Genomic DNA, 57671 nt, shown 5'->3' with positions numbered 1-57671 from the left:
TGGGCAGGTACTCGTCACGATCACCAAGGTGGTTCTTGCCAAACTGGCCGGTGGCATAGCCCAGCGGCTTGAGCGCTTCGGCAATGGTCACGTCCCGTGCCTGCAGGCCCACGGTGGCGCCGGGCGCGCCCACCTTGGACAAGCCGGTGCGCAGCGGGGACTGGCCGGTGATGAACGACGAGCGGCCCGCCGTGCAGCTGTTCTCGGCGTAGTAGTCCGTGAACATCATCCCTTCACGGGCAATGCGGTCGATGTTCGGCGTACGGTAGCCCAGCACGCCCATGCTGTAGGCGCTGATGTTGGTCTGGCCGATGTCATCGCCAAAGATCACCAGGATGTTGGGCTTCTTGCCCGAGGTGTTGACGGCAGTGGGCGCGGAAGCAGCATCTGGCGCGACTGGGAGATTGGACTGCGCTGGCGGCTGGGCCGGCACGGTGGTCGCGGGAGTCGCCGGCGCGGTAGCAGCGGCCGGGGTTGGCGACTGCGCGGCCGGGGCCTGTTTCGCGGACTCGTCCGCCTTCTTGCAGCCGGCGATTGCCATGATGGCAACCGCAGCGGCCACCATCGCAAGGCGCGCCCCACTCCTTGCCGAGGATGTCACCATTCGTCTTTTCAATTCATGCTCCCGGTAGTCCAGCGGTTTCAACCTGCATGCAGCATGCGAGGCGTGGCACAGCGCTAACGTTCCGTCGGCCCCGCCCCTGCACCCATGGCAATCGGCGCCTGTCGCTGCATCGCGGCCCAGCGCCCTTCGTCCAGCACCAGGCGGAAGCCCAGGTGCGACATGCTGTTGTATGGATCGGTCCCGCGCCGTGCGCTGGGTCGATAACTCAGGCAATAGTCTTCGTTGCAGAGGAAGGAGCCGCCCCGCGTCACACGCTTGGGCGCGGTGACCGGCACACCTGGCTCGGAAGGGTCCCATGACGCCACTGGGCCGTCTGGATTCGATATGGGCTGCGCCCTGACGGCTTCGCGCCGGAACTGGTCGGCGCGATACCAGTCGGCCACCCATTGCCACGCATTCCCCGTCATGTCGGACAGGCCATAGCCGTTAGGTGGGAACGTGCCGACGGGGTTGGTGCCAAGGGCACCGCCGGCCTTGGGGCTGATCACAGGAAACGGCTGGCTTTGCTGGCCCTGCCAGACATTCGCCATCTGCTTGCCATCGGGCGCGAACTGGTCGCCCCAGGCGTAGGTGGCCTGCTCCAGCCCGCCTCGCGCGGCAAACTCCCACTCCGCCTCGGTAGGTAGTCGCTTGCCGATCCATTTGGCATAGGCTTGCGCATCCTCGTACGAGACTTGCACCACGGGATGGTTGTCCTTGCCTTCGATGGAGCTGCCGGGGCCCGCCGGATGACGCCAGTTGGCGCCCGGCACATAGCGCCACCAGCGCGAGTAGTCCTGCAATGGCACAGGCCGTGCCGTGCCGACAAAGACCATGCCGCCTGCCACCATCGCGCTATCGGGCGGACGGGGCGTGCCGGGAGGCAACTGGACGCGCAGCGTTTCCCAGTCAGGCTTACGCTCCGCCGTCGACACGTAGCCGGTTGCCTCGACGAACTTGCGGAACTCGCCATTGGTGACGTGATGCTGGTCCATCCAGAAGGCGTGGACCTGCACCTTGTGTGCGGGTTTTTCGTTGGGCTGCGCCATCTTGCTGTCGCTGCCCATCAGGAATTCGCCACCGGGCACGCGCACCATGCCCACCGGCCCCGTCTTGCCATCGCCTACAAGGATGGCCTGCGCCACTGGCGTCCGGCCTTGCGCATACCAGTAGCTGGCACCGACGCCCGCTGCGACGCCGAAGCAAAGCAGCGCGCCGACGAGAATGCGCCGACTGCGGCTACGTCCTGCGTGCTGACCACCCTCTACAGCGCGTCCCCTCATCGGCGAAGCCTCCTGACGTACAAGCCACCTGCCCCTGTGCGGGCAAAGAAATCATGTCAGATGACCAGCACAATCAGAAGTCACACTTTCTTGAACGTGAGAGCGAGTGAATTAAATTATTTGGTAAATCGCGCGCGGCAGGCGCTACGCTTTTTTTGTGGAGGATTCCGCACCACATGCCGCGCCTGGCCCATCGCTCAGGGTCGCGCAGCCGGATAGATCTGGCTCCAGTCCTGCTTCATGCTGATCACGGTCCAACCCTTCTTGCCGGCTTCGTCCAGCGCCTTGTCGAGCGTGCCGATCGAGGTCTTGCGGTCATAGGCAAACTCGCGCTGGGCGTCGTCGTGATGCACGAGCACTGCCATGCGTGGCCCGGCACCGGCCATGGTGTACTGCAGCATCTGCAGGTCGCCGTCCGAATTCCCCACGGCCAGGATCGGGCGCCGGCCAATATGTCGATAGATGCCCACCGGCTTGCCCGGACCATCATTGATGAATTCGATCTTTGGTCCGCGCACCAGTGTCATCTGGCCGTCGCGCATGGTGTAGGTGATGCCGTAGGTCGAACCCACCACCTGCTCGGGCGGAATGCCGTACACCCGCTCGGACCACGGCCGCATGAACTCAAGCGTGCCGCCCGACACGATGAAGGTCTTGAACCCGTTCGCGCGCAGGTAATTCATCAGTTCCAGTTGCGGCTGATAAACCAGATCGGTGAAGCGACGATTGAGCGTGGGATGCCGGGCAGTGTCGAGCCAGTTGCGGATGGTCTTGTCGTACGCATCCACGGTCATGCCGCCGCTGACTTGCGCAATCAGGCTCAACAGGCGTTTTTCTTCCTTGGCGGCGCCAGCGATATCGTTCGCCATGATCGCCTTGAACGCCGGATCGTTTTTCCATTCGGGATGCTGCGGCGCGGCAGCCTTCACCTGGTCGAGCAGGAAGAAATACTGGAAGTACAGCGGATGCTCGCTCCAGAGCGTGCCGTCGTTGTCGAATACGGCGATGCGCTCGGCGGGCGGCACGAAGTCAGGCGAGCCCTGCCGCGTGACCCGTTCCACGAAATTCACGATGTCCTGACGGGATTTGCTATCGCGCCAGGACGGCAGCGCCGTGGCACTCGCGCGTGCGGTGGCCTGAATGGCCTGGCTTTCGCTCGCGCTCGGGGCATCCGTGCCCGATGCACAACCGCCCAGTGCCCCAAGCAACGAAGCGGCAATTGCCGCCGCTGCCAGCGCGCCCGACCTACGCGTTGTCCGACCCTTCATCCAACCCAGCGCGGCCTTCCCATTTCCGTCCATGACCATGTTCTCCATTCCGTACCGTTAACAGCGCCGGCGCCAATGCGGCGCGCCCGGCCCATATGACTCGCAGAGTATGGGCGGCAGGCCCTTGCGCAGGGAATGAAAAGTTTTCGATGGAGATCTAAAAGAAATCGTGGCGACGACGCGCCCGCTCAGTGCAATGCGGGGTCCGCATAGGCTGCGGTGGTCGTTATCGACGCGTGGCCAAGTTGCTGCTGCACGGCCTTGCGGCTCATGCCGCGCGCCAGCGCATGTGCGCCGGCCGTGTGACGCAGCCAGTGCGCGCTGGCCTGTGCCAGTTGCGCCGCGCCCTTGGCATCACCAGTCGCCAGGGACTTGCCGGCTTGTGCAAAACAGCGCTTCCAGATGGCCGCCACCTGCGCCACTGACAGCGACGCATCGCTGAGGGCATCTTTGATACGGCCGATCAGCGGGGTCGTCGCCGGCAGGCGTTCGATATCGCGTCCCAGGCCGCGTGCTTCCATGTGGTCGCGCAGGGCATCGATCACGGTTTCTGGCAGCGTCACGGTACGCGTGCGGGCGCCCGGCACGTCGAGCGTCCAGCCGTCATTCATCCGCAGATCGGCCACGGTCGCCCGGGATTGTTCCGATATCCGCAAGCCGGTGGCGTAGGCAAATCGCAGCATGAAACGCAGGCGAACCGTGCGAGGATCGTCGGCGTCGAGGGTTGAGACGAACGTTTTCAGGTACTGCCACTGCACCGCACTGAAGCTGCGCTCTGCGCGGATGCGTGGCGCGGGCTCCGGCGCTGGCAGCACGGACTGGAACGGGTTGGCTGTCAATCGCCCCTGCTCCACCAGCCACGCGCATAACGCCTTGACGATCTTGACGGCATGGCGGACGCTTGCTGCCGACAGCGGCCCCTCGAACGGACGCCATTCGGGACGGTCGCGCGGTGTGCCACGCCTGCCCACCCATTGCGCGGCAGGCTGCGGATCGGCAAGAAAGCCGGTGTAGGCGTTGCCATCCTCCGCAGTCAGGTCGGCCAGTGCCCGGCCCCGCGCATGCACCGCCCAGAGCAGGAAGCGCTCCGCCTGCGTGCGATAGGCTCGCCACGTATGACTTGTCTCGGGCAGATAGTGATCCAGCCAGGCTTCGATGGCCGCTGCATCGGCCTGTGCGGGTCCCTGCCGTAGCGTCTCCAGCGGTGCCACGGACGCCAAGCCCATCGTCGACACGGCGAATGATTGATCCTGCAGCCACGCCTCGATGTCTTGCGCGGTGGCTACGCCGATTCCGCGAGCATGGCGATACCACTGTCGCGGATCGTCGGAGATGGCTGCGCGCAATGCATCAAGCGTATGCCAACCGGCGGCGACGAGCTTCTCGGCAACAGCAGGGATAAACCAGCCAGCCACGGCGTCGCCCGGCAGCGGACGCACCAGCAGCAAAGGCTGCAAGGCATCGAGCGCGCGCAGCAACTTGCGCTGGCGAACCTGACGCGCCGTTACCGTTTCCTGCGGCCGGGTACGGATCAGCGCCAGCCAGACCGACTCCGTCAGCAACGTGGCCTCGCCATCCTGCCGGGGCCGTGTGGCCAGTCGCCTGACGCCGCGCGCCAGTTCATCCTCGATCCAGCCTAGCGTCGAGCGAGCCTGGCGCAGATCAAGACCCTGCCCGAGATACCGGGCAGACAGCCGCCCAAGTTCCAGCCCTTGCAGATGACCGCGATAGAAGGCGAAATGATGGGGACCTAGTTGACGCGCGGGCGCAACGGCCGGGCGTTGGCGCCGGCGGATCGATGTGCCGGCATGAGGTACAGCTTGTGACAAGGCGAAACGGCAGCGACGCGCGAAGAAAAAACGAAAGGCGCGATGATACCCGAGGCGCGCCGCCGCCATGCCCGCCCGATGCCGTGGCCTTATCCAGCCGGCTTGCGGGCTTTTTCCAGTTCGTGGCCCCACGCGCTGAGCGGTTTCAGGTCGCGGGCGTCGTACTCCAGTTCGGCAATGGCGCCATTGGGGAGCACGATTTCAACCTCGTAGGTCCAGCGGCCGTGATCACGATCGAGCTTGATTTCAATGACGTCGCCGTTGTACTGACGCGTCACCGTATCCAGCACCCGCGAGATCGGCACGATGTCTCCGGTGCGCAGCGCGGCGCGAGCGCCGTATCCATCGCTATCGGCATGTACCACACCCGCAAATGCGGTGGCGCCTGCCAGCGCGGCGACAGACACCAAGTGGGAAAATCGAAAAACTTTCATGGCAATCACCCTATGCAGCGTCAGAAAAACCCTGCATTCGATGATGCCAGCGCGGTAGATCGCCTCTTTGTTTCAGGTCACAAGGCGCGCTCAGAATACGAGTGTAGCCGTCGCCTGTACCGTGGCCGTGCTGTCCAGCCGGTTCTTGCTGCTGACCGTGGGCACCCAGCGCAGGCTCAGGGACAACGGCGCCTTGCCACCGAGCTTGGTGTCGTAGGTAATGATCGGACCCAGCGCGAAGTCATGTCCCCGGAAACCGTTCAGGCGATCTGCCACCGGACCGGAATCGTTGCCGAGTTGCTGCACCGTGCCCATCACGAGACCGGCACCCCAGTTGCCGAATTTCTTGACACCCATGACATCGAGCGTGAACAACGGCGCGTTCTGGTAATCGGTCGCCGAATTGCGGGTGTAGAACTGGAACGCGGCCAGTGCGTTGAACTCGAGTCCGTATTGCGGCATCAGGTGCGTGTATGCCACCTGGGGCACGAAGGTCCAGGTGTTCAAGCCGGGATTGGCCAGCGCGTTCTTGTCGTAGTGCCCGGTCGGCGCCCACACGTTGAAGCTCAACGCCATGTGGCTGGTCTTCGAGAAGTGATAACCCGCGACGATGGGACTGAAATAGATGTCGTAGAGATTCGATGCACGATCCGACGACCCGCGCGAGAACGACCCGCCACCAGGGCCGGCGAACGTCGCGCTGGTATGCACGGTCGTCCACACATAGGGAAGCGTGAAGCTCGATGCAAAATTCCACGCGCCGGGGCCGGTATCCCAGACCTTCATGATGGTGGCCAAGGTCAACGCGACCTTGGCGTCGATACCGGCCGTGGTACGTCCGCCAATCGGAATCTGGCGCGCCCCGTCGATCGAACCGTCCAGATAGATCTGCTGGAGATTGGCAATCCAGACCGGCTGGTCCGGAATCACGCCCGCATTCGCCGACACATTGGTCCCGGCCACCGGCCGACCCAACGCCCCTTCCGTCGCGTGTGCAATCGGGGACAGCCAAAGTCCGCCTGCGGCCATTGCGCCGAGAATCGCGGTACTTACGCGTTTCATGCTGTCTCTCCTGAAGGGGCTGCGTCGGGCGCCAGGCGCCCGTTGTGAGGCGAATACAGCATCCTCGCAGATTCACGGGCAATTGGAATTCAGTCTTCTTTGCCCGTGATGTAAAAGATTTCAGCCGCGTCCGCCGTCGCCTTCCCCTTCGGAATCAGACTGCTCCCCGGGTCTCCACATACAGCGCGTACACCGAGTGGCTACTGGCCATATAGAGCCGGTTCCGCTTGGGGCCGCCGAAGCACAGGTTCGGACAGCGTTCCGGCAGGTGAATATGTCCGATAGCCTTGCCCTGCGAATTGAAAATCCGCACGCCGTCCAGCTTTGACGGGTCTGCGCCCGCCGCGCCGTTGCTGCCCCAGCCCGCCCAGATATTGCCGTCGATATCGACCTTGAAGCCGTCCAGCGCCCCCGGACCGTTCGCATCGAGCAACCGGGTCTTGTTGCCCAGGCGGCCGTCCGCACCCACGTCGTAGGCCCACATGAGCCGGTTAGGCTGGGCGCGCGACTCGATCACGTAGAGCTTCTTCTCGTCAGGAGAGAACGCCAGCCCGTTCGGACCGTTCAGGTCGCCAATCACCTGCGTGACGCTGTTGTCGCTCGGATCGATCCGGTAGACCGCGTGCGGCAGTTCCGATGCGGCCTTGTCGCCCTCCCACTCCCCCGAAATGCCGAACGGCGGATCGGTAAACCAGAGCGAGCCGTCTGATTTGCACACGATGTCGTTGGGCGAGTTAAAGCGCTTGCCCTGGTAGCGATCAGCCAGCACGGTGATCGAGCCGTCGTACTCGGTGCGCGTCACGCGGCGCGTCAGGTGTTCGCAACTGATTAATCGGCCCTGCTTGTCCCGGCAGTGCCCGTTGGTGAAATTGGCGGGCGAGCGGAACACGCTCCACTGGTTCGACGTTTCATCGAACTTGATAATGCGGTTGTTCGGGATATCGGAGAACAGCAGATACCGGCCATCGGCAAAATAAACCGGGCCTTCCACCCAGCGGAAGCCGGTAGCTACCTGCTCCACCGTCGAGCTGAACAGCCGGTACTTTGCGAAACTCGGGTCGAGGATCTCGACGGCAGGATCGGGATAGCGCTGCGCCGCCTTGAACTCGAAGCTCTGGGCCAGTGCGGAGCCGCTTGCGACCACCGCGCCCAATGCGGCGCCAGTCTTAAGCAGACGTCGGCGGCCTGCGTTGACGCCTTCGGCGTCAGTCATGAATGCATCCATTTGGCTTGTCTCCTGATGTCTGGGGTCTGTGCCCCGCTTGAATTGTTGTCAGACATCCTATGATGAAAGTCTATGCTTAGCAAGCACTTGTACGATGACAGCGGCGAGCCTTTCGTGCCCTTTCGCCATGACCCCTTCATCAGCACGGATTTCGCGGGGTGCTATCGTCTGGCTTCGCGCGTCCGGCACAGGACGCCAGACCAGCTATCTCAACTCCTGAAGCCCGCCCAACCACCCATGGCAAGCGCTCTCCTCCTAGAAAACATCCACGCCAGCGGCCAGCAATTGCTGACCCGCCATCAGATCGATATCGCCACGCAGCCCAAGGCTCTGGCCGGCGACCCGCTGTTGGCTGCCGTGCGCGACCATGAACTGCTCGGCATCCGCTCGGCTACGCACCTGACCGCCGAGACCTTTGCCAACGCCAAGCGGCTGCTGACCGTGGGCTGCTTCTGCATTGGCACTTCCCAGGTAGACCTGGGCGCTGCCGCCCATGCCGGCATTCCCGTCTTCAATGCACCGTTCTCGAATACCCGTTCCGTGGCCGAGCTGGTCATCGGCCAGGCCATCATGCTGATGCGCCGCGTACCCGAGAAAAGCCGGGCCGCGCACGTGGGCGAGTGGCAAAAAACGGCCAAGGGTTCGTATGAAATCCGGGGCAAGACCATGGCCGTGATCGGCTACGGCAATATCGGTGCACAGGTCGGTATCCTGGCCGAAGCCATGGGTATGCGCGTGGTGTTCTACGACATCCGCCCACGCCTGTCGATTGGCGGCGCAGTGCCGATGCACTCGCTCGAAGACGCCGTGGCCAACGCCGACGTTGTCACACTGCACGTTCCCGCCACGCCGCAGACCAAGAACCTGATGAACGCCAAGGCGCTGGCATCGATGCGTCAAGGCAGCATCCTGATCAATGCGTCGCGCGGCACGGTCGTCGATATCGACACGCTGGCCAAGCTGATCGACGAAGGCCACATCGCGGGCGCCGCCATCGACGTGTTCCCCGAGGAGCCGCGCAGCAACACCGACCCGTTCGTTTCACCCCTGCAAGGCAAGGCCAACGTCATCCTGACGCCCCACGTCGGCGGCAGCACCGAGGAAGCCCAGGAAAACATCGGCGTGGAAGTGGCCACCAAACTGGCCAACTTCCTGGAAACCGGCGCCACCATCGGCGCGGTCAATTTGCCGCAGATCCAGCCGAACCCGCTCGACTCCCCGGCGCGCGTCCTCAACATCCACTACAACCGCCCCGGCACCTTGTCGCACTTCAACCAGGCGCTGGCCCAAATCGGCGCGAATATCGAGGCGCAGCAGCTGCAAACGGAGGGGGATATTGGTTATGCGATTACCGATATCAGCCTTGTGCCGCCTGCGGGATGGGCGGAAAAGCTGATGCAGCACGACGCGCTTATCCGGTCGCGGGTAATCGTTAACGGCTGAGGGAAATTCCAGCCCATTGCCGGGCGCCGCAATGTGTGCCGCGCCTGGCAATGGTTATACCTCTCAAGACTTAAGTCCAAGCACGCGATTCAGCACAATCGCGCCGGCATCGGGACGTCCCAACGGTGCGATCCTGTCTCGCATTCCCGCCAATAGCGCGGGTTCCCGGAGCAGCCTGGCGATACGGTATTCAAGCGCGGCGGCGTCGATGGCCTTGAGCGCAACGCCCTGCTCCAACAGAAAATCGGCATTGCGATCCTCCTGTCCGGGGATGGGCGAGTTGACGATCATCGGCAACCGCATCGCCAGACACTCGGATGTGGTGAGTCCACCGGGCTTGGTGATGGCGAGATCGGCGCAAGCCATCAGTCGCTCCACCTCCAGCATGAACCCTTGCGGAAACAGCCGCCCCGGAAATTGCGCCGCGACACGCTGGAGCGACTCCAGTAATTGTTGATTCTTCCCCGCCAGGGCGACGAGCTGAAAGTCGCCTTCCATCGCCAGCAAACGGGCAGCCAGGACATCGATGCCTCCCAGCCCGGCACCTCCCGACATCATCAGGAAAGTCGTGCGTCCCGGATCGATACCGAATGCTGTGGCGCAGGCACCGCGATCGAGTGGCTTGCCAAATGCAGGCATGATGGGAATACCGCTAACGTGTACCGATGCGGCATCCACCCCGCGTTCGCGCATGCGCCAGGCAATTTCCTCATTGGCGACGAAATACCCTCGCATATTCGGTACGACCCACATGCTGTGCAAATCGAAATCCGTCACCTGCACCCAAACCGGTACATCCAGACGCCCTTTTGCTATCTCGCGCGATAGCAGCTCGGCGGGCAGGAAGTGCGTGCAGATAATCGCGTCCGGGCGCTGACGCCGGATTTCAGCCAGTAAGGCACGGCAATTCAAGCTCTCGACCGCGCGGCGCATTTTCTGGCCCCAGGCGTCGGACGCCGCTTCATCCGTCTTCTGGTACAGGTAACCCCACAATGCGGGCTGATTGCTGACCAGCTTGATATAGAAATCGGTGTACAAGGCACGGAAGCCGGATGGTACGAAATCCATCACATCAAGATGTTCAGCGCCGATGCCGGTGGGCAGTTCATTGGCAAACGCGCGGATGGCTTCCGCCGCGCGCATGTGACCCGCGCCGGCACTGACACTCAAAAGCAGGATTTTCTTCATGATCGCGGTGTCGGGCACGTCGAATTCACGTGCAAGTCCCGAACTGTGTCTTCGTGGCAGGCGGGGAATGTAGCACCACGAAACCCTGGTGCAATGCACGTTCGTCACATGGCGTGACGACGGTCAAGGTAGGTACAGGTATGGACGCTACCTGCCTCGCATGGGAAAGCGACTTCCTCCCCACTTAAGAAGGGCAGCTTCCGTTAGAATTCGGGCGCATCTTTCGTCCCTCGAAAGTCGCAAGCGTTCCTTCGGCACGTTTTCACATTGTTCGACCTTGCCCCCTCGTTTCCCGTATCTGGTTGCCGCCATGTGGATCGCGATGATTCTGGCGGCCCCTCCAGCCGCAAGCGCGGTTCATACAGCCTCGTCGACCCAGACGCCGGATACCGTATCGGCGCAACTGGACAGCGACCCACGCCTGGCGGTTTCGCGTGTGGTGCTCAATCTCGTGAGCTACGCTCGCTGGCCGACAGGGGGACCAACCGTACGCGTCTGCGTGGATAGCGCGGCAGACGACGTTTATGCCGGGGTCAACGGACAGCCCATTTCAAACGGGCGATTTATCGCAGCGCAGATTCTCAATGCCCTGGACACGACAGCGGTATCCCAATGCGATGCCGTGTATCTGCTCGATCTCGCGGACAACCGGCGAAGAGCGTTGGTCTCCGAACTTATTGGTAAGCCTGTTCTGATTATTGTTGAGCGAGACCAGGCCTGTGAGGTTGGCAGTATGTTTTGTTTAGACATCCGCGAAGATCACACATCGTTCCGCATCAATCTTGACTCGATCGCCCGTAGCGGCATTCGTGTACACCCGGGCGTGCTGCAGTTGGGTCGGCGCACCACGAAGGCGCGATGAGAATCTTCCGCCGGACACGGACCCCTGAGCGTTCCCCTCCCTCCCGGGCCATGGACGCCAGCCAGGCAGAGCGCCCTACCTTGTATGGCGCGCTACGGCGTGCCCACCTCAGTGTCGCGCTGATTGCCGTGCTGACAGCCGGCATTTCACTCACGATCGTCGGCCTGACCGCGCTACGTGCCTACGCGGACCACAATCTGCAACTGGTGGCCCGCTCCATCAGCTACACGGTGGAAGCCGCCGTGGTCTTTCGGGATCAGGAGGCCACCCTGGCTTCCCTGACGGCCATTTCTGCCAATGAGAATGTCGCTGACGTCCTGGTGCTGGATGTTGACGGGAAGGTGCTCGCCGATTGGCACCGAACGCCTGGAACGTCTTCTTCCCCCGTCCGCCAGATACTTGGAAACTGGCTGACACCCCGGCCCGTTGAGCTCACTGTTACGAGCGCAAACCAGCCCGTGGGCACCGTGCGCGTGTCAGGCGACCCGACCGCATTCGTTTTCTTCCTTCTGCAGGGGGCTCAAGGCCTCTTGATTTGTCTGCTGTTGACAGCCGTGGCAGCGCATTATGTGTCGCGCCGGATGATGCGCGATATCGTGGCACCCCTCAAGCAGCTCATGCACATCGCACATGCCGTGCGATCGGAACGCGCATTTGCACGCAGACTTCCCGCGGCGCGCATCGCCGAATTGAATGAGCTGTCCGCAGACTTCAACGCATTGCTTGCTGAACTCGAAAGCTGGCAAAACCAGTTGCAGAGTGAAAACAGCGCGCTTGCGCTTCAAGCCACCCGCGATGGACTGACCGGCCTGCTGAACCGTTCCACATTCATGCAGTCGCTTGAAACCGCCATAGCGACGGCAGCAGACGAGGCGCATTTCAGCGCCGTCCTCTATCTGGACAGCGACGAATTCAAGTCGATCAACGATCTTCATGGCCATGCAGCCGGCGACACCGTGCTCGTCGAGATTGCCAAGCGTCTGCACAGCTGCGTGCGCGAGAGCGATGCCGTCGCACGCCTGGGCGGCGACGAGTTCGCGGTGCTGATCCGCACGCTGCGCCAGCCTCAAGACGCGGTGAAAGTGGCCGAGAACATTATTTCCGCGATGAGCGCGCCATTTTCAATTTCGCCAACCAAAACGGTTCGGGCTGGCCTGAGCATTGGCCTGGCGGTATTCCCCATTCACGCCCGGTCCGCCGAATCGCTGCTGGACGCCGCCGACGCCGCCATGTATGAGGCCAAACGCGATGCGCGGGGGACGTGGCGCGACGCTACCTCCTCTTCTGCAGACGTATAAAATAGCGCCGCATCGATTTTGCTCAAACCGAATATGCCCCTTCGCTTGACCTCGTCACCACGTCGCCGCGCGTTGTTATCCATCGTGTCGTTGACCGTCCTTCCGCTGATTGGCTGCGCGACACACGAATCGCAAACCGGGAAGCTGACACCCGTTCAGATTGCCCTTTTGCAGAATGAAGGGTTCAAGCTCACCGAGAACGGCTGGGAACTGGGGCTATCGGAAAAGGTACTTTTTGGTTTTGATGAGTACACCATTTCCTCCGAACATCAGGCGCCGCTGTTACGGCTAGGACGTCTACTCGCCGATGCCGGAATTTCCGATCTCCAGATCAATGGCCATACGGACGATGCCGGGAGCGAGGAATACAACCAGAAGTTGTCGGTGCGTCGAGCCACGGCAGTGGCCCGCGTGCTCAACAGCGTCGGATACTCCCAGGAGCGAATTCACGTGCGCGGCTTCGGCAAGACAATGCCCATTGCGGACAATCGAACCGCTTCCGGCCGCGCAGAAAACCGCCGCGTGGCCATCGTCGTTTCGGTGGACTAGGACCAACAGGCCATCCGACGCGGTCCCCGATCAAGTTCCATTTTTTTGAAAAAAGTGCAGCCTGGCACTCGTTTCGCCGCCGAGCACCCCGACTTCCGCCTCGCGGAATGCCGGAGACAAAGGGGGGTGCATGGACCGGGTGGCCGGGGCAAAACATGCTTCCGACGTCACCATATGTGGCGCCGAACTGATGAATAAAGGGGCTGCCCGCTACCGCTTGTTGAAATTCGTGGGAAATGCCAACAAGACTTGACGCTTTATCCACACCCATATTGCACTGCATCATCCCGACCAGTATCATGCGCGATTCCAATTTTTCGCGCACACTGCAGAACCTGCAGAAAGCCCCTCGCCTTGCTGACCCCGTGCAGCGGTAGGTGGCCCGCGACGTCGAGCACCGACGTACACCGCGAAACTATCTGGCGCCCGCCTAGGAGTATGTATTGACTCATCCGGATCGTGACGTTGACGCTTCGAACTCGATTCCAAGCAGCGCACAGCCCAGTCGCCGCAAGACTGCGGGCAAGGCCCAGGCGGTAGCCACGCCTGCGGACAGCGCATCCAGCGCCCGCCTGGACGCGGAGCGTCAGAGCCAGATGCGCACGCTGATCGCCCTTGGACGCGAGCGCGGCTACCTCACCCACGCGGATATCAACGACCATCTGCCGGACAACGTGACGCCGGCAGCGATGGACACCATCGTCAGCACGTTCAGTGACATGGGCGTGGCCGTCTACGAACAGACGCCAGACGCGGAAACGTTGCTGCTGAGCGACGCCGCCCCGACTACCGCATCCGACGACCAGGCGGACGAAGAGGCGGAGGCGGCACTGTCGACCGTCGACTCCGAGTTCGGCCGCACCACGGATCCCGTCCGCATGTACATGCGTGAAATGGGTTCCAGCGAATTGCTGACCCGCGCGGGAGAGATTGAGGTCGCCAAGCGGATCGAGAGCGGTCTGCAGGACATGATTCAAGCCATCGCGGCCTGCCCGTCCGTGGTGTCCATGATCCTGACCGATGTGGACCGCGTCGTCGCCGGCGAGTTGCGCATCGACGAACTTGTTGACGGTATCACCGACGCCACGGACGCGGGGGACATCACGACGCTCGCGTCCGACGAGTCGTCTGCCGAAGTCGATGCCGACGCCGATACCTCCGAGTCCAGCGACGACGCGTCGGATGACGACGATGACGATGCTGGCGCCGGCGATTCAGAAAAAGCGAACGCCGCCCGCCTGGAACAGCTTGCGACCGACAGTCTCGCCATTTTCGCGCGCGTACGTGCCTTGTTCGATCAAGTGCCCGACGGGGTGGTCTCCGGTAAAGCGCGCTCTGCAGCCATTGCGGACTTGCGCGCGGAAATCCAGCGTGAACTCGCACCGATCCGCTTTACGGCCAAGATGATCGACCGTCTGTGTGCGAGCGTGCACGACAAGGTTGCCGAGGTGCGCACCATCGAACGCAGTATCCTGGAAATTGCCGTCGAACGTTGCGGCATGCCCCGTGAAGCGTTTATCGAGTCCTTCCCAGGTCATGAAACCGACCTCGAATGGACTAGCCGCGCAGCCGCTTCGTCCAAACAGTTTGGCCCAGCGCTCGAGCGCCACCTGCCATCCATTCAGGCGAACCAGCAGAAACTCGTCGACATCGAAGCGCAGGTCGCGCTGCCCCTGAAGCAGTTGAAACAGATCAACCGCCAGATGAGTGCCGCCGAGAAGACAATGCGGCAGGCCAAGCGCGAAATGATCGAAGCCAACTTGCGGCTGGTTATTTCCATTGCGAAGAAATACGTCAACCGTGGCATGCAGTTCCTGGACCTGATTCAGGAAGGCAATATCGGCCTGATGAAGGCGGTGGACAAGTTTGAATACCGCCGCGGGTGGAAATTCTCGACATATGCGACGTGGTGGGTTCGCCAGGCCGTGACGCGGGCGCTTGCCGATCAGGCACGCACCATTCGTGTGCCCGTCCACATGATCGAGACGATCAACAAGCTCAACCGGATTTCGCGCGAAATCCTGCAGCAGACCGGTCAGGAACCCGATCCCGCCGTCCTCGCCGAACGCATGGAAATGCCAGAGGAAAAGGTGCGCGGCATCCTCAAGATCGCAAAGCAGCCTATCTCGCTGGAAACTCCCGTGGGCGAGGAAGGCGATACGACGCTGGGCGACATGATCGAGGACAGCGCAACCAGCTCACCAGCAGAAGCCGCAGTGCTCTCCGGCCTGCGCGCACAGATCGAAGCGGCGCTCGCCGAATTGTCGCCGCGCGAGGCCAAGGTCTTGCGCATGCGCTTCGGCCTGGATACCAACACCGAGCACACGCTCGAAGAGGTGGGCAAACAATTCGACGTGACCCGTGAACGGATCCGCCAGATTGAAGCCAAGGCAATGCGCAAGTTGAAGCATCCGACGCGCGCCGACAAGTTGAGGCTGTTTCTGGAACGTTAAAAGAAGGCGGGGGCAACCCGCCTTCCTTGGCGATCTCTAAGAGACGGATCACGCCGCACGCGGCAGCGTGATCCGGCAGCCGTTCGAAAAGTTCTGACAACCCCAGAACAATCGCCCTCTCCCCTCTCGCGGCAGCAACTTCACGCCACAAGCGACACACGTCGGCGTGCGATAGTCACCTTCAAATGCCCTTGCCAACAAGGCGGCCTGCTTGTCCTGATCAAGTGCCCGGATCCGCTCGACAATGCTGGCGCCGTCCAGTAACTGAATACGAGCTTCGGCGGCGTAGTCCCTGACCGGCTGACCGGCTGACCGACGAAACCGGCCAGCGACCAGAACACTCCCCTCTGAACCCGCTTCGCGTGCATGGATCCGCCTGACGCCCGAACCGTTTCCACCTTCACTGGCGACCGCCATGCCTTGCACTGGACAAGGGCGACGGGGGCAGCAAGCAGGTGCTCGCATTCCACCGAGCAATGCACCGCAAAGGCATGCAGCCCCCTCATACCCCCAATGAAATCCCCAAATAAACCCCCGCCATTCCAGCAACCCCCTCCATAACCCCATACCCGCCCTACCGTGCCCTTGTCATACTCTGCAGACAACCTCGCAGACCGGTCCCTCAGATCCGGCACACATGACAAGGAGACAACTCATGCAACGACGAAAGATTCTTCGGATGGCGTTGGGCGCATCCGCTGTGGCGCTTGTGCCTTCGGTGTTCACGCCCGCGCAAGCGGCGGATGAATTTCCGACGCGGCCGATTCGGTTGATCGTGCCTTATGGCGCCGGTGGGGTGACTGACCAGGTAGCGCGCGCGTTGGCGGATGCGGCGGGACGGGAGTTGGGGCAGAGCATCGTGGTGGAGAACAAGCCGGGCGTGAGTGGCACGCTGGGGGCGACGCAGATGGTGACCACCGAGCCGGACGGTTACACGCTGAGCATGGCGCCGGTGGTGATATTCCGGTTGCCGCATGTGCAGAAGATGCGCTATGACCCGTTGAAGGATCTGACGTACGTGTCGATGATCGCGGATTACAACTTCGCGGTGGCGGTGAAGAAGGATGCCAAGTGGCAGACCATGCAGGAGTTGATTGCCGACGCCAAGGCTGACAAGAAGGGCATCAGCTACGGCACCACAGGTATCTACGGCAGCCAGCACCTGACGATTTCCGAATTGGCGCGTGTATCGCAATCGAACTGGACGCACGTGCCGTACAAGGGCGATGCCGAGGCGATTACTGCGTTGCTAAGCGGTTCATCGGACGTGGCGGTATTGTCGAATACGCTGCTGCCGTATGTGCAGAACGGACAGATGCGAGTATTGGCGACGCTTTCGGAAAAACGCGCTGCCGATTTCCCGAACGCGCCCACGTTGAAGGAGATTGGTTATCCGGTGTGGTCGAACTCGCCGTTCGGCATCGTGGGTCCGGCCAATATGAAACCGGCTGTGGTGAAGCGACTGGACGATGCGTTCCGCAACGCGCTCAAGGACCCGAAATTCCTGAATGTCACGCGTCAGTTCGGCATGGATACGAACTACATGACACCCGAGCAATACTCGGCCTATGCGAAGAAGGCGTTCAAGAGCGAGGGCGATATCATCGCGCGATTGGCCGAGGCGATGAAGAACCAGTGATGCGCTGAGATTCAACGCTTCGGAATCTTCACGGACTTCACTGCCTTTACTGCCTTCACTGCCATCCCTGGGCAGGCGTCCTCGCCCACCACATGGGCGCCGGGCCCCTGCCCTGCCATCACATCCTGCGGATTCCGCAGCGGACACGCTTTCAGCGACAAACATCCACATCCGATACAGCCGTCGAGCTGGTCGCGGAGCATCGTCAGCGTGCGGATGCGGACATCGAGGTCTTCCCGCCACGTCGCAGATAACTTTCGCCAGTCGGCCACGGTCGGCGCCTTGCCTGCGGGCAGGCGTGCGAAGGCATCGGCGATGACTGCCAGTGGCACACCCATGCGCTGTGCAATCCGTAGCACCGCCAGCCTTCGCAGAATGCCGCGCGGATAGCGGCGCTGGTTTCCGGCGCTGCGCGTGCTCGAAATCAATCCCTTCGATTCATAGAAATGCAACGCGGATGCAGCCACGCCGCTGCGTTCCACCACCTCGCCAATGGTCAGGGGATCGCGAGCGCGCATCGGGCGCGCGGGGGGCGAGGATGCCGCAATTGAAGCAATCGAGGTTGTTCCGGTCTTCGGAGGGCGGCTCATGACAGGAGGATGAAGCGCAAGGAAAGCCCTTGCAGCACGCATGGTATCGCAACGACGCTTGACCTCAAGTGCGCTTGAGGTTTGACACTGGCGTCCTTTGCTCAGTCCACCGTTCACCAGGAACCTGCCATGTTGCTTGAATCGCCGCGCGCCCCTTATCTCCAGTTCATGAACCCGCCCGATCTCTATGACCCGCGGCTCAACGGGTATTCCCACGTCGCCGTAGCGACCCGTCCCGCAAAGATTATCTTCGCGGCGGGCCAGGGTGGTGAGGACATGTGCGGCGGATTGCTGGCGGATTTTTCGGCGCAGGTGAACCGGGCACTGTCAAATCTGCGCGTGGCACTGCAGGCTGGCGGCGCCGACATTCCCGACGTGGCCAAGATCACCGTCCTGATCGTCGATCATTCGATGGAGCGGCTTGCGATCTTCAGTCGCGCCTGGCAGGCCTTGCTCGGCGACTGGCCGGCGCCAGCCTGCACGCTGATACCGGTGCCACGGCTGGCTCTCGACGGAATGTTGTTCGAGATCGAGGCCGTGGCGGTATTGCCCGAGTGAAAGGTGAAAGGGTGCTTGCTCAGGGTCGCTTTGCTGGCGCGGTCTTGGGTGCCGAAGCGGGATAGTCGTACGTCTGCGCCGAAGACGCGCCCTGGTTGATCGCCGGCTTGCCACTGCTTTGCTGGCGGCTGCCGTCCTTGTAGACGCCCGTTGCCGGCGCACCGGGCGCGACATCCGATGCCGCCGTGCCCGGTGCGCGGTTGTCGACCCGAGGCGTGGGAGATGGGGTCTGGGCCCAAGCGGAGGCGCCAAGCATCACGGAAACACCGATGACGAGGGTTCGAACGAAGGGATATCGCATAGGTTTCTCCTGGGTCATTGGTCGATCAGCGCTGAACTTAAGAACGATTTAAGAACGATTGTCGACCGGCGGTGCGTTCGGATCGCGGCTGCCCGGATCATGCAGGTCCTGGCTGGTCAGCCCGGACCCACCCTCGCCGCGCTCGATATCGCCCCGCCTTTCATCGGGCTTCGATCGGTCGTGGTCAATGCCCGTCGACTCCCGACGCTCCGCATTGCCCGTGCTCTCATTCCTTGCCAGCGGCGACTCGGACGGAGTTTGTGCCTTGTGCTCCGGCGAATTGGCGTCCGGCGTATCGCTGGCGCGGCGCCGATCCCGATTGCGACGGCGGCGGGTTCCGGCATAGGCGAATGGCATGGCATCTCCTTGTCTTTTTGTCTGCCCATCCGGCTGCAAGATCCATACCGCTGCCCCCGGTGCTCTCCAACGCATATTCGGCATCCCTCATCATCGGGTGTGTGAACCACGGGATACCGATTTACACGGCGATATAAAAGCTGCAATGCCGATGGCCTCGGCGCGGCCCGGTGTAGTCAAGGTCTGACAGGAGTTTCAGGCATCGCCCCCGTGAGCCGCAAAGCCGCGCTGCATATCGTGAAGACACCGACCCACCGTCCAGGAGACACACGATGAAACGCACCCTTGCCACGACCGCTACCGCGATTGCCCTCGGGGCCGCGCTGGCTTTCCCTGTGATGGCCCAGCAAACGCCGACCTCTCCGCAATCGGCAACGACGGGCACCCCTCCTACCCCGGAAGGCCCAAAGAATCCTAAGGCTGACGCGATGTCAGGTTCTTCGTCGATGTCGGGCAGCTCTTCGATGTCGAACGACGCCCGTAGCACCGGCACGGGCAACAAGGACAAGGCCACCAACGCTCGCCACAAGAAGCCTCGCGAGCAGGGGGCTGCGGCCACCGTGTCTCCCACCGCGCCTTCGGGTCCGAAGGGTGACTCGCCGGATCCGGCTCCGGGCACCACGAAATAACCGCTCGACGTCACTGCTCTGGACCCCCGGGTCCGTAAATTGCGGTGTAGCGCGCCCCGCACGGCCAACTCGGCTTGTGCGGGGCGCGCTTTTGCACGCTTTTTGCATGGTCGCCAGATGAGGTGCGCGTCGCACCGTGCAATAACCACGCAATCAGTGTCAATGCGCGCTGTCGGCTGGCTGTGTCACCTACAGTTAGGGTACGAACTGGAGAAGGGAAATGAACGATGCACTAAAGCGCGATGCCCTGAACTCGACCCTGGCCAGGCTCAGCCTGCATGCCACGCAATGTGCCGAAGCGCTCGCCGCCGTGGCCGTCGTGGCATCTGACCCGCAGATCCGGGCGGTACTCGTCCATCGCGCCAATATGCAACGCTGTGCGGCAGCCGAATTGGCTACGCGCGCCGGCACGGTCAATCGTGCAGCGTCGGAATCTTCAGATTCATCCACGCCAATGCGGCGTCGGGATACCCTCGCGCCGCCTCCGTCCGAATCGGGCGAGTTACCCCTGCTGAGATATGCGGTCCAGCATGCCAGCCGCGCAGCGGCGGCTTATGGGGAAGTGCTGCGCGAACCGCTACCTGATCCAGAGCTGCGTCTGCTGCTGGCGCATTACTACCGGGGCGCCACGGAGTTGCAGCGGATGCTGGAACAGCGTGCGATGGAGTTCTCACCCGCCCGTGCGCCCGGCGTGCCAACGCGCCGATCTGCGGGGCCGCTGCACTGACGCCCTAAGCCTGCCGCTGCGCGGTCAACTCCTGCTGCGGCCGATAGGGCCGGATGACGAGTGCCACGTAGTCCTCGTCTTCCGGCGACACCACCACATAGACCAGGCCCGACATTACCAGGGCCACATTGCGAATATGGGAGGCAATACGTGCGGCAATGAAGTACTGCAGCAGGTTGGGGTCCACCGCGGCGTCGATCGCTTTGGCGGCGGTGCAGATGGTCAGCATGCATTGCTCGGCGGTGCGGCAGACCACCACTACCTCGTCGAGCGAGTGACCTGTGGGGGCCGCACGCACCAGTACAGACACTCCGGCACTCGGATGAGCGCGATGCCAGCCACTCTTGGCGCCGAACGCGGGAAGCGTCAGCGATGCACCGTCGGCCTGCGCCACCGTGTTGAACTGGGACGCGAACTCGCCAGGGCTGATACCGAGCAGTTTCTTCTCGATGGGCGTGGAAGATACGGCCACCGAGGACGCCAGGCTCAGGGTGACCAGAATGCCGGTGATGTTCATCGCTACCTCCCTCGCACGATGCAGCCATGTCACAGCAATAGCTGTTCCAGCCACCGTCCCCACCTCTCCGGGTGTCACGGCAGCGCCTGGCGATTAGCGGCGGTCCCCTCTCCACTATAGGCGGGCCACTGGCGGCCAGTGGTGCGAGGTGATCGGCAGGCCAGTGCACGGCATGGAGTGGCATGCAACTTGCCGCTCTTCGACCAGTTTTTCTTGGCAACATGAACCTTATCGAACAGGAGTCCGGCATGAGCAAGACGACACGAACGAACCAGCCTGAAGCAACGGTGGACGACACGGGCGAGAGCGATCCGTCGAGCATTCCCAGCACCCTGGACCCGAATCTCGATACGGATGCCCTCGATCCGGAGGAAGACCTCGGCACGGAGCTGGAGCGAGAGTTTCCGGGCGGCGCCGAGGACGCACTTCCCGAGGAGGAAATTTCCGAGGAGGTGCAGCGTGCTGCGGAAGAACTGCCCTCCGATACCCCCGTGGATCGCGCCGACCAGACGGACAAACGCATGGAGACGCCACCGAGCGGCAGCGACCTGTAGGTGCCTGCAGGCGTTAATGCCCAAGAAAAAACCCCGGTTTAAAGCCGGGGTTTCTCATTTGAGGCATCGTCGTCATTCCGATGCCAGCACACCATAAGGTCTCACGTGGATCTGGTTGACCACGTCGGACACACCATAGGTATCGTCGGCAATATCTTCCACTGCATACTTGGTACGGCGGTTGTCCACGTGGCCAGTCAACGTCACCACGCTGCCACTGACATTGACGCTCACCTCGCTGACATCGATACCGGGCGCATGCGCCAGGCGCTCGCAGACTTCCTCGCGGACGCGCTCATCGGAGCGCGCGTAGTTCTTCGGGCCCGTGGGTCGAGGGTAGCCAGCCGTGCCACGCGCCGTGGCGTTGCTGCCATAAACCGAGGGCCGCTGACGGAAGTTGCGGCCTGCCTCCACGCCGTAGTCTTCGTACCCTGTGCGTTGTCCCATGCGGCTATCGCGCCAGCGCTCATCGCGAACGGGCGCGACCTCGCGCGGGGAACCCGTGGATCGTGAGGCGGCCTGATAGCCGTCTTCGTATCCGTTGCTGTATGCGCTGACGTAGCCGCGGCTATGCGGCGAGCTTTCGTCATAGCGTTCGTCGTCAACGGGTCGGCCCGGATAGTAGACCGCGCCACGCCGCGGGGAAGCATTCCGGGCATTGCCGTAGGAATGCCGTTCGGTGTCGTAAGGTGACCGGTCGGCGCCGTTGCCATAACGGTCGGCGTAGTGGGCGGCGTAAGGGTCGGCGTAAGGGTCGCGACGACGCCAGTCTCGATCGTCGCCGGGCATATCGCCATAGCCCTCTTCGAAGCCGCCATAGCGTTGGGCGGGGCGGCGGCGACGGCCGTAGTCGTCTGATCGGTTCATTGTGTTGCCTCCATCAAGATGGGGCGCGAAGGCCCCGATAGATGGTCTAGCGGCAAGTTTCGTACCGATCGGTGCGCCGTGCAAACATGGCGGTGGCGCTACCAATCCCATGCAGATTCTACAAACCGTGCGCGCACGTCTTGCCGTGCGACGCGGGCGTCTCTCGCGTGATCAGGAGGACTTCCTGGCGCCCTGCATGGCCGCGCTGTCCTCACTTTGCGCCGTGACCAGTCGCAGACCGCTGGCCACTGCAGCGGCGGCGGCAAATCCGGCACCGAGGGCCAGGGCCAGCGTGGGGCCGTGATCCCCAGCGATGCCGAACGAGAGTGCCACCAGCGCTGCACCGGTGGCCTGCCCCAGCAGCCGCGCCGTGGCGACCACACCGCTTGCGCCGCCCGCGCGTTCACGCGGGGCGCTGGCCATCAACGCCTTGAGGTTCGGAGACTGGAAGAATCCAAAGCCGGCGCCGCAGATTGCCATGCGGATGCCGATGTTCAATGCGCTGGCGTCTGCGGGCATCATCGCCAGCGACGCCATGCCAAGTGCCATCACCGCCAGTCCGATGCCACCGAGCAGGCCCGGCGGATAGCGGTCCGACAACCGGCCTGCCAGCGGCGCCATCAGCGCCACCACCGCTGACCAAGGCGTCAGCAGGAAGCCCGTTTCGATGGGGTTGCGGCCCAGCACATGCTCGAAATAAAACGGCAACGACACGAATGCCAGGCCCTGCGCGGCAAACGAACACACAGCGGTGGCGGTGGACAGCGCGAACATAGGCCGCTTCAACAGATCGACGGGCAGCATCGGCGCCGGATGTCCACGTTCGCGGCGCAGCAACAGCACAAAGGCGATGGCAAAGACAGCGACGGCACCGATGACGTACTCGGCAGGCTCGCGTTGAACGCCCTCGCCCAGCGCAAAAATCAGCGCGGCGAAGGTAATGGCATTGAGCACCGCTGCCACGGGATCGAACCCGTGCTGGCTCTTCTTGGTCTGCGGCAGCGAGCGCCACGCGATGGCCAGCGCCAGCAGGCCGATCGGCAGGTTCACCGCGAACAGCCAGGGCCAGGGGCCGAAAGACAGGATCACCGATGCGACGGTGGGCCCCACCGCGAACGAGACACCGACGATCAGCGCATTGAGACCCACGCCGCGCCCAAGCCGATGGATCGGAAAGATCGCACTGATCAGCGCCGTGTTCACGCTCATGATGGCGGCAGCGCCAATGCCCTGCAGCAGCCGCGCCGCCGCAAGGGACGGCAGCGACCATGCCATCGCACAAATGACGGACGAGATGATGAAGACCACCACCCCGCCCAGGTAAATGCGCCGGTGGCCTACGATGCCACCCAGTGCGGCAAACGGCAGCAGCGTGGCCACCATGGCGAGCTGGTAGGCATTGATGATCCAGACCGAGGCCGCCGGTGTGCTGTTCAGGTCAGCGGCGATGTTGGGCAGCGCGGTATTGGCGATGGCCGTGTCGAGCGTCGCCAGCGAGACCGCGATCATGATGGCCGCCATCGCGCGCTTTTCCAGCGAGGTCATCGGCGAATCCGGACCTTCGGGGCTGACAGTAGATGGGGTGGACGGCGGGGGACTGCTGGCCGGCGGGGTGGCGGAGGTCTGCACGATGGTCGATCCGGGGGCGGACATGCAATGAAAGCCGGCCCGCCACGGCATGTCGCCGGACGCGCACCAGATCGTTGCAACGTCAATTAATCTTCAGATCGAGACAATACGGCAAAACGCCGGGACGTGCTGGAGAGGACTTGATGCCGTCAGTGTCGCCAACGGCTCCGCAGTGGCCCAATCGGTCGGCTTCGGTAGGCCATCCATCGTCATCAGCGCCCAAACCGACGCCAACCTCAACACTCAGCCCTGCACGGGCTTAGAAGGAACCGTATTTCATCTGCACGTCATCGACCCGATTTGTGCGGATGTTGTAGAGGCAGGTATAGCGGAAGGCCATGGCCTGTTCGCTGGCATCGGGCTCGAAGACGCCCTCGCCCACCACGGATGTCTGGTTCGCCGTCTGCTGGGCGATGCGTTCGCGGTCCGGCATCATCATGACGCTGCCAGGCTGCGGATAGCGGGTCTTCACCGCATTGGCGACAACCTTCTCGCACGCATTGCCTGCTGCTTCCAGTTGCGCACGGCTGACGCCCTGTGGCGCAGTGATCGTGGTGCTGGGTGGCGGCGACGGCATGCGCTGGGGCTGCGGCGGCGGCATCGGCGTGGTGCAGCCAGCCAGCACGGCTACCACCAGCGGCAGCGAGACCGGACCAAAGGATGAAAAAGGAGAGGAAAAGCGTGGCATCGGGTCGTTTCCGGAGTCGGTGATAACCGTCGGAGGGACGGGGCGCGATGCATGGACTCTATGACAGAAATGCCTTTGGAGCAACCTGACCAGTCAATTGGCTGAGTCGATCAGGCAGATGTGGCAGGCGTCTTCCCCGTGACAGACATATGCGAAGCCGCCGATGAAAGCCGCTCGCGCGTGCGTTCGTCCGCGGCCGGACCGGGGCGTACCACGTGCCGCTTGCCCATCTGCAGCGGCTCCCGGCTCTCGGCATCCACCAGCAACGGCTCAACGATCTTGCCGGTCTCGCGATCCTCGATCTGCACGCTGCGTCCCTCGGGCGCGAAGTTTCGATTGCCCCAGGCCAGCAGTGCGAGCAGCACCGGCCGGAAATCCCGGCCGCACTCGGTCAGCACATATTCATAGCGCGGCGGGCGCTCCGAATACTGGCGCTTCTCCAGCAGCCCCTCCTCGACCAGACCGTTCAGGCGCCGCGTCAGCATGTTGGGCGCAATGTCGAGACTGCGCTGGAATTCATCGAAGCGTTTGGTGCCATAGAACGCATCGCGCAAAATCAGAATGCTCCACCACTCGCCCACGCGTTCAAGGCTGCGGGCGATGGGACATTGCAGGTTTCGGAAGGTCTTGCGTTGCATCGTCTGGACTCTCGTTCGAAATTCGGTACCGATGATACCGGTCTTCAGTGGGCATCCGCCGATGGCGCCTTGGGCGGTGCGATTTTCCGCATCAGGGGCACCAGCACCAGCGCTCCAAAAAAGCACGCCATGATGAGCAGGAAGGTGTCGCTGAACGTCTGCGTCTGGGCCTCGCGCAGTGTCAGCAGCGCCAACTGTTTCAACGCGGCGGCCTGTGCTTCCACGGCGCTGTAGCCAGCGGCCAGATACTGGCGCGCCAGGCTGTCTAGCGCACCCGACATGGCTTCGTTACCGGGTCGCAGATGTTCGGCCATGCGGAAGAAATGCAGGTTGGTGCGATCGTTGAGCACTGTGGCGCAGGCGGCTATGCCGATCGCCCCGCCCAGGTTGCGCATCAGGTTGAACAGCCCGGATGCGAGCTTGAGCCGCTCGGGCGCCAGGCTTCCCAGCGTCAGCGTGACCACGGGTGCTACCGCGAACTGCTGCGCCGCGCCCCGCAGCGCCTGCGGCAGCAGCAGTTCGCGCCAGCCCCAGTCATGCGTAATCGGTGTGAAGCAATACATCGACAATCCGAACAGCGCCAGGCCGAACATTAGCAGCCAGCGCAGATCCACGCGGTTGCCCAGATAGGTGTAGATCGGAATCGAGGCGATCTGGAACAAGCCCGTCGAAAACACTGCCAGTCCGATTTCCAGCGCGCTGAACCCGCGCACCCGGCCGAGAAACAGCGGCGTGAGGTAGACGGTGGCGAAGATGCCGATCCCCGTGACGAAGGAGAACAAGCAGCCGAGTGCAAAGTTGCGCTGCTTTAGCGCCCGCAGATCCACCACCGGCTGCGCGTGGGTCATGCTGCGCCAGATGAACGCTACCCCGGCCACACCGGCAATCCATGCGGTGGTCAGGATCACCGGATCGGCCAGCCAGTCCCAGCGCGGCCCTTCCTCCAGCGTGTATTCGAGGCAGCCGAGGAACATCGCCATCAACGCCATGCCGAGATAGTCCGCACCGCGCAGCAGTTTCAGGTTGGGCTTGTCGATGCGCACCAGCATCGGCACGACGATCGTGACGAACAGCCCCGGCACGAGGTTGACGAAGAACAGCCAATGCCACGACATGTGATCGGTGATCCAGCCGCCGACCGTGGGGCCGAGCGTCGGCGCCAGTGAGGACAGGCCACCGACCGTGGCGGCTGCGATCACACGCTGAGGCCCGGCGAAAAACACGAACGCCGTGGTGAACACCAGCGGAATCATTGAACCGCCGAGGAAACCTTGCGCCGCGCGAAACACGATCATGCTCTGGATATTCCAGGCCAGTCCGCACAGCATGCTGGCCACGGTGAAGCCCGCTGCCGAGACCGCGAACAGCCAACGGGTGGACATCACACGCGACAGCCAGCCCGACAACGGGATCACCACGATTTCCGCGATGAGGTAGGCGGTCTGCACCCAGACCGTTTCATCGGCACCTGCCGATAGCCCGCCGCCGATATCGCGCAGCGAGGCCGACACGATCTGGATATCGAGCAGTGCGATGAACATGCCCACACACATCGACGCAAACGCAAAGATCTTGGCCTGTGTCGACATCCCGGCAGGCGACCATGCTGCCGCTGACGTCCCAACCGGCGCCACGGCAGCAGTCACGGCCCCACTCACGGGCGCACCTGCGCGACGGCCACCTGGTTCTCCGTGCGGCCATCGACTTCTGCCGTCACGGACAGCCCGGGCCGCAGCAGTCCGAGGCGTGCATCCTTCTCATCCAGCACGATACGCACCGGCACGCGCTGCACGATCTTCGTGAAGTTGCCAGTGGCGTTTTCCGGGGGCAATACGCTGAACTGTGCACCCGTTGCCGGCGCTACGCTGGCGACGCGCCCGTGAAAAACCCGCCCCGGCACGATATCCGCCACAACGGTGGCGCGCATGCCCGGCTCCAGATGCGCCAACTGGTTCTCCTTGAAATTGGCATCAACCCAGAGGCCGCTGGCCGGCACGATCGACATCAGCGCCGTGCCGCTGGCTGCGTACGCGCCCGGCCGGGCACGCCGGTTGCCGATGGTGCCATCCACGGGCGCCCGCAACTCGGTGTAACCCACATTGAGCTGGGCCAGATCCCGTTCGGCAATGGCCTGCGCCAGCGCAGCCTGCGCCTGTTGCTTCTGCGTGGCGATGACGTCGATCTGACGCTGCGCGGCGAGCAACGCGGCCTGAGCCTTTTGCCCGTTGGCGCGCGACTGCTTGTAGTCGGCATCTGCCTTCTGCGAACTCTGTACCGAGACGGCTTCCTTGGCGACGAGGCTGGCATAGCGCACCTGATCGTCGCGCGTGCGGGCAGTCTCGGCATCGGTGGCGGCCACGGATGCCTGCGCCTGACCGATGACCGCGTCCTGGAGCCGCTGCGTGGCATCAAGGTTAGCGATCTGCGCCTGCTGCGCGGCAATCGCGCCTTCCGCTCGGGCCAGCACCGCGCGGTAGTCGCGGTCATCGATCCGTGCGAGCAGATCGCCGGCGCGCACGGCCTGGTTGTCGGTGACCAAGACTTCAGTGATGTAGCCCGACACCTTCGGACCAATCACGGTGACGTCGCCGCCTACGTACGCGTCATCGGTCTCCTCCAGAAAGCGGGCGGTGTTCCACCAGTGCGAGGCATACGTGAGCATGCCGCCAGCCACCACGGCTGAAACGAGGATGATGACCAGTCGCTTCCGCCCGAGGGCGCTGCGCGTATCAGGAACAGTTTCCGAAGGGGAGCGCTCGGCGGCGGTACTGCTGGACATACGGAATTCCTTTGTTCAGGGCAAACGGGGGCGTTCGCAGATAGGGCCGACGCCGTCCGGTGATGGAGCCATCTCCTCTCCTCCACCGGATTTGCTTCGGACTTGCTTTCATTATGCAAGTGAGTATAGTGACGTAACTATTGTTATGCAAGTTACTGGATTCCATGTCGCCTCTCCCCCGCGCCGCCACCCCTTTCCACCCCATGAATTTCCGCCTGTCCGCCCGCCTCCTCGCATTGGCCGCGACGCTCGTACTGACCGCGTGCGCAGTCGGCCCCGACTACAAGACGCCAGACACGCCCACACAGGTGAACTTCCACAGCGCCGGCGCGCTCGCCGCGCGTCAGGCCACCACGCCCGTGCCGCCGCTGGACCAGTGGTGGTCAGGGTTTCAAGATCCGGTGCTGACGCGGATCGTGCAGCGGGCACTGGGTCAGAACCTCGACCTGGAGACATCCCGGGCGCGCGTGGCGCAGGCGCGTGCCATGGCGCGCCAGGCTGGCGCGGTGTTGTATCCAGAGGGCCGGCTGGGTGCCGATGTGAGCCGGCAACGTCAGTCGGTGGAGAGTCCGCTCGGCAAGCTCGGCAGTGCGTTGCCTGGATACGAACGCAATCGAACCGTCTATGACGTGGGCGCGGCGGCGAGCTGGGAGATCGATGTGGCGGGCGGACTGCGGCGCGGTGCCGAGGCCGCGACGGCCGATGCGGGCGCGGCGGAAGCCGAGCACGCTGGCGTGCAGGTGACCGTGGCTGCGGAGGCCGCCGACGCCTACTTCCGCATTCGTGGCGCGCAGCGCCGCATCGTCATCGCCGATGATCAGATCCGGACCGATAGCCGCCTGCTGGAACTGGTACGCACGCGTCAGCGCGATGGCCTGTCGGCCACCCGCGAGGTCGCGCAAGCCGAAGCGCTCGTCGCGCAGGCGCGCACCACGCTGCCGCCGCTGCGAATCGAACTGCAGACCCAGTTGAATCGACTCGATGTACTGATGGGTGCCACGCCGGGCACGTACGCCGCCGAACTTGCGGCGTTGTCCGGCGACCCTGCGGTGCCGGCGATTTCCTTGGCGGGCGGCCCCAGCGCACTGTTGCGCCGCCGCCCCGATGTCATCGCCGCCGAGCGTCACCTGGCTGCGTCGAATGCACGCATCGGCGTGGCCCTGGCCGAGTACTACCCCAAGGTTTCGCTCTCGGCCTTGCTCGGCTTTGAAAGCCTGTCGACCAGCCAGTTACTGACAGCACGCGCCTTCCAGCCCTCTGCCGCGGCGGGTCTGCGCTGGCGCCTGTTCGATTTCGGCCGCGTCGATGCCGAGGTCGATCAGGCGCACGGCGCCCATGCCCAGGCACTGGCGCAATATCGGCTGGCCATGCTGCGCGCCACCGAAGACGTGGAAAACGCCATCGTCACGCTGGCCGAACTGGAGGTGCAATCCGGCTCGCTGGCCACCGAGGTGGATGCCCATCGACGCGCACGCACCGCCTCGGAAGACGCCTACAAGGGCGGCGCGGTCAGCCTCTACGAAGTACTCGACGAAGACCGCCAATTACTTGCCTCGCGCGATCAACAGGCCCGCGTGGCCACGGACAATGCACGCGCTGCGGTGGCGGCGTATCGGGCGCTGGGGGGTGGGTGGTGAGCGACTAACCATAAAAAAACGCCGCAGCCTTTCAAGCTGCGGCGCCATCAATGCCTGCGCGCGGAAGTGGCACCGCGCCGGCCCCTCGCTTTCGTTTTCCTGATCAGAAGATGTGACGCATGCCGAGGGAGATGCCCAATTGCCCCTTTGCATCCGGCGTCTTGTAGTAGACCTGCGACGTCGGCGGCAGATAGCCGACGGACTGGCCGTTCGGCAGGTAGGCGATGTTGTCCCAGTTCAGCGACGCGTTGCGCGCGTAGTTCACGGCGAAGAACACGTCGGTACGCTTGGACAGGTTGTAGTCGGCCAGCGCCAGGAACTGCTGCGGATTCTTCGGGTTCGTGGTGGCGTTGCCGATGCGTGCGGACTTGATATCGTCGTAGTACCAGGCCAGCGAGAGACGCAGTGCTGCGGTGGCGTCCCAGTTCACACCCAGCCAGTACATGTCGTCGCGGTGCGGCATGAGCGTGGGCGTGCCCGTGGCAGGCGCCACCGAGTTGCCCCAGCGATAGCCCGCCACCATCTTGACCGGGCCGATACGGTAGCTGGCCGCAGCCAGCGCGCGCATGTCGCGGCCGTAGTCATTCGATCCCGACGCGCCTGTGGCCTGCGCCGTGTTGAGCGTCTTCACCTCGTCATAGGCAGCCGCCACGCCCAACGGTCCGCTGTTGTAGGCCAGGCCCACGCCGTAGGCGGAACCCGCCGCAAACGTACCCGAGCGCTCACCGAACGACCAGTGCGTCATGGCCGTGATCGGGCCGAACGTGCCCTGGTACTGGACCATGTTGTTCTCGCGGAAGTTCGGTCCGGCGATACCCACCACAGGTTCGAATTCGGGCGCGTAGGCCACCGGCGTAAAGCTGCCCATCGTCAGGAATGCCGAGGTGTACTGGCGGCCGAACGTGAGCTTGCCCCAGCGATTCTGCACACCCACGAACGCCTGGCGACCGAACAGCAGTCCGCCATTACCCATCTTGCCGTCGTCGGTGTTGAACTGGTTTTCAAGCACGAACAGGCTCTTCAGTCCGCCGCCGAGGTCTTCCACGCCGCGCAGGCCAAAACGCGACTGTGCGATGCCCGACGAGTTCATGAACGTCGCCGACCCGCTACCGGGCGCCAGCACCCCGTTGCTCGTGTTCTGTACGTTGTTGACGTACTGGATGCTCGTGGTGACGACGCCATAGAGCGTCACGGACGATTGCGCCCACGCCGCAGGCGCAAGCAGCGCCCCGGTGATGGCGGCGAACAGCGTCTTCTTCATGTGTTGGTTTCCGTGTTCTGGTGTGATGGCCCACGGCGCCAGCTCTCTCCTCCACCAGCGCCTTCGGAGCCGGCCGTTGTCAGCCTCTCCGTCCCGTCATGCCAAATTAATCTCTCGTATTAATTGGCACGAAACGAAGGCTAACGGCATCCGGTGGTTCAGATAGCTAGGATTTTCCCGGAGACGGCACAAAAATGGCGGAAATGCGAGGCATTACCGATGTCTGACATCGGATTTTTCCGTATCCTTGCGAGGCTTTGATTTTTCGATAACGACAGGCCCCGCAGGCTCACGAGGCTCGGCCACAAGACGCCATGAAGCTCAAGCAAGCACGCGCCCATATCGTGGACGCGCAGCAGACCCCCGCCCCAGTCAAGCCCCGCCGGATACCCGATCCCGACCACGCGCCCACATCGTCGGACGTCGCCCCCCCTGCACCGGATGCGGGCGATGGCCTGACCGATACCGCTCGGCGTATCCTGGAAATCGCAGAACGGCTATTTGCCGAACAGGGTGTCGAGCAGGTGCCCTTGCGGCAGATCGTGGTGGAAAGCGGCCAGCGCAACAGGTCCGCGCTGCACTACCACTTCGGTTCGCGCGAGGCACTCGTCAGTCATCTGTTGAATCTTCGGCTCCATGAGGTGAACCGCGTGCGCCATCGCCATCTGGACGAACTGGAAGCCAGTGGTCGCCCCATCGACATCCACGCCGTGGTGCAGGCCACCGTCCATCCATTGGTGGAAATCGTGCTGCATACCAGTTGGGGCACCAACTACCTGCAGGTTCTGGCGCAGACCACGTTCAGCCCGGGCCTCCTGAACAAGGGACTCGTCGACAAGACGGCGATGAGCGCGCTGTACCGCGTGCGCGACCACATCCACGCCCTGCTGCCCGGCGTACCCCGCGATGTGATGCGGCTACGCATGATCTGGTTCATGGATACGGTGGTCTACTCGCTGGCCCACTGGGTACGCGAACGCGGCAAGCGCAACCGGGCTGCGCCGCCGGTGGATGAACTGGTGGATTTTTGTGCGGCTGCGCTAGAGGGGCCGCGGCGGGTTGGTTGATCTTTCGCACGGTTGTTGCTCCCCTCTCCCGCTTGCGGGAGAGGGGACCGGCTCGTGGTCAATCAAGGCTCGACGTTCTCACCCCGCCGCCCTCACCCCGTCCATCGCCGTCCGTGCCAGCACCGGCACCAGTGCTGCTCCGGTATGGCTGGCCGCGATGCGCGACAACGCTTCCGGATCGGCCGCACCGACAATCGTGCCGCCCTGCGCGCCGCCTTCCGGACCCAGGTCGATGATCCAGTCGGCTTCGGCAATCACGTCAAGATCGTGCTCGATCACCACCACGCTGTGGCCCCCGTCGGTCAAGCGGTGCAGCACGCGGATCAACCTTGCCACGTCGGCCATATGCAGGCCCACGGTGGGTTCGTCCAGCACGTAAAGCGTGTGCGGCGCCTTCTGGCCTCGGCGGGTAATGTCGTCGCGCACCTTCGACAACTCCGTCACCAGCTTGATCCGCTGCGCCTCGCCACCCGAAAGCGTCGGTGACGGCTGTCCCAGCGTCAGGTAGCCCAGCCCCACGTCCTTCATCAACTGCAGCGGATGGCCGATCTGCGTGATGGCCGAGAAGAACTCCACGGCCTCGTCGATTTCCATCGTCAGCACGTCGCCAATATTCTTGCCGCGCCACGTCACCGCAAGCGTTTCCGGATTGAAGCGCTGGCCGTGGCAGACATCGCAAGGTACTTTCACGTCAGGCAGGAAGCTCATGCCGATCGTACGCACGCCCTGCCCCTCGCAGGCCGGGCAGCGACCATCGCTCGTATTGAACGAGAAACGCGACGCCGTGTAACCGCGCGCCTTGGCTTCGAGCGTATCCGCGAACAGCTTGCGGATGGCATCCCACACACCGATATACGTGGCCGGACACGAGCGCGGGGTCTTGCCGATCGGCGTCTGGTCCACTTCGAGCACGCGATCGATCGTCTCCCAGCCCGTGATGCCTTCGCAGCCATGCCACGCATGCTCGACGTTGAGAGATTTCGTGGCCGTCGGCTTGCCCGCCTTCTCCGCCGCCGAACGCGCCCGTCGCGTGGCCGGCGATGACATCACCGAGCGGCCAACAGCATCGAGCAGGTTCGTCATCAGCACGTCGCGCGCGAGTGTGGACTTGCCAGAGCCCGATACACCGGTGATGGCCACCAGCCGGGCCAGCGGAATCCGTGCCGTGACGTTGCGCAGGTTGTGCAGATGCGCGCCCTGCACTGTCAGCCATTGCTCTGGCTCGGCCACCCTGCCCGCACGCGGCGGCCGTACGGGGCGTCGCTCCTGCAGCGGGTGAACAATCGGATTGGCCAGGAAGCGACCGGTCGTCGAGTCCGATGCCGACGCCAACGTCTCGACGCCACCTTCAGCCACCAGCCGGCCCCCTCGCTTGCCGGCGCCGGGGCCGATGTCGATGATGTGGTCGGCGCGACGGATCGTGTCTTCGTCGTGCTCCACCACCACCAGCGTGTTGCCCTTGTCGCCCAGCTTGCGCAGCGCATCGAGCAGGATCTGGTTGTCGCGTGGATGCAGGCCGATGGTCGGCTCGTCCAGCACGTAGCAGACACCCTGCAGGTTGCTCCCCAACTGGGCGGCCAGTCGAATCCGCTGCGCCTCGCCGCCAGACAGACTCGGTGCGGCGCGATCCAGACTCAGGTAGCCGAGTCCGACTTCTTCCAGGAACTGCAGCCGGCTGGCGATTTCCGTCACCACATCGCGCGCGATATCGGCCTCGCGGCCCTCGAGTTTCAGGCCATCCACCCAACGGCGGGTGTCGGACACCGTCCACTGCGCCACATCGGAAATCGCCTGCGTATCGAACGTGACCGCGCGCGCAGCCGGATTCAGCCGCGTGCCATGGCAATCCGGGCACGGCGTATCGCCCACGCCTTCGGGTTCCTGCTCCTCGGACGGCAGGCTCTGCTCGCGGCCCCGGTTGTCGCCGCCCAGCACCGTGTCGTCATACACCTCGCGCTGCTCGCCCGTCAGCGCCAGGCCAGTGCCCACGCAGGTGCCGCACCAGCCGTGCTTGCTGTTGTACGAGAACATGCGTGGATCGAGTTCCGGATAACTCGTGCCGCACACCGGACAGGCGCGTTTGGTCGAGAACACCACCGTTTCGCAGGCATGCGGTGTGCCGCACTCCATCGCATTCTTCAATCCATCGAGCGGGGCCAGCAGATGCATCACGCCCTTGCCGGCTTCCAGCGTCTGGTCCAGCAGCTCGCGCAGCGCGGCCTCGTTGTCGGGCGAGACGACGATGTCGCCCACCGGCAACTCGATGGTGTGCTCGCGGAACCGATCCAGGCGCGGCCACGGATCGACCGGCAGGAACTCGCCGTCTACGCGCAGATGCGTGTTGCCGCGCGCCTTGGCCCATTTCGCCAGATCCGTATAAACACCCTTGCGATTGACCACCAGCGGCGCAAGCAGGCCAACGTGCTGGCCACGGTAGTCGCGCAACAACTGTGCGGCAATCGACGCCGGGCTCTGCGACGTCACCGGCGCACCATCGTGGACGCAATGCTGGATGCCGAGCTTCACGTACAGCAGGCGCAGGAAGTGCCAGACTTCGGAAGTCGTCGCCACCGTGCTCTTGCGTCCGCCTCGCGACAGCCGCTGCTCGATGGCCACCGTCGGCGGAATGCCGTAGACGGCATCGACTTCGGGCCGGCCAGCCGGCTGCACGATGGAGCGGGCATAGGCATTCAGCGATTCCAGATAGCGTCGCTGACCCTCGTGGAACAGGATGTCGAACGCCAGCGTCGACTTGCCCGAACCGGACACCCCGGTGATCACGTTGAACTTGCCGTGCGGAATGTCGACGTTCAGCGCTTTCAGGTTGTGCTCATGGGCGTTGACGATGCGCACCACGCCCTCGCCTTCCACGGCACGACGCGCCCGCGCGGCCTGTATGGCAGCCTGCAGCGGCTTGCCCTGGCCTTCGGCCTCCGCCTGTTCCGCAGCCAGCGTGCCATCGCCCAGCGCCTTGTCGTAGGCGATCAGCGCATGGCCCGTATGCGATGCGGTGCAAAGCTTGACGTCCTCGGGTGTACCCTCGCACATCAGTTCGCCACCGCCGTCGCCCCCTTCGGGACCAAGATCGACAATCCAGTCGGAGGCGCGGATCACATCGAGGTTGTGCTCGATCACGATCAACGAATGGCCACCATCGAGCAGCTTGCCGAAGGCGCGCATCAGCTTGGCGATATCGTCGAAGTGCAGACCCGTGGTGGGCTCGTCGAACATGAACAGCCGCTTGGGCAACACCACCGCCTTGCGGTTCTTCACCGGCTGCGCGGCAGCGGTCTCGGCCAGGAAGCCAGCAAGCTTCAGACGTTGTGCCTCGCCGCCGGAGAGGGTCGGCACGGGCTGACCCAGCTTCACGTATTCCAGGCCCACGTCGGCGATTGGCGCCAGTACGCGCAGCACCGCGGCATCCCCTTCGAACAGCGCGGTCGCTTCGCTGACCGTCAGTTCGAGCACATCGGCCACGCTGAGCTTGCGCGGCGCCTGCCCCCGGGCAGCGCGCTCGATCTTGACCTCCAGCACTTCGGCCCGATACCGCGTGCCGTCGCAATCCGGGCAGCGCAGGTAGACATCCGACAGAAACTGCATCTCCACGTGCTCGAAGCCCGAGCCGCCGCAAGTCGGGCAACGACCATCGCCCGAGTTGAAGCTGAATGTGCCAGCCGTGTAGCCGCGTTGCAGTGCCAGCGGCGCCTTGGCAAACAGCTTGCGAATCTCGTCGAAGGCACCGACATAACTGGCCGGATTCGACCGTGCGGTCTTGCCAATCGGCGATTGGTCCACGAACACCACATCGTTGACCTGGTCTGCCCCGATCAAATCGCGGAACGCACCCGGGGATTCCGTCGCCTTTCCGAAATGGCGGGCCATGGCCGGGTACAGCACGTCCTGCAGCAGCGTCGATTTGCCCGAACCGGATACACCCGTCACGACGACCAGCCGGTTCAGCGGGATGCCGACCGTCACGTCCTTGAGATTGTGTTCGCCCGCGCCTTCCAGCGTCAGGCGCGGCGTATCGGCATCCACGGGCCGCGACTGCCACGCCGACGCATCGGTCACGCGGCGGCGCCCGCCCAGGTAATCGCCGGTCAGCGTCCGTTCCTTGCGGATGGCATCGGGCGAACCGTCGAAAATGATCGAGCCGCCGCGCTCGCCCGGCCCCGGACCCATGTCGATCAGGCGATCGGCAGCCAGCATCACGGACGGATCGTGCTCCACCACCACCAGCGTATTGCCCGCGTCGCGCAGCCGATGCATCGCCTCGACGATGCGGTTCAGATCGCGTGGATGCAAGCCGATGCTGGGCTCGTCAAGCACGAACAGCGTATTGACCAGCGAGGTGCCGAGGGCCGTGGTCAGGTTGATCCGCTGTACCTCGCCGCCCGACAGCGTCCGGCTCTGTCGGTCCAGCGTCAGGTAACCCAATCCCACATCGCACAGGTATTTGAGCCGCGTGCGGACTTCAGCGAGCAGCAGCTTGAGCGCATCGTCAAGCAGCGCGCTCGACAGCGTCAGGTCATCGAAGAAGCGCCGGATGCGCGCGATCGGCATCAGCATCAGGTCGTGCACCGTAAGACCTGGCAGGGCCTCCAACTGCGGCCGATCCCAATCCACGCCGCGCGGAAGAAAGCGCGTTGCCGGGGCCAGCACGGTATCGGCATTATCCTTGCTGCCCAGGCGCCACAGCAGCGCCTCGGTTTTCAGGCGCGCACCGCCGCAGGTTTCGCACGGCGTGTAGCTGCGGTACTTCGACAGCAGCACGCGGATATGCATCTTGTAGGCCTTGGACTCCAGGTAACTGAAGAACCGCATCACGCCATACCACTGCTTGTTCCACTGCCCGTTCCAGTCCGGCGAGCCGTGGATGACCCAGTGCTGTTCGGCCTCGCTCAGCTGATTCCACGCCAGATCACGCGGAATGCCTGCCTTGGCCGCGTAGCGCATCAGGTCGTCCTGGCACTCCTTCCAGGCCGGCGTCTGCATCGGCTTGATCGCGCCATCGCGCAGGGATTTGCGGCCGTCCGGAATCACCAGTCCCAGATCGACGCCGATCACGCGCCCGAAGCCCCGGCACGTTTCGCAAGCGCCATAGGCGGAATTGAACGAGAACAGCGCAGGCTGCGGATCGGCATAGCGGATATCGCTCTCCGGGCTGTGCAAACCCGTCGAGAACTTCCAGACGGGACCGTCGCCTTCGTCGGTCACTACCTGCACACTGACCCGGCCGCTACCGCGCTTGAGCGATGCCTCGATCGCTTCCACCGCACGGGCTTTTTCCACGTTGCCGATGCGGAAACGATCCGCCACCACATCCAGCACCTTGCGCCTGCCCGTCGCCGATTCCACGATCCGCTGTCCATGGATGCGCGTATAGCCACTGACCGACAGCCACTGCTCGACTTCCGCTTCGGTCGCCGTTTCCGGCAACTCGACCGGAAACGTCATCACGAGCCGCGCATCGGCATACGGCTGTCCGGCTGCCGTACGGGCAACCAGTTCGGAATAGATCGTTTCGGGGGAGTCGTGCTGCACCGGCAGTGCGGTTTGCCGGTCGAACAACTCGGCAGCGCGCGCGTAGAGCAGCTTCAGGTGATCGTTCAACTCGGTCATCGTCCCGACTGTCGACCGCGAGCTGCGCACCGGGTTCGTCTGGTCGATGGCAATCGCGGGCGGCACCCCATCCACCTTGTCGACCTGCGGACGGTCCATCCGATCCAGAAACTGGCGCGCGTAGGCACTGAAGGTCTCGACGTAGCGCCGCTGCCCTTCGGCATACAGCGTGTCGAATACCAGACTCGACTTGCCGGAACCCGAAGGCCCGGTAACCACGGTCATCTGCCCGGTATGCAGGTCGAGATCGACGTTCTTGAGATTGTGCTGACGCGCCCCACGGATGCGGATAGTGCCGGAATCTGACAATTTCTTGCCTCGAATCAATAAGTTGAAACCGATTTCTGAAGTGCTTTCTTGATGCGTTTCGGACGTGCGGGGTCCGAAAGATCTCGTAACTATACTGTATAAACGTACAGGTCTGCAGCTCGATTGGGATATGAGCCGATTCTGAAAAGTGCCACCTCGGTCGGCGCCAGCAAACCCTGCCCTAGCCAGATAGAAAACCGGAAGCGGGCGAGAGTGTGGAGGTGATGCAAGCGTTGGCGCTGGCATTGAATGTGCCACTAGATCTGATCGCCGGCACGCAATAGACGGGACTTCCAAGTTGGTCTAGGAGCATGTGCCTGCATTGCGACAAATCAACCGTCGAAACTGGCGGCCTTGGTAGGGTGCGAGATTCCACGTCGGTTGTCCTGACTTCGCGATCGCAGACCGCTGCGAGCGAGTGAGCGAGGTCACCGACCAACCCGAGCCAAGGCGTACATATGCGACTCACCGAGGAACAAATCTGCAAGATTATTGACAGTGATCGCGACCTGCAGGCGGAATTGCAATCTCTCGCCCGAATACGGACTTGCTGGACAAACAATCTTTCTACAAGAAATCTTGTTCATCTATTGGGGCTGGAGGAAACGTCGCGACGCCTCGACAGCCGAAACGCCTCGCTGTTCTTCAATGGCGTGGTCCTGGTCTGGCTGGAGGACGGACAGACTTATCGGCAGTGGCCTGCCGTGGCTGGCAGGCCTGGGTTCACAGGTCCCGAGCATCAAGCCAGCATGAATATTGGTCCCCTTCCGGCGGGTCGATACAAAGCCCGCCAGGATCGATTGGAGCGTTGGGACAACGTGGGGCTTGTTAAGAAGCTGTTTTCGATCGTACGCCAAGGGCCATTCCCTGGTGGAACGCCTACCTGGGGCAGACACCGCGTCTGGCTTGATCCGCTCCCAGGCAATCAAATGTTTGGCAGATCCGATTTTTCGATTCATGGCGGTCATCAGCCCGGATCCCGAGGCTGTATTGACCTGACCGGCGCCATGCCCGAGTTCGTCAGTGAGTTCCTCCACTATGCCAAAGACCTCGACCTCGTCGTCATGTACTAAATGGATCGCCACGCCCATTCTTGTCGGGCTCATCGTACTTTTTCTGTGCGCTTACTGGGACGCCTGGCAATACCCCGATATCTACCCCTTCGGAGTAGGCGGGCCAGTCGGGCACAGGTGGCTTTACCGGTCACAGACCAATTACTTACTAGGCACAGCATTGACGTGTGGCGCTGTCGTCCTTGCGCTAGTAGGCGTCTGGCGCCAGACGCGGTCGAAGTTGGTCCGATGGCTCTACTTCGCCCCATTCGCCTACTGGGTGCTGATCACGGTGGTCGGCATCATTCAGGACATAATCTGACGGCAGCCATCCCCAACACACCCCTCACCCGCGTGACGGCAGCTTCCACCCCGGTCGCACGAAGTGGCAGGTGTACCCGTTCGGCAATCGCTCCAGGTAGTCCTGATGTTCCGGCTCCGCCTCCCAGAACGGACCGGCCGGGGCTACTTCGGTCACGACTTTGCCAGGCCACAGGCCGGACGCGTTGACGTCGGCTATGGTGTCTTCGGCCACGCGTTTCTGTTCGTCGTCGCGATAGTAGATAGCCGAGCGATAGCTGGTGCCGATGTCGTTGCCCTGGCGATTCTTCGTGCTCGGATCGTGGATCTGGAAGAAGAATTCGAGGATCTGGCGGTAGCTGATCTTGGCCGGGTCGAAGACGATTTCGATGCCCTCGGCGTGAGTGCCGTGATTGCGGTACGTCGCATTGGGCACGTCGCCGCCGGTATAGCCTACGCGCGTGGTCAGCACGCCCGGGTAGCGGCGGATCAGGTCCTGCATGCCCCAGAAGCAGCCGCCTGCCAGGATTGCGGTTTCAGTTTGCGTCGTCATGATGTGTGCCTTGCCAATGAGCGATGGTTCAAGCCCAGTAATATACGCACACCCCGCAAAATTCGCTGAAACGCCATGAATTCCCCTCACCCCGCGATGGGCGCAGTTGAAGCGCTGCGTCGCGAGATCGCGGCCTGCACGCGCTGTGCGGCCGATCTGGCCGCCGGGCCTCGTCCGGTCGTGCAATTCAGTGCCACGTCGCGCATCGTAATCATTGGCCAGGCGCCGGGTGCACGGGTGCATGCCAGCGGCATCCCGTTCGACGATCCAAGTGGTGACCGGCTCAGGGACTGGATGGGAACCGCCAAGGACACGTTCTACGACGCCTCGCGCATCGCCATCGTGCCGATGGGCTTTTGCTACCCCGGCAAAGGTGCGAGTGGCGACCTTCCTCCGCGACGCGAATGTGCGCCGCTCTGGCATGAGCGGGTATTGGGATGTCTGCCTGCCGACCGGTTGACGCTACTGGTCGGCACCTACGCACAGAACTACTATCTTCCGACCGACCACACGCAGACCATGACAAGTAGCGTGGCAGATTTCAGGCGCTTCGGTCCGAACGTCTTCCCACTCCCTCATCCGTCCTGGCGCGTGGTGGGATGGATGCGCCAGAACCCATGGTTCGAGGCGGAACTGCTGCCCATGCTGCAGGCCGCCGTGGCGGCCCGTATCGATTCTCGCGAAATCGCCGCGCCGCGAGCGTAGTGGGATTCCCGGCTCCCGTTGTGGCCAGCACGCCCCTCGGCCATCCCTGTTACGCGAAACACCCAATCGGCGCCGCGCTGTCTGCCGTCTTCGCCATCTTCGCCATCGCGGCATCCATCTGTTCCGGCGCCGCAAGCATGCGCCACAGTTCCAGCAACGTGGCATTGGCGCTGGCGGCTGGCCGGTAGGCCCGAATTTCGAGGCTGGCCTGCCAGGAGGCATCGCCGGCATGGACCAGGGCGCCATCCGAGAGCGCCTCGGCTGCCGTCGACAACGGCAACCACGCCAGCCCGTGCCCTTCCACCGCCATTTTGAGGAGCAGCATCGCCATGTCGGATTCGTAGCAGCGAATCAGGCCCCGATGGGCGTCGCGCGCATCGAGCACCGACCCTACGACGCGGCCCAGCGTGGTATTGGGCGAATAGGCCAGGAACGGGGTGCCATGGGCATCGGCGAGATCCGCGGGATCGGGCACCGGATAGAGCGGGCGTCCGCGCGAGGTGGGCACCGAGACCGGTATCAGCGTATCGGACCCGACGGACAGGCTCAGGAACCGGTCGGCATCCAGCGAGACCGGCACGCGCGGATGGTGGTAGCCGAGCATCAAATCGCACTGCCCCTCGGCCAGCGCCACCACGGCGTCGATCACATTGGCCGCGCTGACCCGCGCATGAAAGCTGCCAAACCGCTGGCGGCAACGCGTGAGCCAATCCGGCAGGAAGGCAAGCGACAGTGTGTGTCCCGCCACGATATCGAGCGTCCGGTCCGGCAGCGTCGATTCGCGATGCAGCGTGGCGCGTGCCTCGGTGAGCAGGTCGGCCGCCTGCCGCGCTGTCTCGCAGAACGTGGCGCCGGCAGGTGTGAGCGCCAGCGGGTAGGTATTGCGGTCGACCAGCTGTGCGCCAGCCCAATCCTCCAATGCGCGGATGCGGCGCGAGAGCGCCGACTGGGTGACATACCGCAACTCGGCGGCACGAGAAAAACTGCGCGTGCGTTCCAGCACGAGCAGGTCATCAATCCATTTCAACTGCATGTTGCGCCCCGGCAATACGCTGGCCTGCGGCGGCCGGTGGCCCTGTCCGTGGCACCGTGCCCCGTGGACCCCCTATTCCGCATCCGCATGGGTCCATGGCCAATCGGCATCCAGTCCTGCACAGACCGTGCCTAGAATCGGTTCCACTTTCCCAGCAGCACGCGGTTTCGCCCCGGCGAGACCAGGCATGACCGATGTGACAGAGCTGCATGCCAGCAGCCAGCGCATCAGATGTTCCGCAACCCCTTGCCCCACCGGCGCACCGGGCCGTCCTGGTCCACGCCGCGAGGCGACGCTTTCTCGGAGTCATCCCGATCATGTTGAAGCAAGTGCATTCGATTTCCCGCACCATCCCGGCGCACCCGCGCACCATCGCGAGCCGCTGGATGGCACGGGCCGGACTGACCTCGGCCATGGTCGCCGTGGCCCTGACCGGCACGCTCGTCGCCCCGGCCGCACTGGCCGAGTATCCCGAACGGCCCATCCAGCTGGTGTTGTCGTTCCCGCCGGCCGGCGCCACTGACGTGCTGGCGCGCGCCGTGGGCCAGCGCCTGTCGCAGGTGCTCAAGCAGCCCGTCGTTGTGGAAAACCGTCCCGGTGCAGGTGGCGCGCTGGGCATGGGCTATGCAGCCAAGGCTTCGCCAGATGGCTACACGCTCTACCTCGCCGCCGTGAGCAACGCTGCCATCGCGGCTGCCACCTACTCCAGCCAGCCGGCCAACCTGGGCAAGGATTTCGTGCCGATCGCCGGTATCGGCAACGTGCCGCACATCCTCGTTGTGCCGGCCTCGTCGCCGGTCAAGACGGTGCCGGAACTGGTCAAGATGCTGAAGGCCACGCCGGGCGAGCACAACTTCGCGTCACAGGGTTCGGGCACGCTGTCTCATCTGGAGTCGGAGCTGTTCAAGCTGCGCACGGGTGTGGATGTCGTGCATGTGCCGTACAAAGGCAGTTCGTTCGCCCTGCCCGACCTGATGGCCGGCCGCTCGGCCATGATGTTCGACAGCATCCCGTCGGCGCTGCCCCATGTGAAGTCCGGCAAGCTGCGCCTGCTGGCCGTGGCCTCGGAGCAGCGCGTGAAGCTGTTGCCCGATGTGCCGACGATGGGCGAGGCGGGCGTCTCGGACTTCCGCGCCAACAACCTGTTCGGACTGGTAGCTCCGAAGGGCACGCCGCCCGCCGTGATCGACAAGCTCGCCGCGGCATCGAAGGCCGTGCTTGCCCAGCCCGAACTGGCCGAGACAATGGCCGCGCAAGGCGTGGAAATCGCCTACACACCCGCTGACAAGTTCGGCCGCATGATCCAGCAGGAAATGCGCGACTGGGCCAAGGTGGCGCAGGCGGCGCACGTCAAGGTGGACTGAGTCCGCTGAATCTGACGTCGCCCAAGATTTTTCCGATTTTCTACGTCGCACTGCAAGCCTCGACGCGGGCGGCCCTCCACAGCCGCCCGTCTTTGGCACCCTCAAGCTCATGACCAATTTCTGGGACACCCCCTACCCATCCCGCCGCATGCCGGTGCTGGCCGATAGCGTGGTCTCGACCTCGCAGCCCCTGGCAGCGGCGGCCGGCCTGCGCATGCTGGCGCGGGGCGGCAACGCCGTCGATGCGGCGTTGGCCACCGCCATTGCCCTGACCGTTGTGGAGCCCTGCATGAACGGCATTGGCGGCGATGCCTTCGCGCTGATCTGGGATGGCAAGACGCTGCATGGCCTCAATGCTTCGGGCCGCGCGCCACGCGCGTGGACGCCGGAATCGTTCTCGCGCTATAGCGCCATGCCGCCGATTGGATGGGATAGCGTGACAGTTCCCGGTGCAGTGTCCGGCTGGCGTGCCACATGGGAGCGCTTCGGCGACTTGCCGTTCGAAGATCTGTTCGCGCCGGCGATCGAATATGCGCGCAACGGCTTTATCGTTTCTCACACCGTCCATCGGCAATGGCAGGCCCAGGTGCCGGTGCTCGACGGCCAGCCGGGATTTGCCGAATCCTTCGCACCGCGTGGCCGTGCGCCATTGCCAGGCGAGCGCTTTACATGCCCCGGCCAAGCGGAAACGCTGGAGCGCATTGCCCGCTCCGGGGGTGACGATTTCTATCATGGCGAACTGGCCCGACGGATCGCCGATCATGCACGCGCCACGGGCGGCCGCCTTGACGAGGCCGATCTGGCCGCCCATCGCGCGGACTGGGTCGATCCGATCCGCATGCGTTACCGCGATCTGACGCTCTGCGAAATCGGTCCCAATGGTCAGGGCATTGGTGCGCTGATGGCGCTGGGCATGCTCGAACATTGGGATATCGCCGGCTCCGGGCGCGATAGCGCGCGTGCCATGCACCTGCAGATCGAAGCCATGAAACTGGCCTTCGCCGACCTGCACGCCTACGTGGGCGATATCGACGCGATGCGCGCACCGGGCGCCATCACGCCAGAGGCCCTGCTCGATCCAGCTTATCTGGCCGAACGTGCCAAGGCGATCCGGCCCGACCGGGCCACTTACGCAGGCGCGGGCAAGCCCCATAGCGGCGGCACCGTGTACCTGACCGCCGCTGACAAAAGCGGCATGATGGTCTCGTACATCCAGTCGAATTTCAAAGGATTCGGCTCGGGTGTGGTGGTGCCGGGCACCGGCATCGCGCTGCATAACCGGGGCTGGGGCTTTCGCCTCGAAGCCGCCCATCCGAATCAGGTGGCGCCCGGCAAGCGCCCGTTCCACACCATCATCCCGGGCTTCCTGATGCGCGGCGACGCCCCGCTGGCAGCGTTCGGCGTGATGGGTGGCTCGATGCAGGCGCAGGGCCACGTACAGATGGCCAGCCGCATCGCCGATTTCGGCCAGAATCCGCAGGCCGCCAGCGACGCACCGCGCTGGCGCGTGCTCGACGACAACATCGGCGTTTCGGTCGAAGCGCATTGCCCGGCCAGCACCATCGAAGGGTTGCGGGCGCTGGGCCATCGGGTGGAAGTGGCGCCTGCGGACAGCCTCGACTTTGGCGGCGCACAGATGGGGATGAAGTGCGAGCACGGCTACGCCGCCGCCTCGGACCATCGCAAGGACGGCTATCCGGTGGGTTTCTGAGCGTCGTCCGTCCTGCCCCTACCCCAGCGGCAACGCCGTGCTGTACAGCACCTGCTTGAGCGCGAAGCTCGAGCGGATGCTGGCCACGCCGGGAATGCGCGTGATCTGGTCGATGATCAGCCGCTCCAGCGCCTCCACATCGGGCACCACCACGCGCAGCAGGTAGTCGGCATCGCCCGACATCAGGTAGCACTCCATCACCTGCGGCAGTGCGGCGATTTTCCGCTCGAAGGTGTCGAGCGTCTCGCGCCGCTGCTTGTCGAGCGACACCGAGATAAACACCACTACCTTCAGTCCCAGGCGGCGCGCGTCGAGCAACGTCACGCGCCGCGAAATCACGCCAATTTTTTCCAGCCGCTTTACCCGCGCCAGGCATGGGGATGGCGAGAGGTTGATGCGGCTTGCCAGCTCCACATTGGTCAGGCTGCCGTCACGCTGCAGTTCGCCCAGGATTCGTATATCGGTGGCGTCGAGATCGATGTCCAGCATGTTATTCGCCCAAGGAGTTTATCGGCAGCATTCTATGCTGAATCGAGCCGATCACGCAGTGTGATCCGGACAATGCTGCGGCGCAATGAAACGTAGACTTTCAGCCATGGAGCCGGTTGCTCACAAACCCCTCGCCGGCCACGTCTATCGTCACCATGTCTGCCTCCTCGCTCGCCTCATCCTCCGCGAAGTCCTCTTTTCGATCATTCCTGCCGCTGATCGGCGCCGTCATCATCTGGGGCGGCAACTGGCCTGTCATGAAGCTGGGGCTGGCGCATGTGAGCCCGCTGTGGTTCGCGGCGTTGCGATTCGGTTCGGCCGCGCTGATCAGCCTGGCCGTGTTGGGATTGATGCGACGCCTGCGCCTGCCCACTCGCGACGAATGGCCGTTGGTGATCAGCGTGGGCTTGCTGCAGATGGGGGCCTTTACCGCGCTGGCGCTCTGGGCGCTGCAATACGTGCCGCCCGGTCGCGCATCGGTGGTGGCCTACGCCACAGCCATCTGGGTGATTCCGCTGTCGTCGCTGGTGTTGGGCGAGCGTCCGTCGCGCTGGCAATGGCTGGCAACCGCGTTCAGCTATGCAGGCATCGGCGTCATCGTCGCCCCCGCGCTGGGCGGCTGGGAGATGCACACGGTGATGGGTCTCGGTATGTTGCTTGGCGCCTCGCTGGCATGGTCGATCAGCATCATTCACCTGCGCGGCAATCGGCATGTGCGACTCGGCGCGGACATGATTCCGTGGGAGTGCGCTGTGGCAACCGCGCCGCTGCTGGCCCTCGCGCTGCTGCGCGATGGCGCTCCCGATGTGGGTGCGATGGTCGATATCTGGCCGGTCATCGCCTATACCGGACCTTTGGCTACGGCGCTGACGTTTATCGTCGTGCTCAACGTCACGCAAAGCCTGCCGCCCGCTGCCACCTCGATTGCGATGCTCGGCGTGCCGGTGCTCGGCCTGGTGCTGTCGGCCGTTGCATGGCACGAAAAGATCTCGGCGGATCTCTCGATTGGCCTGGCCCTGATCGGCCTCGGGGTGGTCACTACCGCGCTGGCGCCCCGGCTCGCGCGTCTGTCCGCAAAGGCTTGAGCCAGTCGTTCAAGGTTCCACCGACGGCTCGCGCTTGAGCGTGCGCAGCACGAATGTCGAGTGGCTGTGCCGCAGGCCCGGCAACTTGTAGAGCTTGTGGCGCAGGAACTCCTCGTACCCTTCCGTCCCCGCCACGGCCACCTTGATCAGATAGTCGTACTCGCCCGTGAGCAGATGGGCTTCGATCACCTCGGGCAGTTGCGCCAGTGCCTCGCCAAACTTGTGGAGCATGTCATCGTCGTGCCGGTCCAGCGTCACCTCGATCAGCACGGTATCGGGCAGGCCCAGCGCCTTCTGGTTCAACAGCGCGGCGTAGCCGCTGATCACCCCCGCATCTTCCAGCGCCTTGACGCGGTTCCAGCACGGCGTGGCAGACAGCCCAACACGCTCTGCCAGCTTCGCATTGGAGAGGCGCCCATCGCGGCGAAGTTCACGCAGGATGCGGCGGTCGGTGTCGTCGAGTTTCGGCAGATTGGTCACGATTTTCTCTGGAGAATGAAGATTTATCCAGAAATTTACACCAATACAGAGATTCATTCTCCAATCAGACGATATTCGGAGAATATTCAGAAGCCCATTCTTGCGCTTCGCTGGTAAATTTACCGGACGTTCTACTCATCACTTCCGGACCCGGCCATGTCGCTCCCTTCGCTCCAGCTTGCCCTCCAACTCGACCGCGCCGATGTGTTCGGCAGCCTGGAATGGGTGCTCGCCAACGCGCGCCGCACGGGCCTGTCCTTGCAGGCGATGGAATTCGACGCCAGCCGCGCCAACGCCGTCCGGCTGGTCTGCGAAGCGCCAATGGTCGAACTGCTGGAACTGTTCGTGCGGCGGGTGGCGCATGGCGTGGATCTGGAGATCGTCGATGCGGAGTTTTTCGATGCCGTGGAAGACCAGCCTGCCGCCCTCGCGGCCTGACGCTCAGGCTTCCGCCAGAAGCTCGATGCCATCGAGTTCCGCCGCGCAGGTGTCACGCACGATCGTGACGAAATCCCGCACGTAGGGCCGATCGGCCATCGGCGTCGGCACCATCGCGTACAACTCGCTCCATAGTCCCTTGGCGCCGATCCGCTTGGCCAGCACGTAATCGTGATCGACGTAGTTGCGGACGCCCCAGTTCGGTAGCGCCGCCACGCCACGTCGGCTGGCCACCAGTTGCAGCACGGCCACCGTCAGTTCAGCAGTGCGCCGCTCCAGACGAATGCCTGCTGGCTCCAGCACCTCGCGAATCAGGTCGATGCGCTGCTCTGGCACCGGATAGGTAATCAGCGTCTCGCCGGCCAAGTCGCTGGCCTCCAGCCGCCGCTTGTTGCGCAGACGGTGCTCATTGGCGATGACTGCAAGGATCTCGAAGCGGAACAGCGGCGACACATGCAGGCCGCGCCGCGCTGGCGGCTTCGATCCGATCACCATGTCGGCCTTGCCCTGCGCGATCAGACCCAGCGGATCGGCATGGAAGCCGGCCACCAGATCGATCTCCACCTCGGGCCAGCGACGACGGAACTCGTCCATGACCGGCATCAGCCAGTCGAAGCAGGTATGGCATTCAAGCACCACGCGCAGTTCTCCGCGTGTATCCCCTTTCAAACGTTCCAGATCACGCTCGGCGGCGCTGATCGCGGCCAGCGCCTCGCGCGCCAGCGCCAGCAATCGCTCGCCGGCCGGCGTAAAGCGCAAACCCTGGCGCGTGCGGTCGAACAGCGCCATGTCGTAGTGCGATTCGATGGCCTTGATCTGATGGGACAGCGCCGACTGGCTGACGTGAACACGTTCGGCGGCGGTCGCCAACTTGCCGGATTCGGCGATGGCAACCAGCGAACGGAAATGGCGGACTTCGATCATGAGCCGGAACGCTGCAACGCAGTGAGTTGAATGAAATTCATACAATGTTTAAAACATGTCGCTTGATTCATTCTAGCCGCGAACGGACACTGGCCGCCACTCGAACTTACGGAGCACCGGCATGGCACAGACCCACATCCTCGGCTTTCCGCGCATCGGCGCGCGCCGCGAACTGAAATTCGCGCAGGAAGCGTTCTGGCGCGGCGAAACCTCTGAAGCCGCGCTGCGCGAAACCGGCGCCGACCTGCGCCGCCGCCACTGGCAACTGCAGACGGCGGCCAGGCTGTCGACCGTGGCCGCTGGCGACTTCGCCTGGTACGACCAGATGCTTGGCCTGACCACGCTGCTAGGCGCCCTGCCCCGACGCTTCGGCTTCGATGCCGAAACCCTGACGCTGGCGCAGTACTACGAACTGGCGCGCGGCAATGCTGCCCAGCCGGCCATGGAAATGACCAAGTGGTTCGATACGAACTACCACTACATCGTCCCCGAACTTGATGCGGAGAGCACCTTCGACGGCGGCGCCAATTGGTACTTCGATGAAATCGAAGAGGCGCTGGCGCAAGGGCTTTCACCGCGTCCGGTACTGGTGGGTCCCGTGACTTACCTGTGGCTATCGAAGTCCCATGTGGCCGGTTTCGACCGTCTGAGCCTGCTGCCCAAGGTGGTGAGCGCCTATCAGCGCATCCTGTCGAAACTGCGCGCCCGGGGCATTGAATGGGTGCAGATCGACGAGCCCGCACTGTGCCTGGACCTGCCGCCGCAATGGCTCGACGCCTTCGATCATGCCTACCCGGCTCTGGCCGACAGTGGCGTGAAGCTGCTGCTGGCCACTTACTTTGACACCGCCGCGCCGCACGCCGCCCGCGCCGCCGCGCTGCCCGTGCACGGCTTTCATATCGATCTGGTGCGCGCCCCGCAGCAACTGGCAGACTGGCTCAAGGTGCTGCCCAAGACCGCCGTGCTCTCCGCCGGCGTGATCGATGGCCGCAATATCTGGCGCGCCGACCTGCGCCGCCTGCTGGAGACACTGCAGCCCTTGCACGCCCAGCTCGGCAACCGCCTGTGGCTCGCCCCGTCGTGCTCGCTGCTGCATGTGCCGGTCTCGCTCGATGCCGAATCCCGCCTCGATCCCGAACTGAAATCGTGGCTGGCCTTCGCCACCGAGAAGCTCGATGAAATCTGCACACTTGCCACGGCATTGAATGAAGGCGAAGCGGCAGTGGCCGCCAGGCTGGACGCCTCGGACGCCGCTCAGGAAGCGCGCCGCACCTCGCGCCGCGTGGTAAACCAGCAGGTGCAGAAGCGCCTGGCCGCCGTGCAGCCCGCCATGGCCGAGCGCCAGAGCGCCTTCGACATCCGCATCGCGCGGCAACGCGACACGCTCAAGCTGCCTGCGTTGCCCACCACCACGATTGGCTCGTTCCCGCAGACCGCCGCCATCCGCCAGACGCGTGCCGCCTACAAGCGCGGCGATATCGGCGCGCTGGAGTACCTGGAGCGCATCCGTGGCGAGATCGAACTGGCTGTGCGCAAGCAGGAAGAACTGGGGCTGGACGTACTGGTGCATGGCGAGGCCGAGCGCAACGACATGGTCGAGTACTTCGGCGAACAGCTTTGTGGCTATGCCTTCACGGAGAACGGCTGGGTGCAGAGCTACGGCTCGCGCTGCGTGAAACCGCCCGTGATCTACGGCGATGTCTATCGTCCCGACCCGATCACCGTGGACACGGCGCGTTATGCGCAATCGCTGACCACCCGGCCGATGAAGGGCATGCTGACCGGCCCGGTGACGATGCTGCAGTGGTCATTCGTGCGCGACGATCAGCCGCGCGCCGAGACCACCCGCCAGCTTGCCTTGGCGATCCGCGACGAAGTGGTGGATCTGGAAGCCGCGGGCATCCGCGTGATCCAGATCGACGAACCGGCCCTGCGCGAAGGCTTGCCGCTGCGCCGTGAAGATTGGGCGGCGTATCTCGACTGGGCGGTCAACGCGTTCCGGATCTCCGCGGCTGGCGTACGCGACGAGACCCAGATCCATACCCATATGTGCTATGCCGAATTCAACGACATCCTGCCGGCCATCGCCGCCATGGATGCTGACGTCATCACCATCGAGACTTCCCGCTCCGCCATGGAACTGCTCGAAGGCTTTGGCGACTTCGACTATCCGAACGAGATCGGACCGGGCGTCTACGACATTCACTCGCCACGTGTGCCATCGGTGGAAGCCATGACGCGCCTGCTCGAACGGGCCTGCGAGGTGATTCCGCCCGAACGTCTCTGGGTCAACCCGGACTGCGGTCTCAAGACGCGCGGCTGGCCCGAGACCGAAGCCGCGCTGGCCAACATGGTGAGCGCCGCCCGCCAGTTGCGCACCAGGCTTGGTGGTGAGGCGTCGATCGCGTGGAAGCGTGTCACGCGGCCGGCGCGCCCTGCACCGGTGGCCGCACATGTGCATGGTGCGGCATGCGGTGCCGAGTGCGTGGGCCAGGCGGCAGTCTGAAAACGCCTGAGCTTATGTGGTGATCCGATCCGCTGCGGCGCTGTGCCACATGGCGCCGCAGTGGGCCGCTTCGTATGCTTCCGGTCGAGCCCAACAAGAACATAGAGGCGTGCCGAGGTTGACCCGGTGCAGCCTTCGACCCGATGAAACGACCCACCCCATGGCGCCGCGCGGCGGCGCTACCCGTTGCTGCGCTGTCCGGCGCGGCACTGGCACAAGGCGCCGTCGGCGCCGCAGGCAGCACGCCTGACGAGGCCAGAATCCCGACACTTCCTACCGTCACCGCCACGGCACCCGCCTCCGGTTCGCTGACCGTCCCCGGCGTGGCCCAGCAGCGCGAATCGCTGTTCCAGTCCGCTGGCTCGGTCGGATTTGTCGATGCGGCCACCTATGCCAACACCTACGCCTTCGATCTGCGCGACGTGCTCAAGAACGCGCCCGGCGTCTATGTGCAGGAGCGCTACGGCCAGGAATTGCGGCTCTCGGTCCGCGGATCGGGCATTGCGCGCGGCTTCCACACGCGCGGCATCGAGATCCTGCAGGACGGTGTGCCCACGAACTTTGCCGATGGCAGCGGGGATTTCTATCAGGTCGATCCGCTCGCACTGTCGGCCGCAGAGGTCTACAAGGGTGGCAACGGTCTGGCCTACGGCAGCACCACGCTGGGCGGCGCGATGAACTTCACCACGCCCACGGCGCTCACCGTGGAATCGCCAAACATGGTGCGTATCGATGGCGGCAGCTTCGGCACGATCCGTGGCAGCGGACAGGTGGCACGCCAGATTGGCAACTGGGATTTTCTGGTCAATGCCACGGTCAGCCACTCGGAGGGCTGGCGCAACCACGAGCGCGGCCAGTACGAGCAGATTAACGCCAATGTGGGCTATCGCTTCACGCCGGCTGTGGAAACGCGCTTCTACTTCGGCGCGTATATCGTGGATCAGTTGCTGCCCGGCGCGCTGACGCTGAACCAGGCACTGAACACGCCGCGCATGGCCTCGGCCAGTGCGCTGGCTGGCGATCAGGCGCGCAACACGCGCACCGAGCGGCTGGCCAATGTCACGAGCGTCAAGCTCGATAACGGCCAGATCGATTTCACGACGTGGGCCATCCACAAGAGCCTGTACCACCCGATCTTCCAGGTCATCGACCAGGATTACTGGACCTACGGATTCGCGCCGCGCTACACAGGGCAGTTCACCGTGGGCGGCATGCGCAACCAGTTGATTGCCGGCGCACGCTTCTTCGGCGGCAACAACGATGCGCGCCAGTACGTCAACGTCAACGGCAATCGCGGTGCGCAAACGCTCAACGCCGCGCAGGATGCCTACAACTACGAGGCATATCTCGAAGACCGTCTCTACGTGCTGCCCACCGTGGCGCTGATGGCTGGCGCCAAGGCGTATCGTAACCGTCGCGAATACACGGACTACGGCGGCTTGCCGACCAATCCCACGGCGAAGGCCGATGCCACGACCTATAGCGGCGTGAATCCGAAGTTCGGCGTGCTGTGGGAACCGAAGCCCGATGTGCAGGCGTTCATCGACATCACGCGCAGCGCGGATGTGCCCGACTTCTCGGATCTGAACCAGACCATCGGCACCACGCAGCGCTTCGTCCCGCTATCGGCCCAGCATGGCTGGACGCTCGAAGTGGGCACGCGCGGCAAGACCGATCGCTTCGGGTGGGACATCACGGCCTATCGCTCGCTGCTGCGCGACCAGTTGCTGCAATACACGGTCAATGCCGATATCCCGGCCTCGACGTTCAATGCCAACAAGACCGTGCTGCAAGGCGTGGAGTTTGGGGCCAGCGCCGATGTGTTGCGAGACCTGTTCGGCAAGGGCGACAAGGTCACCGTATCGCAACTGTGGAACTACAGCGATTTCCGCTTCGACAACGATCCGGTCTACGGCAACAATCGCATCGCCGGTGTGCCGCAACATGTGCTTCGCACCACGCTGGCCTACAGCCGCAACACACGGCTGCGCGTGGCAGGCACCATCGACTGGGTGCCGACCGGCGCCTATGTGGACTATGCCAACACGCTGAAGACACCGGCCTACGTGCTGTTTGGCATCGAGGCCAGCTACGAATTCGAGCGTGGCGTGACGCTGTTCCTCGATGCGCGCAACCTGACCGACAAGCGCTACATCAGCGATTTCAGCACCGTGACCGATGCGCGGACGGCCAATACCGCCGTGTTCTATCCCGGCACAGGACGCGCGTTCTATGCCGGGATGAAGTACCGCTTCTGAGGTGCAGCGGGTCGGGGTCAGACCTTGCCGTCGTGGATGATCACGGACAACGTGGTGCGCGGCGGCACGACAACGTTCTCGATGAAGGTGCCCGTCACATTGCGTCGAACCATCGGCAAGACCGAGTGGGCCGGCAGCGTGGCGCCGGGCGTCGGCAGCTTGCGCTCCGCGGCGAGCGTCTGCAAATCGATTGCAGGCAACGCGTAGCCGGTTTCCGTACGCGCCGGATAGCCATAACCGGAAGGTGCATTCTCGGCCGGTATCAGCGCTCCAACCGATGCAGCCCAGCGCCGCAGTTCCGGCACGGTGCCCGATTGCGGACGCACCGAGCGGATGGCTGCGTCGAGCATGTCCGTGGAAGACTTGTTCGTACTGTCGTTCAGCAGATTCCGGAAGAAATCGATACCGAACTGGCGGTTCAGGTAGCCGCCCCACGCGCCCCAGACCCCATAGCCGTCGCAGGCTTCGCGGTCTTCCGGCCACTGGAACACCGGGCAGGCATAGAGCGGCGTGCGGGTGTATTGCGGCAGGCGGGTGTCCGCGATCTCGTTGTAGGTCGCCAGCAACCGGCCGCTCATGAAGTCTTCCACCATGACCGCCGTGCCTTCATCGAGCCAGGTTTCCATGACATGGTCCGGCCCCAGCCGCACGCCCCTACGATAGAAGTTCTGCATGTGGATCGATTCATGCGCCAACGTCAGCAGCGCCGTGCCGATGCCGCCCCCGTCTTCGGCGTACATGATCGATGTATCGATGAACAACACCACCGCCTGATTGCTGCTCAGCGTATCCGCTTCAGACGGATTTCGCGTGAACGCGTTGTTGGCGGAGAAGAATCCCGCCAAGCCCGTCTCGTCCATTTTCATGAAGACGATATTGACCGCCTGCCCGGTGCCGCCAATCAGTTCGGGCAGGTTGTGGGCGCCCCACAGCGGACCGCCTACTCCGATCAGGAAGTCATAAATGCCGTCTGCAACGGTGTACTGCGTGGATAGCGTGTCGAGCATCTCTCCTGTGACTTTCTCCGCATCGGACTCACTGTCCTCCAGCCAGAAGTTCACCGTGACGCCGTCGCTTGTCGTCGATTGCCGCATCAAAGTGGTGTCGCGTGGCGTGTCGGTCTTGCCGTCGTGCCACTGACGCGAATCGCCAGGCTGGGCGGCTGGCGTTGGCTCGGGCAGATCGCCCCCGTCCCGCGCCGTCGGCGGCACCTCGCCACGCAATGCGCGAAGTTTCTCGATGCGTTGCACCCAGCCGGACTGATTGAAGGCGCGGACCTGATCGCCAAACGATGGTGACACTTCCCGCTGTTCCGCTGCCTGCGGACGACTCCGTGTCGTATCGCCTTGCGCAGTCATCGGCATGAGCTGTGCGTCGCCGCTGTCATTGGAAAACACCAGCGATACGTTCTGCCCTTTTAAATTGCGGAGCGAGACTGGAATTGAGACTGGCTGGTCTGTCTCGTTGGAATAGGCCCACACGCCCGTGCCCTGCCCGCTGTACTGCGTGGGCGAGACCGCACTGCAACCGGAGCACGCCGGTTCGATTGTGGCAACGGGTGCGATAGGTGTATCCGGCTTGCCAGTGCCGGGCGAAGGATTGGACGATGGGCAGCCGGCCACCAGCAGTACAACGGCCAGCAACGCGCCCGATCTGAAATGATGTGACGTCATGAAGAAACTCCTGTCCGATAACGAGGCACGTGGCCTCTCGGTCAGGATGCTTCCGAGGGAACGTCCGAATATTGACGCCGTGCAATGCGATCACGGCATTCGTAAAACGGCGAGAAATCCGTCCGGCAAAGACAAAGCCCCTCCGCTGTGGGAGGGGCCTTGTCGACACGGCGACGACTACAACACGAATCAGTTCACGCGCTGCACGGGCGGCGGCATCCACTTGCCGTCGAGCAGCACCTGATCGGGCCAGTAGGCGCGCATCATCAGGTTGAAGCCGTCGGGTGGCGCCGGCAACCAGTTGGCCATCTGGTTCGGGGCCGGCCGTTCGTACTGGATGTAGATGTCCAGCGAACCATCGCGGTTGTAGCGCAGGCGGTCGCGGCTGCCGATGGCGTAGCGCTGCAGTTCGTTGCCGACGAATGCCTGCTTGTCGTTGTACATCGTCAGCGACCAGAACGCCTTCACAGGCGGCAACTGGCCTTTCTCGAAGTGCATGACGTAGCGGGCGCCACCATCGAACGGACGGCCCGTGGCGTCGGCACGGGCCGTCGGGTAGATCGCGTCCTCGGGCAGGTTGGCGCCGAGCCCGAACATCGCCACGGCCGCGCGCCGCGCATAGTCCATGCCATAGGCCCCCATATCGCGCGACACGCGCCAGCCCGAACCGCCTGCGGCGCTCTTGCGCGCGTTGGCCGTCACGGTGGCCAGGGCCGCTGTGGCACCTTCCTGCACGGCACGCGCGGTCGACGGTTCCAGCACGGTGGTCTTGAAGGGCTCGCCGGGACGGATACCCATGCGCAGCATCTTCTCCACCATGGCGTCATCGTCCGGGGACGGCGGATTGTCCTGCAGCAGAGAGGCCAGGCGGCTGAAATATGCCTGCGCGTCCATGGCGGCCACCTGCTCGACCGGCGGCGTTTCCGTATCCACCAGCGTCGCGCGGGGCGTGGCCGGCGGCAGGCTGCGTGTGCCCTTGCGCCAGGCGGACAGCGGCACCAGCCGGAACTGGTCCTGCAGGCGATGGACGTTGCCGTAATCGGCCTTGCCGTTGGTCTGAATCCGGCCGATCAGCCACACCATGTCCGTGGGCGAGCGGATTTCCTGCACGCCCTTCGGCAACGTGCCCTGCCAGTCAGGCCCGACGATCGCGAACGCGCCGCGCTTGGTGCCGGTGGTGCGCTTGCCCGGTGAGGCGAACACGTTGGTCCAGGCATCGAGCATCTGCATGACGTAATAGCGTCCGGCGGTATCGGGCACCGACATGACGACGGGCTCCTTCGACACATCCAGCCAGGCCGTGGAGTACAGCGTATCGGCATTCGGACTCACCACGTCCGCAAACGAAGCATCCGGAAAGACACGCTTGTGCGTGAACGTGTTCACCGGCACCCGCGCTGTCATCACCTCTCGCGTGACATCCATCAGGACGAGCGGATACGCGAAGGTGAAGACCTCGGCCGACAGCGATTTCATCGCCTGATCGGAAGGTGGCTGTTCGGCTGCTGGCGCCTTGACTACCGGCTCGGGTGCGGATGCGCAGGCGGACAGCAAGACGGCAAGCGCGACCACGCTTGCCAGTTGGCGGATTGATCGGTTCATGACCCCGTTTCCCTTTGGAGTGGCGGCCTTCCGAAATAACGTGTCACAACGACTGGGGGCGCGTGAGTTGCTCCGGAGGCGCATCTATTCCGGACGAATGATGGGCTGGGGGTTGTCCACTGTCAATGACCCCGACGATCGGTTCGGGGGGAAAGCGAACACTATGGTAGGAACGGAGGCGGAGGCTGCGAGGACCTGTGTCGAAAACAGCACGTTGAGGACGGGTCGGGCAGAAATCCGGCAAAGAAAAAGGGCTTCCGTTTCCGGAAGCCCTTCCTCACTGCATAGGTGGCGCGGCTGGCAGGATTCGAACCCACGACCCCTTGGTTCGTAGCCAAGTACTCTATCCAACTGAGCTACAGCCGCACGCGAGGCCCGAATTATATAGAAACTGATTCGGCGCGCAAGTGTTTTTTGCACGCCATCTTTTTCAAGCCGCTACCAGCGGTATCGTGCCCCCACCGTCCCCCCGGCATTGCGTCCTGCCCGCGCCTTGACCCACACCTTCAGTCCTGTGTTCGACCGGCTTTGCGCGCCCACATTGAACGAGAGCAGTCCGCGCAGCAGGTCGGTGTCGATACGCGTGCCGTTGATGTTGATGGTGCGCGCACGGTTATCCTGCCACCAGTCGGCTTCGACATAGGGATAGACACCGCTCACCCGCGTGGGCCGGGAGTTGTAGAGCCGCACCGCCAGGCCCGTGGCACTGCTCTCGCCGGGGGGCGCGTCCCAGTTGCCGGGAACCGGCGACAACCCAGGACGATAGGCCATCTCCACGCGCGGTTGCAGGGTCAGCCCGCTGCGCGACAGCGGCGCGTCAAATGCCAGCGCCATGCTGCGCACACGGCTGTCCACGAAATTGGAACCTGTCGAGTTGTCGTCGATATGCAGCGCCGCATCACGCGGCCCGCTGCGAAAACGCTCCACGACGCGATCGATCGATGCCAGGTTGATCGTTACCGTCTCCACATCGACCGATACCTGTCCTTCAGGCATGCGCGAGGCATGCACGGGAATCGGCAGATCCGGCTCGTCGTTCTCTACCACCATGCGGGGCGGAACCAGGGACAGCGTCACGTCCTGGACTGGAGTTGGCAAGGGCGCGGGTGATGCGGCCTCTTCGATCTGCGGCGGCGCCTCGCCGAACGGCGGCGCTTCGGCAAACGCCCGGGCATGCTCGACCGCGCAGGCCAGCAACATGAACGCAACGCACAGGGGAAGACCAGGATGATACGAAGGATGCGCAGGCACACAGCACCCCCGCCCGGACTCACGCCCGGTGCTCTCCTCTCTTCCGCACATCAACAGTACGGACATGATGACCACCCTTGCCGAGCGTTGTGTGAACCATGCCCGGTCAGCTTGAGCATAGGTCAAAGGCTTGCGGATCGTTAGCTGCGAATGTGGGATCGGCCGCCGGACAGAGGGATGAGAAACGGGTTGCTGTGGGGTTAATGCGGAGAGGCTTTTGGTGGTCCGACTGCTGCCGGTGTGCTCCCCTCTCCCGCGAAGTGGGAGAGGGGTTGGGGGAGAGGGCTGGCGAGTCTGCTTGCCGACCGCGTCACGATTTGCACCGCTGGCCCTCACCCCTGTAGTGGTCAAGTAATCTTGGACACTTTTTCAGGCAGACC

49 protein-coding genes and 1 tRNA gene (1 of these 50 running past the window's edge) are annotated in these 57671 nt (G+C 63.7%); 20 read left to right on the top strand and 30 right to left on the bottom strand.

Features of this window, described 5'->3' with window-relative positions; translation table 11 throughout:
• From ABDB81_RS24025 to ABDB81_RS23995, 7 genes are all read right to left on the bottom strand, one after another.
• Positions 1-604, bottom strand: partial view of an arylsulfatase gene (locus ABDB81_RS24025; protein ID WP_237380526.1) — the start only. The gene continues 1142 nt to the left of window position 1, outside the view; only the first 604 of its 1746 coding nucleotides appear in the window; its start codon is at positions 602-604; its stop codon lies off the left edge, out of view.
• Between the two features lie 74 nt (positions 605-678).
• Entirely contained in the window at positions 679-1887 is a 1209-nt protein-coding gene (locus ABDB81_RS24020) for a formylglycine-generating enzyme family protein (RefSeq protein ID WP_346813797.1), read from the bottom strand.
• Between the two features lie 197 nt (positions 1888-2084).
• The gene (locus tag ABDB81_RS24015) at positions 2085-3155 is read right to left on the bottom strand and encodes an HAD family hydrolase (protein ID WP_346813807.1); all 1071 of its coding nucleotides are present in this window, start codon (positions 3153-3155) and stop codon (positions 2085-2087) included.
• A 188-nt stretch (positions 3156-3343) separates the two neighbouring features.
• Complete coding sequence (locus ABDB81_RS24010; RefSeq protein ID WP_346813796.1) at positions 3344-4984, bottom strand: tyrosine-type recombinase/integrase; 1641 nt, start codon at positions 4982-4984, stop codon at positions 3344-3346.
• Between the two features lie 89 nt (positions 4985-5073).
• On the bottom strand, positions 5074-5418 hold the full coding sequence (locus tag ABDB81_RS24005) for a PepSY domain-containing protein (protein ID WP_137925536.1): 345 nt from the start codon (positions 5416-5418) through the stop codon (positions 5074-5076).
• Positions 5419-5508: 90 nt separating this feature from the next.
• Entirely contained in the window at positions 5509-6480 is a 972-nt protein-coding gene (locus ABDB81_RS24000; RefSeq protein ID WP_346813795.1) for a transporter, read from the bottom strand.
• A gap of 154 nt (positions 6481-6634) precedes the next feature.
• Positions 6635-7705: an SMP-30/gluconolactonase/LRE family protein gene (locus ABDB81_RS23995; RefSeq protein ID WP_346813794.1), complete on the bottom strand. Its 1071-nt coding sequence runs from the start codon at positions 7703-7705 to the stop codon at positions 6635-6637.
• A gap of 237 nt (positions 7706-7942) precedes the next feature.
• On the opposite strand from ABDB81_RS23995, the gene serA reads away from it, so the two are divergent.
• Positions 7943-9148, top strand: a complete 1206-nt coding sequence (gene serA / locus ABDB81_RS23990) for a phosphoglycerate dehydrogenase (RefSeq protein WP_346813793.1) — start codon at positions 7943-7945, stop codon at positions 9146-9148.
• Between the two features lie 63 nt (positions 9149-9211).
• Here serA and ABDB81_RS23985 read toward each other — a convergent pair whose 3' ends face one another.
• Complete coding sequence (locus ABDB81_RS23985; protein WP_346813792.1) at positions 9212-10336, bottom strand: galactosyldiacylglycerol synthase; 1125 nt, start codon at positions 10334-10336, stop codon at positions 9212-9214.
• 310 nt (positions 10337-10646) lie between these two features.
• On the opposite strand from ABDB81_RS23985, the gene ABDB81_RS23980 reads away from it, so the two are divergent.
• The 4 genes from ABDB81_RS23980 to rpoD all read left to right on the top strand — a co-directional run bounded on the left by ABDB81_RS23980 (position 10647) and on the right by rpoD (position 15498).
• Complete coding sequence (locus ABDB81_RS23980; RefSeq protein WP_346813791.1) at positions 10647-11198, top strand: YfiR family protein; 552 nt, start codon at positions 10647-10649, stop codon at positions 11196-11198.
• 50 nt (positions 11199-11248) lie between these two features.
• Positions 11249-12496, top strand: a complete 1248-nt coding sequence (locus ABDB81_RS23975; protein ID WP_346813790.1) for a diguanylate cyclase — start codon at positions 11249-11251, stop codon at positions 12494-12496.
• Between the two features lie 84 nt (positions 12497-12580).
• Positions 12581-13045, top strand: a complete 465-nt coding sequence (locus ABDB81_RS23970) for an OmpA family protein (protein ID WP_346813789.1) — start codon at positions 12581-12583, stop codon at positions 13043-13045.
• 482 nt (positions 13046-13527) lie between these two features.
• Positions 13528-15498 (top strand): RNA polymerase sigma factor RpoD, encoded by a 1971-nt coding sequence (gene rpoD / locus ABDB81_RS23965; protein WP_137925586.1) that lies wholly within the window; start codon positions 13528-13530, stop codon positions 15496-15498.
• Positions 15499-15638: 140 nt separating this feature from the next.
• Here the strand turns inward: rpoD and ABDB81_RS23960 are convergent, their stop codons facing one another.
• Positions 15639-16004, bottom strand: a complete 366-nt coding sequence (locus tag ABDB81_RS23960; protein WP_346813788.1) for a restriction endonuclease — start codon at positions 16002-16004, stop codon at positions 15639-15641.
• Between the two features lie 149 nt (positions 16005-16153).
• On the opposite strand from ABDB81_RS23960, the gene ABDB81_RS23955 reads away from it, so the two are divergent.
• Entirely contained in the window at positions 16154-17137 is a 984-nt protein-coding gene (locus ABDB81_RS23955) for a tripartite tricarboxylate transporter substrate binding protein (protein ID WP_346813787.1), read from the top strand.
• Between the two features lie 11 nt (positions 17138-17148).
• Here the strand turns inward: ABDB81_RS23955 and soxR are convergent, their stop codons facing one another.
• Positions 17149-17655 carry a redox-sensitive transcriptional activator SoxR gene (gene soxR, locus ABDB81_RS23950; protein ID WP_346813786.1) on the bottom strand — a complete coding sequence of 169 codons (507 nt, stop codon included), beginning with the start codon at positions 17653-17655 and terminating at the stop codon, positions 17149-17151.
• 201 nt (positions 17656-17856) lie between these two features.
• On the opposite strand from soxR, the gene ABDB81_RS23945 reads away from it, so the two are divergent.
• The gene (locus ABDB81_RS23945; protein WP_137928317.1) at positions 17857-18285 is read left to right on the top strand and encodes a RidA family protein; all 429 of its coding nucleotides are present in this window, start codon (positions 17857-17859) and stop codon (positions 18283-18285) included.
• A gap of 19 nt (positions 18286-18304) precedes the next feature.
• Here ABDB81_RS23945 and ABDB81_RS23940 read toward each other — a convergent pair whose 3' ends face one another.
• Together ABDB81_RS23940 and ABDB81_RS23935 are read right to left on the bottom strand one after the other, a co-directional pair.
• Positions 18305-18586 (bottom strand): hypothetical protein, encoded by a 282-nt coding sequence (locus ABDB81_RS23940; protein ID WP_160473861.1) that lies wholly within the window; start codon positions 18584-18586, stop codon positions 18305-18307.
• A gap of 48 nt (positions 18587-18634) precedes the next feature.
• Positions 18635-18943, bottom strand: a complete 309-nt coding sequence (locus ABDB81_RS23935) for a hypothetical protein (RefSeq protein WP_137928316.1) — start codon at positions 18941-18943, stop codon at positions 18635-18637.
• A gap of 272 nt (positions 18944-19215) precedes the next feature.
• Between ABDB81_RS23935 and ABDB81_RS23930 the strand changes: the two genes are divergently transcribed.
• Both ABDB81_RS23930 and ABDB81_RS23925 read left to right on the top strand, forming a co-directional pair.
• Positions 19216-19572 carry a hypothetical protein gene (locus ABDB81_RS23930; protein WP_137928315.1) on the top strand — a complete coding sequence of 119 codons (357 nt, stop codon included), beginning with the start codon at positions 19216-19218 and terminating at the stop codon, positions 19570-19572.
• A 220-nt stretch (positions 19573-19792) separates the two neighbouring features.
• Entirely contained in the window at positions 19793-20299 is a 507-nt protein-coding gene (locus ABDB81_RS23925) for a hypothetical protein (RefSeq protein ID WP_160473862.1), read from the top strand.
• A 4-nt stretch (positions 20300-20303) separates the two neighbouring features.
• Here ABDB81_RS23925 and ABDB81_RS23920 read toward each other — a convergent pair whose 3' ends face one another.
• On the bottom strand, positions 20304-20816 hold the full coding sequence (locus ABDB81_RS23920) for a malto-oligosyltrehalose synthase (protein ID WP_137928323.1): 513 nt from the start codon (positions 20814-20816) through the stop codon (positions 20304-20306).
• A 248-nt stretch (positions 20817-21064) separates the two neighbouring features.
• Here ABDB81_RS23920 and ABDB81_RS23915 point away from each other — a divergent pair, with 248 nt between their 5' ends.
• Positions 21065-21370: a hypothetical protein gene (locus ABDB81_RS23915; RefSeq protein WP_137928313.1), complete on the top strand. Its 306-nt coding sequence runs from the start codon at positions 21065-21067 to the stop codon at positions 21368-21370.
• Positions 21371-21442: 72 nt separating this feature from the next.
• Here ABDB81_RS23915 and ABDB81_RS23910 read toward each other — a convergent pair whose 3' ends face one another.
• From ABDB81_RS23910 to ABDB81_RS23885, 6 genes are all read right to left on the bottom strand, one after another.
• Positions 21443-22237 (bottom strand): BON domain-containing protein, encoded by a 795-nt coding sequence (locus tag ABDB81_RS23910; protein ID WP_346813785.1) that lies wholly within the window; start codon positions 22235-22237, stop codon positions 21443-21445.
• A 171-nt stretch (positions 22238-22408) separates the two neighbouring features.
• Entirely contained in the window at positions 22409-23782 is a 1374-nt protein-coding gene (locus tag ABDB81_RS23905) for an MFS transporter (RefSeq protein ID WP_137928322.1), read from the bottom strand.
• Between the two features lie 343 nt (positions 23783-24125).
• A complete protein-coding gene (locus ABDB81_RS23900) occupies positions 24126-24554 on the bottom strand; it encodes a short-chain fatty acid transporter (protein ID WP_137928311.1) in 429 nt (142 codons plus the stop codon).
• A 110-nt stretch (positions 24555-24664) separates the two neighbouring features.
• A complete protein-coding gene (locus ABDB81_RS23895; RefSeq protein WP_346813784.1) occupies positions 24665-25192 on the bottom strand; it encodes a helix-turn-helix domain-containing protein in 528 nt (175 codons plus the stop codon).
• Between the two features lie 44 nt (positions 25193-25236).
• Positions 25237-26781: a DHA2 family efflux MFS transporter permease subunit gene (locus ABDB81_RS23890; protein ID WP_137928321.1), complete on the bottom strand. Its 1545-nt coding sequence runs from the start codon at positions 26779-26781 to the stop codon at positions 25237-25239.
• Positions 26782-26846: 65 nt separating this feature from the next.
• Entirely contained in the window at positions 26847-27971 is a 1125-nt protein-coding gene (locus tag ABDB81_RS23885; RefSeq protein WP_137928309.1) for an HlyD family secretion protein, read from the bottom strand.
• A 203-nt stretch (positions 27972-28174) separates the two neighbouring features.
• Between ABDB81_RS23885 and ABDB81_RS23880 the strand changes: the two genes are divergently transcribed.
• Positions 28175-29608 (top strand): efflux transporter outer membrane subunit, encoded by a 1434-nt coding sequence (locus tag ABDB81_RS23880; protein WP_346813806.1) that lies wholly within the window; start codon positions 28175-28177, stop codon positions 29606-29608.
• Positions 29609-29711: 103 nt separating this feature from the next.
• On the opposite strand, the gene ABDB81_RS23875 is transcribed toward ABDB81_RS23880, so the two are convergent.
• Positions 29712-30869 (bottom strand): porin, encoded by a 1158-nt coding sequence (locus tag ABDB81_RS23875; protein ID WP_137928308.1) that lies wholly within the window; start codon positions 30867-30869, stop codon positions 29712-29714.
• 314 nt (positions 30870-31183) lie between these two features.
• Here ABDB81_RS23875 and ABDB81_RS23870 point away from each other — a divergent pair, with 314 nt between their 5' ends.
• The gene (locus ABDB81_RS23870; RefSeq protein WP_160473865.1) at positions 31184-31936 is read left to right on the top strand and encodes a TetR/AcrR family transcriptional regulator; all 753 of its coding nucleotides are present in this window, start codon (positions 31184-31186) and stop codon (positions 31934-31936) included.
• Positions 31937-32014: 78 nt separating this feature from the next.
• Here ABDB81_RS23870 and uvrA read toward each other — a convergent pair whose 3' ends face one another.
• The gene (uvrA, locus tag ABDB81_RS23865; RefSeq protein WP_346813783.1) at positions 32015-37867 is read right to left on the bottom strand and encodes an excinuclease ABC subunit UvrA; all 5853 of its coding nucleotides are present in this window, start codon (positions 37865-37867) and stop codon (positions 32015-32017) included.
• Between the two features lie 458 nt (positions 37868-38325).
• Between uvrA and ABDB81_RS23860 the strand changes: the two genes are divergently transcribed.
• Complete coding sequence (locus tag ABDB81_RS23860) at positions 38326-38940, top strand: L,D-transpeptidase (RefSeq protein WP_346813782.1); 615 nt, start codon at positions 38326-38328, stop codon at positions 38938-38940.
• A 325-nt stretch (positions 38941-39265) separates the two neighbouring features.
• Here the strand turns inward: ABDB81_RS23860 and msrA are convergent, their stop codons facing one another.
• Positions 39266-39772 carry a peptide-methionine (S)-S-oxide reductase MsrA gene (msrA, locus tag ABDB81_RS23855; RefSeq protein ID WP_137927141.1) on the bottom strand — a complete coding sequence of 169 codons (507 nt, stop codon included), beginning with the start codon at positions 39770-39772 and terminating at the stop codon, positions 39266-39268.
• A gap of 75 nt (positions 39773-39847) precedes the next feature.
• Here msrA and ABDB81_RS23850 point away from each other — a divergent pair, with 75 nt between their 5' ends.
• Positions 39848-40477 (top strand): uracil-DNA glycosylase family protein, encoded by a 630-nt coding sequence (locus ABDB81_RS23850; RefSeq protein WP_346813781.1) that lies wholly within the window; start codon positions 39848-39850, stop codon positions 40475-40477.
• Positions 40478-40526: 49 nt separating this feature from the next.
• On the opposite strand, the gene ABDB81_RS23845 is transcribed toward ABDB81_RS23850, so the two are convergent.
• Entirely contained in the window at positions 40527-41510 is a 984-nt protein-coding gene (locus ABDB81_RS23845; protein ID WP_346813780.1) for a LysR substrate-binding domain-containing protein, read from the bottom strand.
• 317 nt (positions 41511-41827) lie between these two features.
• On the opposite strand from ABDB81_RS23845, the gene ABDB81_RS23840 reads away from it, so the two are divergent.
• A complete protein-coding gene (locus tag ABDB81_RS23840; protein WP_137927143.1) occupies positions 41828-42874 on the top strand; it encodes a tripartite tricarboxylate transporter substrate binding protein in 1047 nt (348 codons plus the stop codon).
• Positions 42875-42983: 109 nt separating this feature from the next.
• Positions 42984-44585, top strand: coding sequence for a gamma-glutamyltransferase family protein (locus tag ABDB81_RS23835; protein ID WP_346813779.1), 1602 nt, complete (start codon positions 42984-42986; stop codon positions 44583-44585).
• An 18-nt stretch (positions 44586-44603) separates the two neighbouring features.
• Here the strand turns inward: ABDB81_RS23835 and ABDB81_RS23830 are convergent, their stop codons facing one another.
• Entirely contained in the window at positions 44604-45074 is a 471-nt protein-coding gene (locus ABDB81_RS23830; RefSeq protein WP_137927145.1) for an Lrp/AsnC family transcriptional regulator, read from the bottom strand.
• A gap of 155 nt (positions 45075-45229) precedes the next feature.
• Between ABDB81_RS23830 and ABDB81_RS23825 the strand changes: the two genes are divergently transcribed.
• Complete coding sequence (locus ABDB81_RS23825; RefSeq protein ID WP_137927146.1) at positions 45230-46159, top strand: DMT family transporter; 930 nt, start codon at positions 45230-45232, stop codon at positions 46157-46159.
• Positions 46160-46168: 9 nt separating this feature from the next.
• Here ABDB81_RS23825 and ABDB81_RS23820 read toward each other — a convergent pair whose 3' ends face one another.
• Complete coding sequence (locus tag ABDB81_RS23820) at positions 46169-46639, bottom strand: Lrp/AsnC family transcriptional regulator (RefSeq protein ID WP_137927147.1); 471 nt, start codon at positions 46637-46639, stop codon at positions 46169-46171.
• 156 nt (positions 46640-46795) lie between these two features.
• Between ABDB81_RS23820 and ABDB81_RS23815 the strand changes: the two genes are divergently transcribed.
• On the top strand, positions 46796-47077 hold the full coding sequence (locus ABDB81_RS23815) for an AsnC family transcriptional regulator (RefSeq protein ID WP_346813778.1): 282 nt from the start codon (positions 46796-46798) through the stop codon (positions 47075-47077).
• 3 nt (positions 47078-47080) lie between these two features.
• Here the strand turns inward: ABDB81_RS23815 and ABDB81_RS23810 are convergent, their stop codons facing one another.
• Positions 47081-48001 (bottom strand): LysR family transcriptional regulator, encoded by a 921-nt coding sequence (locus ABDB81_RS23810; RefSeq protein WP_137927149.1) that lies wholly within the window; start codon positions 47999-48001, stop codon positions 47081-47083.
• A 121-nt stretch (positions 48002-48122) separates the two neighbouring features.
• On the opposite strand from ABDB81_RS23810, the gene metE reads away from it, so the two are divergent.
• Positions 48123-50507, top strand: coding sequence for a 5-methyltetrahydropteroyltriglutamate--homocysteine S-methyltransferase (metE, locus tag ABDB81_RS23805; protein WP_346813777.1), 2385 nt, complete (start codon positions 48123-48125; stop codon positions 50505-50507).
• Positions 50508-50650: 143 nt separating this feature from the next.
• Positions 50651-52765, top strand: a complete 2115-nt coding sequence (locus ABDB81_RS23800; protein ID WP_346813776.1) for a TonB-dependent receptor — start codon at positions 50651-50653, stop codon at positions 52763-52765.
• Positions 52766-52782: 17 nt separating this feature from the next.
• Here ABDB81_RS23800 and ABDB81_RS23795 read toward each other — a convergent pair whose 3' ends face one another.
• The 4 genes from ABDB81_RS23795 to ABDB81_RS23780 all read right to left on the bottom strand — a co-directional run bounded on the left by ABDB81_RS23795 (position 52783) and on the right by ABDB81_RS23780 (position 57240).
• On the bottom strand, positions 52783-54438 hold the full coding sequence (locus tag ABDB81_RS23795; protein ID WP_346813775.1) for a hypothetical protein: 1656 nt from the start codon (positions 54436-54438) through the stop codon (positions 52783-52785).
• A gap of 189 nt (positions 54439-54627) precedes the next feature.
• Positions 54628-56040: a DUF1254 domain-containing protein gene (locus ABDB81_RS23790; protein WP_137927153.1), complete on the bottom strand. Its 1413-nt coding sequence runs from the start codon at positions 56038-56040 to the stop codon at positions 54628-54630.
• A 289-nt stretch (positions 56041-56329) separates the two neighbouring features.
• Positions 56330-56406 (bottom strand) — tRNA-Arg (locus tag ABDB81_RS23785).
• A 72-nt stretch (positions 56407-56478) separates the two neighbouring features.
• Positions 56479-57240: a hypothetical protein gene (locus ABDB81_RS23780; protein WP_237380539.1), complete on the bottom strand. Its 762-nt coding sequence runs from the start codon at positions 57238-57240 to the stop codon at positions 56479-56481.
• Positions 57241-57671 lie beyond the last annotated feature (431 nt).

It is taken from the genome of Cupriavidus sp. DL-D2, assembly GCF_039710735.1.
Classification (GTDB): domain Bacteria; phylum Pseudomonadota; class Gammaproteobacteria; order Burkholderiales; family Burkholderiaceae; genus Cupriavidus.
This window is presented reverse-complemented; position numbering and strand designations above follow the sequence as displayed.

Coding starts and splice junctions, on each gene's coding strand:
- ABDB81_RS24020 (WP_346813797.1), bottom strand. CDS start 1,887: ATGAGGGGACGCGCTGTAGAGGGTGGTCAGCACGCAGGACGTAGCCGC.
- ABDB81_RS24015 (WP_346813807.1), bottom strand. CDS start 3,155: ATGAAGGGTCGGACAACGCGTAGGTCGGGCGCGCTGGCAGCGGCGGCA.
- ABDB81_RS24005 (WP_137925536.1), bottom strand. CDS start 5,418: ATGAAAGTTTTTCGATTTTCCCACTTGGTGTCTGTCGCCGCGCTGGCA.
- ABDB81_RS24000 (WP_346813795.1), bottom strand. CDS start 6,480: ATGAAACGCGTAAGTACCGCGATTCTCGGCGCAATGGCCGCAGGCGGA.
- ABDB81_RS23995 (WP_346813794.1), bottom strand. CDS start 7,705: ATGGATGCATTCATGACTGACGCCGAAGGCGTCAACGCAGGCCGCCGA.
- serA (WP_346813793.1), top strand. CDS start 7,943: ATGGCAAGCGCTCTCCTCCTAGAAAACATCCACGCCAGCGGCCAGCAA.
- ABDB81_RS23985 (WP_346813792.1), bottom strand. CDS start 10,336: ATGAAGAAAATCCTGCTTTTGAGTGTCAGTGCCGGCGCGGGTCACATG.
- ABDB81_RS23980 (WP_346813791.1), top strand. CDS start 10,647: ATGTGGATCGCGATGATTCTGGCGGCCCCTCCAGCCGCAAGCGCGGTT.
- ABDB81_RS23975 (WP_346813790.1), top strand. CDS start 11,249: ATGGACGCCAGCCAGGCAGAGCGCCCTACCTTGTATGGCGCGCTACGG.
- ABDB81_RS23960 (WP_346813788.1), bottom strand. CDS start 16,004: ATGAGGGGGCTGCATGCCTTTGCGGTGCATTGCTCGGTGGAATGCGAG.
- ABDB81_RS23955 (WP_346813787.1), top strand. CDS start 16,154: ATGCAACGACGAAAGATTCTTCGGATGGCGTTGGGCGCATCCGCTGTG.
- soxR (WP_346813786.1), bottom strand. CDS start 17,655: ATGCGCGCTCGCGATCCCCTGACCATTGGCGAGGTGGTGGAACGCAGC.
- ABDB81_RS23945 (WP_137928317.1), top strand. CDS start 17,857: ATGTTGCTTGAATCGCCGCGCGCCCCTTATCTCCAGTTCATGAACCCG.
- ABDB81_RS23940 (WP_160473861.1), bottom strand. CDS start 18,586: ATGCGATATCCCTTCGTTCGAACCCTCGTCATCGGTGTTTCCGTGATG.
- ABDB81_RS23935 (WP_137928316.1), bottom strand. CDS start 18,943: ATGCCATTCGCCTATGCCGGAACCCGCCGCCGTCGCAATCGGGATCGG.
- ABDB81_RS23930 (WP_137928315.1), top strand. CDS start 19,216: ATGAAACGCACCCTTGCCACGACCGCTACCGCGATTGCCCTCGGGGCC.
- ABDB81_RS23925 (WP_160473862.1), top strand. CDS start 19,793: ATGAACGATGCACTAAAGCGCGATGCCCTGAACTCGACCCTGGCCAGG.
- ABDB81_RS23920 (WP_137928323.1), bottom strand. CDS start 20,816: ATGAACATCACCGGCATTCTGGTCACCCTGAGCCTGGCGTCCTCGGTG.
- ABDB81_RS23915 (WP_137928313.1), top strand. CDS start 21,065: ATGAGCAAGACGACACGAACGAACCAGCCTGAAGCAACGGTGGACGAC.
- ABDB81_RS23910 (WP_346813785.1), bottom strand. CDS start 22,237: ATGAACCGATCAGACGACTACGGCCGTCGCCGCCGCCCCGCCCAACGC.
- ABDB81_RS23905 (WP_137928322.1), bottom strand. CDS start 23,782: ATGACCTCGCTGGAAAAGCGCGCGATGGCGGCCATCATGATCGCGGTC.
- ABDB81_RS23900 (WP_137928311.1), bottom strand. CDS start 24,554: ATGCCACGCTTTTCCTCTCCTTTTTCATCCTTTGGTCCGGTCTCGCTG.
- ABDB81_RS23895 (WP_346813784.1), bottom strand. CDS start 25,192: ATGCAACGCAAGACCTTCCGAAACCTGCAATGTCCCATCGCCCGCAGC.
- ABDB81_RS23890 (WP_137928321.1), bottom strand. CDS start 26,781: ATGTCGACACAGGCCAAGATCTTTGCGTTTGCGTCGATGTGTGTGGGC.
- ABDB81_RS23885 (WP_137928309.1), bottom strand. CDS start 27,971: ATGTCCAGCAGTACCGCCGCCGAGCGCTCCCCTTCGGAAACTGTTCCT.
- ABDB81_RS23880 (WP_346813806.1), top strand. CDS start 28,175: ATGAATTTCCGCCTGTCCGCCCGCCTCCTCGCATTGGCCGCGACGCTC.
- ABDB81_RS23875 (WP_137928308.1), bottom strand. CDS start 30,869: ATGAAGAAGACGCTGTTCGCCGCCATCACCGGGGCGCTGCTTGCGCCT.
- ABDB81_RS23870 (WP_160473865.1), top strand. CDS start 31,184: ATGAAGCTCAAGCAAGCACGCGCCCATATCGTGGACGCGCAGCAGACC.
- ABDB81_RS23860 (WP_346813782.1), top strand. CDS start 38,326: ATGCGACTCACCGAGGAACAAATCTGCAAGATTATTGACAGTGATCGC.
- msrA (WP_137927141.1), bottom strand. CDS start 39,772: ATGACGACGCAAACTGAAACCGCAATCCTGGCAGGCGGCTGCTTCTGG.
- ABDB81_RS23850 (WP_346813781.1), top strand. CDS start 39,848: ATGAATTCCCCTCACCCCGCGATGGGCGCAGTTGAAGCGCTGCGTCGC.
- ABDB81_RS23845 (WP_346813780.1), bottom strand. CDS start 41,510: ATGCAGTTGAAATGGATTGATGACCTGCTCGTGCTGGAACGCACGCGC.
- ABDB81_RS23840 (WP_137927143.1), top strand. CDS start 41,828: ATGTTGAAGCAAGTGCATTCGATTTCCCGCACCATCCCGGCGCACCCG.
- ABDB81_RS23835 (WP_346813779.1), top strand. CDS start 42,984: ATGACCAATTTCTGGGACACCCCCTACCCATCCCGCCGCATGCCGGTG.
- ABDB81_RS23830 (WP_137927145.1), bottom strand. CDS start 45,074: ATGCTGGACATCGATCTCGACGCCACCGATATACGAATCCTGGGCGAA.
- ABDB81_RS23825 (WP_137927146.1), top strand. CDS start 45,230: ATGTCTGCCTCCTCGCTCGCCTCATCCTCCGCGAAGTCCTCTTTTCGA.
- ABDB81_RS23815 (WP_346813778.1), top strand. CDS start 46,796: ATGTCGCTCCCTTCGCTCCAGCTTGCCCTCCAACTCGACCGCGCCGAT.
- ABDB81_RS23810 (WP_137927149.1), bottom strand. CDS start 48,001: ATGATCGAAGTCCGCCATTTCCGTTCGCTGGTTGCCATCGCCGAATCC.
- metE (WP_346813777.1), top strand. CDS start 48,123: ATGGCACAGACCCACATCCTCGGCTTTCCGCGCATCGGCGCGCGCCGC.
- ABDB81_RS23800 (WP_346813776.1), top strand. CDS start 50,651: ATGAAACGACCCACCCCATGGCGCCGCGCGGCGGCGCTACCCGTTGCT.
- ABDB81_RS23795 (WP_346813775.1), bottom strand. CDS start 54,438: ATGACGTCACATCATTTCAGATCGGGCGCGTTGCTGGCCGTTGTACTG.
- ABDB81_RS23790 (WP_137927153.1), bottom strand. CDS start 56,040: ATGAACCGATCAATCCGCCAACTGGCAAGCGTGGTCGCGCTTGCCGTC.
- ABDB81_RS23780 (WP_237380539.1), bottom strand. CDS start 57,240: ATGTTGCTGGCCTGCGCGGTCGAGCATGCCCGGGCGTTTGCCGAAGCG.